The organism is Sphingomonas sp. 3P27F8, from assembly GCF_005502745.1.
Taxonomy (GTDB): domain Bacteria; phylum Pseudomonadota; class Alphaproteobacteria; order Sphingomonadales; family Sphingomonadaceae; genus Sphingomonas.
This window is the reverse complement of record NZ_SCNL01000002.1, coordinates 284,910-340,833: the sequence shown is the minus strand read 5'-3', so window position 1 is coordinate 340,833 and position 55,924 is coordinate 284,910. Positions and strand designations below refer to the sequence as shown.

59 protein-coding genes and 1 riboswitch (2 of these 60 only partly in view) are annotated in these 55,924 nt (G+C 65.1%); of the genes, 36 read left to right on the top strand and 23 right to left on the bottom strand.

What is annotated here, in order from left to right; translation table 11 throughout:
• The 3 genes from mutM to dnaA form a co-directional block, all read left to right on the top strand.
• Window positions 1-145, top strand: the final stretch of a protein-coding gene (gene mutM, locus FFS35_RS04200) for a bifunctional DNA-formamidopyrimidine glycosylase/DNA-(apurinic or apyrimidinic site) lyase (RefSeq protein ID WP_137785848.1). Its footprint begins 671 nt before the window's first position; only the last 145 of its 816 coding nucleotides appear in the window; the start codon falls outside the window, past its left edge; the stop codon is at window positions 143-145.
• Between the two features lie 91 nt (window positions 146-236).
• Entirely contained in the window at window positions 237-500 is a 264-nt protein-coding gene (gene rpsT, locus FFS35_RS04195; protein WP_137785847.1) for a 30S ribosomal protein S20, read from the top strand.
• Between the two features lie 409 nt (window positions 501-909).
• Window positions 910-2,298 carry a chromosomal replication initiator protein DnaA gene (gene dnaA, locus FFS35_RS04190; protein ID WP_137785846.1) on the top strand — a complete coding sequence of 463 codons (1,389 nt, stop codon included), beginning with the start codon at window positions 910-912 and terminating at the stop codon, window positions 2,296-2,298.
• Between the two features lie 16 nt (window positions 2,299-2,314).
• Here the strand turns inward: dnaA and FFS35_RS04185 are convergent, their stop codons facing one another.
• The 4 genes from FFS35_RS04185 to secB all read right to left on the bottom strand — a co-directional run bounded on the left by FFS35_RS04185 (window position 2,315) and on the right by secB (window position 5,963).
• The gene (locus FFS35_RS04185) at window positions 2,315-2,623 is read right to left on the bottom strand and encodes a PspC domain-containing protein (RefSeq protein ID WP_137785845.1); all 309 of its coding nucleotides are present in this window, start codon (window positions 2,621-2,623) and stop codon (window positions 2,315-2,317) included.
• A 221-nt stretch (window positions 2,624-2,844) separates the two neighbouring features.
• A complete protein-coding gene (gene trpS / locus FFS35_RS04180) occupies window positions 2,845-3,852 on the bottom strand; it encodes a tryptophan--tRNA ligase (RefSeq protein ID WP_137785844.1) in 1,008 nt (335 codons plus the stop codon).
• Between the two features lie 17 nt (window positions 3,853-3,869).
• Window positions 3,870-5,429 carry a murein biosynthesis integral membrane protein MurJ gene (murJ, locus tag FFS35_RS04175; protein WP_137785843.1) on the bottom strand — a complete coding sequence of 520 codons (1,560 nt, stop codon included), beginning with the start codon at window positions 5,427-5,429 and terminating at the stop codon, window positions 3,870-3,872.
• A gap of 24 nt (window positions 5,430-5,453) precedes the next feature.
• Window positions 5,454-5,963, bottom strand: coding sequence for a protein-export chaperone SecB (gene secB / locus FFS35_RS04170; RefSeq protein ID WP_137785842.1), 510 nt, complete (start codon window positions 5,961-5,963; stop codon window positions 5,454-5,456).
• Window positions 5,964-6,122: 159 nt separating this feature from the next.
• Here secB and FFS35_RS04165 point away from each other — a divergent pair, with 159 nt between their 5' ends.
• From FFS35_RS04165 to FFS35_RS04150, 4 genes are all read left to right on the top strand, one after another.
• The gene (locus tag FFS35_RS04165) at window positions 6,123-6,767 is read left to right on the top strand and encodes a Tim44/TimA family putative adaptor protein (protein WP_137785841.1); all 645 of its coding nucleotides are present in this window, start codon (window positions 6,123-6,125) and stop codon (window positions 6,765-6,767) included.
• A 28-nt stretch (window positions 6,768-6,795) separates the two neighbouring features.
• Window positions 6,796-8,070: a murein transglycosylase A gene (locus FFS35_RS04160; protein WP_137785840.1), complete on the top strand. Its 1,275-nt coding sequence runs from the start codon at window positions 6,796-6,798 to the stop codon at window positions 8,068-8,070.
• Window positions 8,045-8,617, top strand: coding sequence for a Smr/MutS family protein (locus FFS35_RS04155; RefSeq protein WP_137785839.1), 573 nt, complete (start codon window positions 8,045-8,047; stop codon window positions 8,615-8,617). Before FFS35_RS04160 ends, FFS35_RS04155 begins: the two co-directional genes overlap by 26 nt.
• 104 nt (window positions 8,618-8,721) lie before the next feature.
• Window positions 8,722-10,383 (top strand): bifunctional diguanylate cyclase/phosphodiesterase, encoded by a 1,662-nt coding sequence (locus tag FFS35_RS04150; protein ID WP_249341442.1) that lies wholly within the window; start codon window positions 8,722-8,724, stop codon window positions 10,381-10,383.
• On the opposite strand, the gene dapE is transcribed toward FFS35_RS04150, so the two are convergent.
• The 8 genes from dapE to FFS35_RS04110 all read right to left on the bottom strand — a co-directional run bounded on the left by dapE (window position 10,361) and on the right by FFS35_RS04110 (window position 15,680).
• Window positions 10,361-11,524, bottom strand: a complete 1,164-nt coding sequence (gene dapE, locus FFS35_RS04145) for a succinyl-diaminopimelate desuccinylase (RefSeq protein WP_249341441.1) — start codon at window positions 11,522-11,524, stop codon at window positions 10,361-10,363. The two genes, FFS35_RS04150 and dapE, sit on opposite strands and share 23 nt — an antisense overlap.
• The gene (locus FFS35_RS04140; protein ID WP_137785837.1) at window positions 11,482-12,150 is read right to left on the bottom strand and encodes a glutathione S-transferase family protein; all 669 of its coding nucleotides are present in this window, start codon (window positions 12,148-12,150) and stop codon (window positions 11,482-11,484) included. Before FFS35_RS04140 ends, dapE begins: the two co-directional genes overlap by 43 nt.
• Before the next feature lie 87 nt (window positions 12,151-12,237).
• The gene (gene yihA, locus FFS35_RS04135; protein ID WP_137785836.1) at window positions 12,238-12,873 is read right to left on the bottom strand and encodes a ribosome biogenesis GTP-binding protein YihA/YsxC; all 636 of its coding nucleotides are present in this window, start codon (window positions 12,871-12,873) and stop codon (window positions 12,238-12,240) included.
• Window positions 12,870-14,570 (bottom strand): membrane protein insertase YidC, encoded by a 1,701-nt coding sequence (gene yidC, locus FFS35_RS04130; RefSeq protein ID WP_137785835.1) that lies wholly within the window; start codon window positions 14,568-14,570, stop codon window positions 12,870-12,872. The genes yihA and yidC overlap by 4 nt, the downstream gene beginning before the upstream one ends.
• A 27-nt stretch (window positions 14,571-14,597) precedes the next feature.
• A complete protein-coding gene (yidD, locus tag FFS35_RS04125) occupies window positions 14,598-14,810 on the bottom strand; it encodes a membrane protein insertion efficiency factor YidD (protein ID WP_137785834.1) in 213 nt (70 codons plus the stop codon).
• Entirely contained in the window at window positions 14,807-15,127 is a 321-nt protein-coding gene (gene rnpA, locus FFS35_RS04120) for a ribonuclease P protein component (RefSeq protein ID WP_212742169.1), read from the bottom strand. Before rnpA ends, yidD begins: the two co-directional genes overlap by 4 nt.
• Before the next feature lie 20 nt (window positions 15,128-15,147).
• Window positions 15,148-15,282, bottom strand: a complete 135-nt coding sequence (gene rpmH / locus FFS35_RS04115) for a 50S ribosomal protein L34 (protein WP_017978410.1) — start codon at window positions 15,280-15,282, stop codon at window positions 15,148-15,150.
• A gap of 86 nt (window positions 15,283-15,368) precedes the next feature.
• Complete coding sequence (locus FFS35_RS04110) at window positions 15,369-15,680, bottom strand: hypothetical protein (protein ID WP_249341439.1); 312 nt, start codon at window positions 15,678-15,680, stop codon at window positions 15,369-15,371.
• Window positions 15,681-15,770: 90 nt separating this feature from the next.
• On the opposite strand from FFS35_RS04110, the gene FFS35_RS04105 reads away from it, so the two are divergent.
• The gene (locus FFS35_RS04105) at window positions 15,771-17,279 is read left to right on the top strand and encodes a YifB family Mg chelatase-like AAA ATPase (RefSeq protein WP_137785833.1); all 1,509 of its coding nucleotides are present in this window, start codon (window positions 15,771-15,773) and stop codon (window positions 17,277-17,279) included.
• Between the two features lie 4 nt (window positions 17,280-17,283).
• Here the strand turns inward: FFS35_RS04105 and FFS35_RS04100 are convergent, their stop codons facing one another.
• From FFS35_RS04100 to FFS35_RS04085, 4 genes are read right to left on the bottom strand one after another with little or no spacing between them, the layout of a single operon-like run.
• Window positions 17,284-17,904: a L,D-transpeptidase family protein gene (locus FFS35_RS04100; RefSeq protein WP_137785832.1), complete on the bottom strand. Its 621-nt coding sequence runs from the start codon at window positions 17,902-17,904 to the stop codon at window positions 17,284-17,286.
• A gap of 54 nt (window positions 17,905-17,958) precedes the next feature.
• Entirely contained in the window at window positions 17,959-18,906 is a 948-nt protein-coding gene (locus tag FFS35_RS04095) for an aldo/keto reductase (protein WP_137785831.1), read from the bottom strand.
• On the bottom strand, window positions 18,903-19,085 hold the full coding sequence (locus FFS35_RS04090) for a hypothetical protein (protein WP_137785830.1): 183 nt from the start codon (window positions 19,083-19,085) through the stop codon (window positions 18,903-18,905). Before FFS35_RS04090 ends, FFS35_RS04095 begins: the two co-directional genes overlap by 4 nt.
• Window positions 19,082-19,441 carry a hypothetical protein gene (locus tag FFS35_RS04085; protein WP_137785829.1) on the bottom strand — a complete coding sequence of 120 codons (360 nt, stop codon included), beginning with the start codon at window positions 19,439-19,441 and terminating at the stop codon, window positions 19,082-19,084. The genes FFS35_RS04090 and FFS35_RS04085 overlap by 4 nt, the downstream gene beginning before the upstream one ends.
• A gap of 122 nt (window positions 19,442-19,563) precedes the next feature.
• On the opposite strand from FFS35_RS04085, the gene FFS35_RS04080 reads away from it, so the two are divergent.
• From FFS35_RS04080 to metH, 4 genes are read left to right on the top strand one after another with little or no spacing between them, the layout of a single operon-like run.
• Window positions 19,564-20,523 (top strand): metalloregulator ArsR/SmtB family transcription factor, encoded by a 960-nt coding sequence (locus FFS35_RS04080; RefSeq protein WP_137785828.1) that lies wholly within the window; start codon window positions 19,564-19,566, stop codon window positions 20,521-20,523.
• Window positions 20,520-21,461 carry a methylenetetrahydrofolate reductase [NAD(P)H] gene (metF, locus tag FFS35_RS04075; RefSeq protein ID WP_137785827.1) on the top strand — a complete coding sequence of 314 codons (942 nt, stop codon included), beginning with the start codon at window positions 20,520-20,522 and terminating at the stop codon, window positions 21,459-21,461. Before FFS35_RS04080 ends, metF begins: the two co-directional genes overlap by 4 nt.
• Window positions 21,462-21,470: 9 nt before the next feature.
• Window positions 21,471-22,517, top strand: coding sequence for a homocysteine S-methyltransferase family protein (locus FFS35_RS04070; RefSeq protein ID WP_137785826.1), 1,047 nt, complete (start codon window positions 21,471-21,473; stop codon window positions 22,515-22,517).
• Window positions 22,518-22,554: 37 nt separating this feature from the next.
• Window positions 22,555-25,209, top strand: a complete 2,655-nt coding sequence (gene metH / locus FFS35_RS04065; RefSeq protein WP_137785825.1) for a methionine synthase — start codon at window positions 22,555-22,557, stop codon at window positions 25,207-25,209.
• Here the strand turns inward: metH and radC are convergent.
• Window positions 25,206-25,901 carry a DNA repair protein RadC gene (gene radC / locus FFS35_RS04060; protein WP_137785824.1) on the bottom strand — a complete coding sequence of 232 codons (696 nt, stop codon included), beginning with the start codon at window positions 25,899-25,901 and terminating at the stop codon, window positions 25,206-25,208. The two genes, metH and radC, sit on opposite strands and share 4 nt — an antisense overlap.
• Before the next feature lie 62 nt (window positions 25,902-25,963).
• On the opposite strand from radC, the gene FFS35_RS04055 reads away from it, so the two are divergent.
• The 12 genes from FFS35_RS04055 to FFS35_RS04000 all read left to right on the top strand — a co-directional run bounded on the left by FFS35_RS04055 (window position 25,964) and on the right by FFS35_RS04000 (window position 35,672).
• Window positions 25,964-29,128 (top strand): YdbH domain-containing protein, encoded by a 3,165-nt coding sequence (locus FFS35_RS04055; RefSeq protein ID WP_137785823.1) that lies wholly within the window; start codon window positions 25,964-25,966, stop codon window positions 29,126-29,128.
• A 47-nt stretch (window positions 29,129-29,175) separates the two neighbouring features.
• Window positions 29,176-29,349: a YnbE family lipoprotein gene (locus tag FFS35_RS04050; protein ID WP_137785960.1), complete on the top strand. Its 174-nt coding sequence runs from the start codon at window positions 29,176-29,178 to the stop codon at window positions 29,347-29,349.
• Window positions 29,350-29,372: 23 nt separating this feature from the next.
• Entirely contained in the window at window positions 29,373-29,732 is a 360-nt protein-coding gene (locus FFS35_RS04045) for a YdbL family protein (protein WP_249341438.1), read from the top strand.
• 141 nt (window positions 29,733-29,873) lie between these two features.
• A complete protein-coding gene (locus FFS35_RS04040) occupies window positions 29,874-30,194 on the top strand; it encodes an AtpZ/AtpI family protein (RefSeq protein ID WP_137785821.1) in 321 nt (106 codons plus the stop codon).
• A 58-nt stretch (window positions 30,195-30,252) separates the two neighbouring features.
• Complete coding sequence (locus tag FFS35_RS04035; RefSeq protein WP_171007505.1) at window positions 30,253-31,011, top strand: F0F1 ATP synthase subunit A; 759 nt, start codon at window positions 30,253-30,255, stop codon at window positions 31,009-31,011.
• Between the two features lie 44 nt (window positions 31,012-31,055).
• Complete coding sequence (locus FFS35_RS04030) at window positions 31,056-31,283, top strand: F0F1 ATP synthase subunit C (protein WP_137785819.1); 228 nt, start codon at window positions 31,056-31,058, stop codon at window positions 31,281-31,283.
• Between the two features lie 70 nt (window positions 31,284-31,353).
• Window positions 31,354-31,848, top strand: coding sequence for an ATPase (locus tag FFS35_RS04025; protein WP_137785818.1), 495 nt, complete (start codon window positions 31,354-31,356; stop codon window positions 31,846-31,848).
• Window positions 31,841-32,395, top strand: coding sequence for a F0F1 ATP synthase subunit B (locus FFS35_RS04020; protein WP_137785817.1), 555 nt, complete (start codon window positions 31,841-31,843; stop codon window positions 32,393-32,395). Before FFS35_RS04025 ends, FFS35_RS04020 begins: the two co-directional genes overlap by 8 nt.
• Window positions 32,396-32,545: 150 nt before the next feature.
• Window positions 32,546-32,908, top strand: a complete 363-nt coding sequence (gene hisI / locus FFS35_RS04015; RefSeq protein ID WP_137785816.1) for a phosphoribosyl-AMP cyclohydrolase — start codon at window positions 32,546-32,548, stop codon at window positions 32,906-32,908.
• Window positions 32,905-33,405 carry a hypothetical protein gene (locus FFS35_RS04010; protein WP_249341437.1) on the top strand — a complete coding sequence of 167 codons (501 nt, stop codon included), beginning with the start codon at window positions 32,905-32,907 and terminating at the stop codon, window positions 33,403-33,405. The genes hisI and FFS35_RS04010 overlap by 4 nt, the downstream gene beginning before the upstream one ends.
• Before the next feature lie 44 nt (window positions 33,406-33,449).
• Window positions 33,450-33,869, top strand: a complete 420-nt coding sequence (locus tag FFS35_RS04005) for a MerR family DNA-binding transcriptional regulator (RefSeq protein WP_137785815.1) — start codon at window positions 33,450-33,452, stop codon at window positions 33,867-33,869.
• A gap of 3 nt (window positions 33,870-33,872) precedes the next feature.
• Window positions 33,873-35,672, top strand: coding sequence for an acyl-CoA dehydrogenase C-terminal domain-containing protein (locus tag FFS35_RS04000; protein ID WP_137785814.1), 1,800 nt, complete (start codon window positions 33,873-33,875; stop codon window positions 35,670-35,672).
• A gap of 249 nt (window positions 35,673-35,921) precedes the next feature.
• On the opposite strand, the gene FFS35_RS03995 is transcribed toward FFS35_RS04000, so the two are convergent.
• Window positions 35,922-36,719 carry an ABC transporter ATP-binding protein gene (locus FFS35_RS03995; RefSeq protein WP_137785813.1) on the bottom strand — a complete coding sequence of 266 codons (798 nt, stop codon included), beginning with the start codon at window positions 36,717-36,719 and terminating at the stop codon, window positions 35,922-35,924.
• The gene (locus tag FFS35_RS03990; protein ID WP_137785812.1) at window positions 36,713-37,744 is read right to left on the bottom strand and encodes an iron ABC transporter permease; all 1,032 of its coding nucleotides are present in this window, start codon (window positions 37,742-37,744) and stop codon (window positions 36,713-36,715) included. The genes FFS35_RS03995 and FFS35_RS03990 overlap by 7 nt, the downstream gene beginning before the upstream one ends.
• A 63-nt stretch (window positions 37,745-37,807) precedes the next feature.
• Here FFS35_RS03990 and FFS35_RS03985 point away from each other — a divergent pair, with 63 nt between their 5' ends.
• Entirely contained in the window at window positions 37,808-38,650 is an 843-nt protein-coding gene (locus FFS35_RS03985; protein ID WP_137785811.1) for an ABC transporter substrate-binding protein, read from the top strand.
• A gap of 118 nt (window positions 38,651-38,768) precedes the next feature.
• Here the strand turns inward: FFS35_RS03985 and FFS35_RS03980 are convergent, their stop codons facing one another.
• From FFS35_RS03980 to FFS35_RS03970, 3 genes are all read right to left on the bottom strand, one after another.
• Window positions 38,769-40,820 (bottom strand): TonB-dependent receptor, encoded by a 2,052-nt coding sequence (locus FFS35_RS03980; RefSeq protein ID WP_137785810.1) that lies wholly within the window; start codon window positions 40,818-40,820, stop codon window positions 38,769-38,771.
• 176 nt (window positions 40,821-40,996) lie between these two features.
• Window positions 40,997-41,222: riboswitch (cobalamin riboswitch) on the bottom strand.
• A gap of 118 nt (window positions 41,223-41,340) precedes the next feature.
• Window positions 41,341-42,510, bottom strand: a complete 1,170-nt coding sequence (locus tag FFS35_RS03975; RefSeq protein ID WP_137785809.1) for an acyl-CoA dehydrogenase family protein — start codon at window positions 42,508-42,510, stop codon at window positions 41,341-41,343.
• Window positions 42,511-42,516: 6 nt separating this feature from the next.
• Complete coding sequence (locus FFS35_RS03970) at window positions 42,517-43,278, bottom strand: class I SAM-dependent methyltransferase (RefSeq protein ID WP_137785808.1); 762 nt, start codon at window positions 43,276-43,278, stop codon at window positions 42,517-42,519.
• A 75-nt stretch (window positions 43,279-43,353) separates the two neighbouring features.
• Here FFS35_RS03970 and uvrC point away from each other — a divergent pair, with 75 nt between their 5' ends.
• The 5 genes from uvrC to leuB all read left to right on the top strand — a co-directional run bounded on the left by uvrC (window position 43,354) and on the right by leuB (window position 49,038).
• Entirely contained in the window at window positions 43,354-45,276 is a 1,923-nt protein-coding gene (gene uvrC / locus FFS35_RS03965) for an excinuclease ABC subunit UvrC (RefSeq protein WP_137785807.1), read from the top strand.
• 77 nt (window positions 45,277-45,353) lie between these two features.
• Window positions 45,354-46,301 carry a polysaccharide deacetylase family protein gene (locus FFS35_RS03960; RefSeq protein ID WP_137785806.1) on the top strand — a complete coding sequence of 316 codons (948 nt, stop codon included), beginning with the start codon at window positions 45,354-45,356 and terminating at the stop codon, window positions 46,299-46,301.
• On the top strand, window positions 46,298-47,179 hold the full coding sequence (locus FFS35_RS03955; protein ID WP_249341436.1) for a GNAT family N-acetyltransferase: 882 nt from the start codon (window positions 46,298-46,300) through the stop codon (window positions 47,177-47,179). Before FFS35_RS03960 ends, FFS35_RS03955 begins: the two co-directional genes overlap by 4 nt.
• A 39-nt stretch (window positions 47,180-47,218) precedes the next feature.
• Window positions 47,219-47,950 carry a DNA repair protein RecO gene (gene recO, locus FFS35_RS03950; RefSeq protein WP_137785804.1) on the top strand — a complete coding sequence of 244 codons (732 nt, stop codon included), beginning with the start codon at window positions 47,219-47,221 and terminating at the stop codon, window positions 47,948-47,950.
• Between the two features lie 44 nt (window positions 47,951-47,994).
• On the top strand, window positions 47,995-49,038 hold the full coding sequence (gene leuB, locus FFS35_RS03945) for a 3-isopropylmalate dehydrogenase (RefSeq protein WP_137785803.1): 1,044 nt from the start codon (window positions 47,995-47,997) through the stop codon (window positions 49,036-49,038).
• A 6-nt stretch (window positions 49,039-49,044) separates the two neighbouring features.
• Here leuB and FFS35_RS03940 read toward each other — a convergent pair whose 3' ends face one another.
• The gene (locus FFS35_RS03940) at window positions 49,045-50,247 is read right to left on the bottom strand and encodes a phospholipid carrier-dependent glycosyltransferase (protein WP_249341435.1); all 1,203 of its coding nucleotides are present in this window, start codon (window positions 50,245-50,247) and stop codon (window positions 49,045-49,047) included.
• A 131-nt stretch (window positions 50,248-50,378) separates the two neighbouring features.
• Between FFS35_RS03940 and FFS35_RS03935 the strand changes: the two genes are divergently transcribed.
• The 6 genes from FFS35_RS03935 to FFS35_RS03910 form a co-directional block, all read left to right on the top strand.
• Window positions 50,379-51,587 (top strand): aminotransferase class I/II-fold pyridoxal phosphate-dependent enzyme, encoded by a 1,209-nt coding sequence (locus FFS35_RS03935; protein ID WP_137785801.1) that lies wholly within the window; start codon window positions 50,379-50,381, stop codon window positions 51,585-51,587.
• Window positions 51,584-51,982 (top strand): Co2+/Mg2+ efflux protein ApaG, encoded by a 399-nt coding sequence (gene apaG / locus FFS35_RS03930; RefSeq protein ID WP_137785800.1) that lies wholly within the window; start codon window positions 51,584-51,586, stop codon window positions 51,980-51,982. The genes FFS35_RS03935 and apaG overlap by 4 nt, the downstream gene beginning before the upstream one ends.
• Window positions 51,979-52,773 carry a LysR family transcriptional regulator gene (locus FFS35_RS03925; RefSeq protein WP_137785799.1) on the top strand — a complete coding sequence of 265 codons (795 nt, stop codon included), beginning with the start codon at window positions 51,979-51,981 and terminating at the stop codon, window positions 52,771-52,773. The genes apaG and FFS35_RS03925 overlap by 4 nt, the downstream gene beginning before the upstream one ends.
• A 72-nt stretch (window positions 52,774-52,845) precedes the next feature.
• Complete coding sequence (gene argS / locus FFS35_RS03920) at window positions 52,846-54,570, top strand: arginine--tRNA ligase (protein ID WP_137785798.1); 1,725 nt, start codon at window positions 52,846-52,848, stop codon at window positions 54,568-54,570.
• 3 nt (window positions 54,571-54,573) lie between these two features.
• Window positions 54,574-55,311, top strand: a complete 738-nt coding sequence (locus tag FFS35_RS03915; protein WP_137785797.1) for an SPOR domain-containing protein — start codon at window positions 54,574-54,576, stop codon at window positions 55,309-55,311.
• Between the two features lie 58 nt (window positions 55,312-55,369).
• Window positions 55,370-55,924: the 5' portion of a glycoside hydrolase family 3 N-terminal domain-containing protein gene (locus FFS35_RS03910; RefSeq protein ID WP_137785796.1), read on the top strand. The gene runs 456 nt beyond the window's last position; only the first 555 of its 1,011 coding nucleotides appear in the window; the start codon lies at window positions 55,370-55,372; its stop codon lies beyond the right edge, outside the window.

Below are 55,924 nucleotides of genomic sequence, written 5' to 3'. Positions count from 1 at the left end.
GCCGAATGGCGAACTGGGCTATTTCTCGAAGCAGTTCGCAGTTTATGGTCGCGAGGGCCTACCGTGCGGATGCGGTGGCGTCGTCGCGCGTTATGCGGAGGGCGGGCGCTCCACGTTCTGGTGCCCCACCTGCCAGCGCGGTTGACCCGGTGAGCATCGCGCGCTAAGGGGCACGCTTCCAGGGCGAAGGGGATACCCGGCGCCCTTTTTTCATCGATCAGATTTCGAGGACGTCAATGGCGAACACGCCGCAAGCGAAGAAGCGCATCCGTCGCAACCAGCGTCGGGCCGAAGTCAACGGTAACCGCGTGGGCCGTATCCGCACCTTCGTGAAGCGGGTCGAAGCCGCTCTCGCCGCCGGTGACAAGACCGCAGCCAGCGCCGCGCTCGCCGAGGCGCAGCCGGAAATGGCCCGGGGCGTTGCTCGCGGGGTGCTTCATCGCAACACCGCCAGCCGCAAGTTCTCCCGCCTGACGAAGCGGGTTGCCGCACTGGCCTGACGGCAGCTAACCGTTACGGCGACACGAACGCCCGTCGGGAATTTCCCGGCGGGCTTTTTGTCGTTGCGGTGCGGTGTAACCAAAGAGTCATGGATTTCCCGCGATTCGCATTCCAGTGACGCTGGGGCGTTCTGAAATACGCGTTACATTTCAACATATTGTGAGATTTTTGACGGATTTGCGCCGTCCGTGACGAGTCAACGTTTTTATTTCGAGATTGTGTCAGGCTGCGGCCTTGATCGACTCACCGGCTTGTTCCTAAACCTTGCCCCGTCGCAACGGCGTTCGCCGTGCGCTCAACGTTACAGCGTCGTATTCCGACCGTGGTGGGGACCACATCGGGGGGACTTTTTTGGCGGTTCAATAACAGGCTGCGACGCTGTGCGTCGCTGCCCCGGGAGAGTTGCGCGTGGCATCAGGCGGTGAGACTTCGGAGCAGTTGAGCGATGTGGCGCGCGCCTGGGCACGCGTCCGCTCCAATCTGCGCGAGTCGGCCGGTGCGCGGTTGTTCGAGCAGTGGCTGAAGCCGATCGAGTTGATCGAGAGCGGAGACGCAGACGCGATTCGTCTGACGTTGCCGTCCGCGTTCATGACGAATTGGGTGCGCAACCATTACGCCGATCGACTCGTGCACGAATTCCGCGCGCTGCTGCCTCGCGTCCGCACGGTCACGATCGACACAGCGCGGGCGGGGGCTGTTGCCGACGTGATCATGCCCGCCGCGCTTCCTGCGGCGCCGGTTGCGGAATCGGCACCAGCGCATGTGGTTGGGGAGCGTCCGCTGCTCGATCCGCGCCTTACCTTCGAACGCTTTGTCGTGGATGCCTCTAACAAGGTTGCCTACAACGCAGCCCGCGCGCTCGCCGCACCGGGCCCGGTGCGCTTCAGCCCGCTATTCCTCCACTCGGGGACGGGGCAGGGCAAGACGCATCTGATGCACGCGATCGCGCACGAATTCCTCGCTGCGCAGCCCGAGGCGCGCGTGATGATCATGTCCGCCGAGCGCTTCATGTTCGATTTCGTTTCTGCGCTCCGCGGACGCGACACCTTCTCGTTCAAGGCGCGGCTGCGCGGCTGTGATCTGTTGTTGATCGACGATCTTCAGTTCATCGCCGGCAAGGACGCGACGCAGGAGGAGTTCTTCCATACCGTCAACGAGATCATGGCGGCGGGCAAGAGGCTGGTGATTTCCGCCGATCGCTGTCCGCAGGCGCTTGATGGGATAGAGGCGCGCATCGTCGGCCGGATGGCGATCGGGCTGGTCGCTGATATCAAGGCACCGTCGCTAGAGCTGCGCCGCGCGATCCTGGATAGCAAGCTGGCCGATCTGCCGGAGGCGCGGGTGCCGCGCGAAGTGCTCGACATGCTCGCAGGGCGTATCCGCACCAACATTCGCGAGCTGGAAGGTGCGCTCAACCGCGTCGTCGCCTATGCGCAATTGACCGGCGACGCGATCGATCTGGAGTTCGCGATGACCGTGCTCGGCGATGTGCTGCGAGGCGGGCAGCGCCGCGTGACGATCGATGAGATCCAGAAGCTTGTATCGACGCATTTCGATCTGAAGCCGATCGATCTTGTTTCGGCGCGGCGCGCACGTGCAGTGGCTCGGCCACGGCAGATCGCGATGTATCTCGCGAAGCGCCTCACCACGCGATCGCTGCCAGAGATCGGGCGGAAGTTCGGCGGGCGCGATCATTCGACGGTGATCCATGCGGTACGCAGGATCGAGGAATTGCGCGACAGCGACAACGATATCGACAGTGCCGTCCGCGTCCTGATGCACCAACTCGAAAACTGACGCATCAGGGGGAGTTTCACGCAGCCTGCGAGAATACCGGAGCAGGAGTGTTGTTCTGTTCCGGTACTACGGGAGCGATATCGCCTGCGGGGGCGGTGTTCACCTGTGTTTTCTGCTTCGGCTCCGGCGCAAAGATTCGGCTCGCGATAACGATCGCTGCCATCGTGAGGTAGGCGATCGCCACCCCCTCGATGCTCCACACCAGGCCGACCGCCAGCGCGACGCGCAGGATGTTCGGATGGAAACCGAAATCCTCGCCCAGCCGGCGGCAAACGCCGAAAATTTCGTGCTTCGGAGTGCTGGCGTTGGCAGAGTTGGCGGACATTGACTGGCTCCATTTGGTCGGTGAAGCGATGCTTCACCTGATGCCTGATACACAGCAGGAGTCGTGCCAGTTTTGTGTGTTACTGAAATACAAGGATATTATCGGAAAGCAGCGTGGCGGTTAGTCGCGCTGCGGGAAGACCGCTGCCAACAGTTGGCAAATTACGCCAATAGCTGAAAATGCCGCCGCCCTGTCGCACACGATCGAACGACGGCCGGAATTTACGCGAGCAGCCCCATCGCTTCCTGCGTCGCGCGCAACACCGGCGCGGCGAGGCTGCGCGCCTTGTCAGCCCCGCGCGCGAGGATCGCGTCGATCGCGGCGGGATCGTTCAGCAAGCGCAGCATCTCATCGCGGATCGGGCCGAGCGTCGCCACGGCGAGGTCCGCGAGCGCGGGCTTGAACGCGCCGAAGCCCTTGCCGGCGAATTCAGTCACCACGTCGGCCGCCGCGCGATCTGCGAGGGCGGCGAAGATGGTCACGAGATTGCGCGCCTCCGGCCGCCCCTCCAGCGCCTCCCATGAATCGGGCAGCGCGTCCGGATCGGTTTTCGCCTTGCGAAACTTGTCGGCGATCACATCATCCGAATCGATCAGTTTCACCACCGATTGTACCGACGGATTCGATTTCGACATCTTTGCGGAGGCATCGCGCAACGACATGATGCGCGGCGCGGCCTTGCTCACCAGCGGCTCGGGCAGGGTGAAGAGATCGCGCTTGTAATCGAGATTGAACTTGGTCGCGATATCACGCGCAAGTTCCAGATGCTGCTTCTGATCTTCGCCGACCGGCACGTGGGTGGCGTTATAGAGCAATACGTCCGCCGCCATCAGCACCGGATAATCATATAAGCCGACCGACGCGCCCTCGCGGTTCTTGCCCGCCTTGTCCTTGAACTGCGTCATCCGGTTAAGCCAGCCGACGCGCGCGACGTTGTTCAACAGCCACGCCAGTTCGCTGTGCGCGGGTACGCGAGTCTGATTGAACAGGATCGAGCGTTCGGAATCGATGCCGGCGGCGACGAGCGTCGCGGTCATTTCGATCGTGTTGGCCCTTAGCTCCGCTGGCGCGATCCATTCGGTGAGCCCGTGCAGATCGGCGATGAAATACATCGTTTCGCCGCCCTTGGCCTGAATTTCGCCCTGCATCGCCACCCACTGCTTCACCGCGCCCAGATAATTGCCGAGGTGGAGATTGCCGGTGGGCTTGATGCCGGAAACGACGCGCATGATTTCCCTTGTCTGATCTATCGACGGACGAGCCTTCGCGCATCGGCCAGCCGGAAGGCGCCGAACAGGAAGGTCGCGGCGACGTAAACCAAGCCGCCCAGCGCTACCAGCACGAACATCGCGCCCCACCGCGCCAGGCTCGGGCCGGTCGTGTATGGCCGGAACAGATCGTTCGCGAAATACATGACCGCCCCCATCAGCAGCGCGGCGGCCGCCAGCCGCCACGCGCGGCGGCGAAGTTGCGCATCGGGTACGAAATGCTCGCGGCGGCGCAGTTCGCGCCAAAGCATCCACACGTTAACGGTGGAGGCGAGCGCGGTGGCCAGCGGTGGCCCCATATGGCCGAGCGGCAGGATGAAGGCGAGGTTGAGGACCAGGTTTACCGCGATCGAAATCGTCGCGAAGCGCACCGGCGTTTTGGTGTCCTGCCTCGCATAATAGCCTGGCGTCAGCACCTTGACGAGGATGTAGCTTGGCAAGCCCACGGAAAAGGCCGCGAGTGACTGCGCGGTCGCGACCGTATCGGCCGGGGTGAACTTGCCGTGCTGGAACAGCGCCGCCACGATCGGCTGGCCGCAGACGATCAACGCGATCGTGGCCGGCAGGGTGAAGAACAGCGCCAATTCCATGCCGCGGTTCTGCGTTTCCATCGCCGCCGCGTCCTCGCCCTTCCCAAGGTGTGAGGAGATGGTGGGGAGCAGCACGGTGCCAAGCCCGATGCCGATAAGCCCGAGCGGGAGCTGATTCAGCCGGTCGGCGAAATAGATGTAGCTCACCGATCCCGCGGAAAGGAGGCTGGCGGCCAGCGCGGTGGAGATGACGAGATTGATCTGAACCGCGCCCGCGCCTGCCGCCGCTGGCCAGATCAGCGACAGGAGCCTCTTCACGTCCGGGTTGAGCGTCGGGCGGCGGATGCGCAGGCGCACCCCGGCGCGGCGACAGGCCCAGACCAGCCACAGCAATTGCAGCGCGCCTGATATCGTTACCGCGATCGCCTGATTGCGCGCTGTGAAAAGCGGCTCGTGATGGTGGAATAATAGCAGCGCGACGATCAGCGTAAGGTTCAGCAGGATCGGCGCGGCGGCGGCCACCCAGAAGCGGTGCAGCGAATTGAGGATGCCGCCCAGCAGCGAGACGAGGCTGATGAGCAGCAGATAAGGGAAGGTGAGTCGCGCAAGTTGCACCGCGAAGGCGAACTGATCGGGCGAGGCGTCGTGAAAGCCGCCGGAAAGCAGCCACGTAACCGGCCACGCTGCGATCTCCATGAGCACGGTCATGCCGATCAGCACCGGCAGCAGCACCGACAGGGCATTTTCCGCGAAGGTCACGCCGTCATCCAGGCCACGCCCCCGGGGATCGGCGACCTTGTGGTTGAACATCGGGATAAATGCCGCGGAAAACGCGCCCTCCGCGAATAGCGCGCGGAACATGTTCGGCAGCCGGAATGCAATCAGGAAGGCGTCAGAGGCGAAGCCTGCGCCCACGAACCGCGCGAACAGCGAATCTCGCACCAGCCCGAGCACGCGGCTCGCCAGCGTGAGGCCGCCGACCGAGCCGAGCGCGCGGGTCAGGTTCATGATATCAGGCTTGGCGCAAGGGCGTCAGGCGTTGCCAACCGTACCCGCTTCGCCTTGCGCGCGCGCCTCGGCCTGCTGCTGATAAAGGCCGTTGAAGTCGATCGGCTCGAGCAGCAGCGGCGGAAAGCCGCCGTCCCGCACCGCATCGGCGACCACGCGGCGCGCGAACGGGAACAACAGGCGGGGGCCTTCGCCCAGCAGAAACGGCTGCACCGTTTCCAGCGGGATATTGCGCAGCCCGAACAGCCCGGCATAGGAAAGCTCGACGATGAAGGCGACGGTGCCGGCGCTCTCGGCGCGGATTTCAACCTTCAGCACCACCTCGTGTACCTCATCCGCCACCTGGCTGGAGCCGATGTCGAACTGCACGTTGATCTCTGGCGCCTGCTGGCTCTGATAGATCGCCGGGGCGTTGGGATTCTCAAACGAGAGATCCTTCACATATTGCGAGATAAGCCCGACCTGCGGCAGCGTATCGGCGCCATTGGGCAGCGCAGCGCCGCCAGTCGTCACGCCATTATCCTGTTCGGCCATCTCGTATCATTCCCCAAAACGTGCGAAGGAGGGCGCGCTGAACGCCCGAAAACTACTGAACCGGCGCCTAGCAGGGGCAATGCGCCGATTCAACGCCGCGAAAAATTGAATCGCGGGCGCATCGCGACTATGTTGTGCGTTCAGCGTATCGGAGGCCGGGTGTTCTATATTGTCCTTCTCGCGATGGTTGCCGGGTTCCTGGCATTGCGTCTCTACTCCGTGCTCGGCAAGCGCACGGGACACGAGCAGCCGTTGCCCAAGCCGGCCGACGACCGCGTTGCGCCCGGATCTATCCCGCGCACGATCGACGTGACCCCGGAGGTGCGTGAGTCGACCGTGCGCCCCATCGAGGGCGGCGCGGAGAGCGGGCTGCGTGCGATCGTGGCTGGTGAACCGGGTTTCGACGTGCCGCGCTTTCTCGAAGGATCGCAGGCCGCGTATCGGATGATCCTCGAAGCCTTCTGGCGCGGCGATGAGAAGACGCTGGCCGATTTGGTCGAGCCTGAAGTCGCCAGCGCTTTTGCCGAGTCGATCGCCGCGCGCGCGGCCGCGGGTGAAGTGCTGGAAAACCGCCTCGTCTCGATCGAACACGCCACGATCGTCGGTGCGACGCTCAATGGCCGCGACGCGCGAATCACTGTTCGTTTCGATGCCGATATCGCCGCCGTCACTCGCGACGCCGAGGGGCAGGTGGTCGCGGGATCGACCAGCGATGCGGTGGAGACCCACGACGTGTGGACCTTCGCGCGCACGCTCAAGAGCAGCGATCCGAACTGGAAACTCGCCGACACCGACGAAGCCTGAACGTGCTCGACCAAAAGGGGGAAGCCGCATGATTCGTCGTGGGGGATTGGCGCTGGCGGTCGCGACCTTGCTATCCGCCTGCGTGGGCGGTGTGGCGCCTCCGCCGCGACCGGGCAGCGCAGGCGCTGCGCAAGTGCCGCGCGACTATGATGTACCGGTGCGTCAGCCGACGCCCGCGACGCCGCTTTCACCCGTCGCGCAGGCCACGCTTCCCGGCGCGTCGACCGCCGCCACCGCGGGCCTTGTACGCGGTCCCGATATCTCGACGCTCCCGCTGACGAGCGATGGCGCCGCGGCGGCGCTGGCGGCATTCAGGCTCAGTTGCCCCTCGCTGGTGCGCCGCACCGACGTGTCCGGCCTGACGAACGGCGCGGATTGGCAGCCAGCCTGCGCCGCCGCCGCGGCGACCGTGCCGGGGGCTGCAGCGTCGTTCTTCGCGCGCTGGTTCGAAACGGTGCAGGTTGGCGACGGCCGTGCCTATGCGACGGGATATTACATCCCGGAAATCGCCGGATCGCCGACCTATCGCGAAGGCTATGCGCCGATCTACGCGCGGCCAGACGATCTGGTCGATGTCGATCTCGGGCAGTTCTCTGCCGATCTCAAGGGCAAGAGCATTCGCGGCCGCGTCGACGGCAACAAGTTCGTGCCTTATTACGATCGCACCGCGATCGAGCAGGGGGCGCTGAACCGCAAGGCTCGCATCCTTGGTTACGCTGTCGATCCGGTCGAGTTCTTCTTCCTGCAGGTGCAGGGTTCGGGGCTGGTGCGAATGCCCGACGGCAGCGTGTTGCGCATCGGCTATGATTCGCAGAACGGCCGCGATTATACCGGCATCGGATCGCTGATGCGGCAACGCGGCCTGCTCGGCCCGAACCAGCTTTCGATGCAGGGGATCGTGGGCTGGCTGCGGGCCAATCCCGATCAGGGGCGTGCGATCATGCGGGAGAACAAGAGCTTCGTCTTCTTCCGCGTGCTCGATGGGCCGCCGGTGGGCGCGCTCGGCCTAGCGGTGGCCGGCGGGACGACGGTGGCCGCCGATCCGCGTTTCATCCCGCTGGGCGCACCGGTTTTCCTGTCGATGGATCGGACCGATGCCACCGGGCTGTGGGTGGCGCAGGATACCGGCGGTGCGATCAAGGGCGCGAACCGCTTTGATACATTCTGGGGATCGGGCCGGGATGCGCGCGCGATCGCCGGCGGGATGAGCGCACGCGGCACCGCTTTTCTGCTGCTACCGGTCGGCACGCTCGAACGCCTGCAAGGAGGCGCGAGCGGTGGTTCGGCGACGCCTCGACGCTGAGGAAATAGCGCTGTGGGCGCGGGTGAAAGCCAGCGTGCACCCGCTACACCCCGTACGACGCAAGACGGCCGAACCGCCACTGCTACCGCCACAGCCACTGCCTGACCCGCCCGTCACGCCGCCACGAGCGAAAGGCCGAACGCCGACGATCCCGCCGGCGCGCGCAACGGCGCCGGTGCAGATACCGCTCGCTGCGACGACGCTCGATGGCGGCTGGGACCGCCGGATCGTGCGCGGCGCTGTCCAGCCAGATGCGACGCTCGACCTCCACGGGCATACGCTGCGCTCGGCGCACGCGATGCTGGACGCGGGGCTGGAAAGATCAATCGCGCGCGGCGATCGTGTGCTGTTGCTCATCACCGGGAAGCCACCGCGACCGGAAAGCGAGCGTCCGCACGCGCGCGGCGCGATCCGCGCGGCCGTAGCGGACTGGATCGCCGCTTCGCGCCACGCAAGTAACGTCGCGGCGTTGCGTAATGCTCATCCGCGCCACGGCGGCAATGGCGCATTGTACGTAATTTTCCGCCGAACTCGATCCAAACATTAACCTTTATGTGTCACCAGTAACCCTCTGCGGTTTGACTATCGGACCGCGCCGGCGGAGATCGAGCAACCATAATGGGGGAGCGTGTGACGCTTAGGAGTAAGGCGGTGTCGTTCGCATTTTACGCAGGCGGCGTCGCGTTCTTCCTGGCTTTGCTTGTTACCGCGCGCGATGGCTTCACCGCCGATTCCTATACCACCGCCTTTATCCCGGCGATCGTTTGCGCGGTAATGTGCTGGGCCTCCACCCAGCGCATCGTCGCGAACACGGCCGAGGCGATCGACAAGGCGGTGGATCGGCTGGCGGACGCCGCCGATGGCGAGATCGGGCAGTGTGTGCCCGACGAAATACGCACCGCCGTTCCGCAACTGGCGACCGCGATGGACCGCCTGTTCGCGCAGCTTACGGACAATATGGATAACATCCAGCGGCTTGCGCTGTTCGATCCGATAACCGGCCTTGCCAACCGCACCAATTTCCGCACCAGCGCCGAGCGATTGCTTGCCGAAACGGCGCCGCAGGTCGGGGCATTGTTCTTCATCGATCTCGATCGCTTCAAGACGGTCAACGATACGCATGGCCATGCCTGTGGCGACATGCTGCTGGCGATGGTCGCCGACCGTCTGCGGGTGGTTTCGGATCGCGCGGTCGCCGAGGAGGATATATATCCGCCGCTTATCGGGCGGCTGGCCGGCGATGAATTCACGATGCTGTTCCCCGTGCTGGCCGATCCGCGCGAGGCGGGATGGGTGGCGACGCAGATACTGGAAGCGCTCGCGACGCCTTTTCCGCTGATGAATGGCGAAGCGACGATCGGCGCCTCGATCGGTATCGCGCTGCGGCCCGATCATGGGCTTACACTGCATGATCTCATGCGCTGCGCGGATGCCGCGATGTATTGCGCCAAATCGGATGGCCGGGGCCGGTTCGAGCTATATAGCGAGGCACTAGCCGAGGAGATGGCGAGCCGCACGCGGCTGGATGCCGAATTGCGCGACGCCATCGATCATGATGAATTCACCCTGGTGTTCCAGCCGGAAGTATCGCTCTCCAGCGGCAATGTCGTCGCGGCGGAGGCGTTGCTGCGCTGGCGCCATCCGGTCGACGGGCTTCGATTGCCCGGCACCTTCATCGGGCGTGCCGAGGACAGCGGCCTGATGGTCGAGATTGGCGATTGGGTGCTCGCTCGCGTCGCGCGGACGATCGCGCACTGGGGATTGCTTGGCTTCGAGGGGCGGCTGGCGATCAACGTCAGCCCGCGCCAGATCGATCGCGCCGATTTCTTCGCGCGGCTGCGGGCGGCGATGCGCGAGGCGGGCGCACCGCCGCGATTGCTCGAACTTGAAATCAACGAAACGGTGGCGGCGCACGCACGTGGCGACGCAATCGCCGCGCTGGCGCAGTTGCGTGACGAGGGCGCCAAGATCGCGATCGACGGCTTCGGCACGGGGCTTTCGAGCGTCGCGCGGCTGCGGCAGTTGCCGATCGATCGCATCAAGCTCGATCGCGGGCTGATCGGCGTGATCGAGGAGGATCGGCAGGCGCGGCTCATCACCGCGGCGCTTATCGGGCTGATCCACAGCCTTGGTTGCGAAGCCGTTGCCGAGGGGGTGGAAACCCCTGCGCAGGCCGAACTCTTGCGTATTGCCGGGTGCAACGCGATCCAGGGCTATGGCGTAGCCCGCCCGATGGCGGAGGAGGATTTCCTGGCCTGGTCCGCCGCGCTCGATGATCTGGAGCCGAATTTCAGGAATGTGTCGATCGGGTGATAAGATCGGCGTAGATATCGGCAAGGGTCGCGAGATCCTCTACCGCCACCGCCTCGTCAAGCTTGTGCATCGTCGCATTGACGAGGCCGAATTCCACCACCGGGCAGATCGCGGCGATGAAGCGCGCATCCGATGTGCCGCCGGTAGTGGAGAGCGACGGCGTCAATCCGGTCCGCGCGGTGATCGCATCGCACACCATGGCTGAAAACCGCCCAGGCTCGGTCAGGAACGCCTCCCCCGAAATCCGTGCATCCACTTTCGCCTCGGGCGCATGGGCGTGGATGATCGCCTCGATCCGAGCGGCGAGATCGGGGCCGTTCTGTTCGTCGTTGAAACGGATCGACAGGCGCGCGGTGGCGCGGGCAGGGATCACATTGGTGGCGGGGTTGCCGACCGTGATATCCGTGACCTCGATGTTCGACGGCTGGAACCAGGCATTGCCCGCGTCGAGCGTGATTGCCTCGATCTCCGAAAGCGCGGCGACCAGCTTGGGAATCGGATTGTCGGCGAGATGGGGGTAGGCGACGTGGCCCTGTTTGCCCGGCACGTCGATCCAGATGTTCACCGAGCCGCGCCGCCCGATCTTTATCATGTCGCCCAGCCGCTCGACCGAGGTAGGCTCGCCGACGAGGCACAGATCCGGCTTCAACCCGCGCGCCGCCATGCGATCAAGGATGGCGCGCGTGCCATAGATCGCGGGGCCTTCCTCGTCACCGGTGAGCAGCAGGCTGACGGTGCCGGTAGCGGGCACCCGCGACGCGGCGGCGATGAAGGCAGCGATCGCGCCTTTCATGTCGACCGCGCCGCGCCCGTATAGCAGGTCGCCGCGCACCTCGGGGGCAAACGCGCCGGAGGCCCAGCCGTCGCCGGGCGGCACGACGTCGAGATGGCCGGCGAAGGCAAAATGCGGGCCGGCTTCACCGCGCACCGCGATCATATTCTCGACAGGGCCGTCGGGCGCTTCACCAACGGTGAAACGATCGACCGCGAAGCCGAGCGGCCTCAGCAACGCCTCCACCACATCGAACACCCGGCCGCTTGCCGGGGTGACGCTTTCGCAGCCGATCAGCTTCTCGGCGAGCGCCAGCGCGTCCAGCGTCACGCCTGGCCCGCCGGCTGCTCGTATTTCTCGATCACCCACTCCTCCTCCTGCGCGGCGGCGATCCAGTCCTGCATGAAGGGATGGTTGAGCACCGCCTCGACATAGCCGGTGGCGAAGCGCGCGACCGGCAGCGAATAGGTGACGATGCGGGTGCAGACCGGCGCGAACATGATGTCCGCCGCGCCGAACGTGCCGAACAGGAAATCCCCGTTGCCGCCGAAGCGGGCACGCGCCTGCGCCCACAATTCCATGATCCGCGTGAGATCGGCGATCACTTCGTCAGACGGGCGCCTGGGCGGATAGACCTGCCGGGTGTTCATCCCGCATTCGCGGCGCAGCGCGGCGAAGCTGGAGTGCATTTCCGCCGCCATCGAGCGCGCCATGGCGCGCGCGGCTTCATCCTCCGGCCAGAATTTATCGCGGCCGACCTTGTCGACGAGATATTCGACGATCGCGAGGCTGTCCCACACCACGATGTCATCGTCCCACAGAATCGGCACCTTGCCGGAGGAGGGCGCGAATTCGTCGCCCTCGCGGCGCTTGTCCCAATCCTGATCGTACAGCGGGACGACCACCTCATCGAATGGCAGGCCGGACTGACGGCAGGCGAGCCAGCCGCGCAGCGACCAGGAGGAATAGGCCTTGTTGCCGATGATAAGCTTCATGCGTGGCTGCCCGCGTTGGTGGATGAGTGCGGACAAGCGATAGCGGATTTTTGCCGCGCCGCGAGGGGGGAGGTGCGCAAAAAGCGGCTAGCGGATCGCCTCGATCACGGCCGCGCGCAGCTCGGCAATGCCGAGACCGCCTTCGGATGAGGTGGCGATGATATCGGGATGCGCAGCGGGACGCTTGCGAGCTTCCTCGGCGGTTTGCTCGGCGATCGCGGCCAGATCGGTCGCCTTCACCTTGTCCGCCTTGGTCAGGACGAGCCGGTAGCTGACCGCCGCCCGATCCAGCATCTCCAGTATCTCGCGATCGACATCCTTGATGCCATGGCGGCTGTCGATCAGCACCAACGCGCGCTTCAACTCCTGCCGCCCGCGCAGATAATCGTTAACGAGGAAGCGCCACTTCTTCACCATGTCCTTCGGCGCCTTGGCGAAACCGTAGCCGGGCATATCGACCAGCCGGAACGCAAGCGGAGATCCGACATCGAAGAAGTTCAGCTCCTGCGTGCGGCCCGGCGTGACGGAGGTACGCGCGAGTGCCTTGCGCCCGGCAAGCGCGTTGAGCAGCGATGACTTGCCCACGTTCGATCGGCCGGCGAAAGCGACTTCCGGCACGATCGGCGCCGGCAGGAACTGCAGCGCGGGGGCCGATTTGAGGAATTCGATCGGGCCGGCGAAAAGTTTCCGCGCGGCCTCGATCGTGTCGTCGTCGAACGTCACTTCGATGTGGCCTCAAGCAATGCCGGGTGGCGGGCGTAGAGCACGCGCTGCTGGATGATCGTGATGACGTTGGTGGTAATCCAGTAAACCTGGAGCCCAACCGCGAACGGTGCCATCACGAACATCAGCACCCATGGCATCAGCGCGAACACCTGCTTCTGCGTATCATCCATCGGCGTCGGATTCAGCTTGAACTGGAAGTACATGCTGATGCCAAGGATGATCGGTACGACGCCGATCGCGATGAAATGCGGCGGCGTGAAATTGAGCAGGCCGAACAGGTTCACCGGCGTGAGCGGATCGGGTGCCGAGAGATCCTTGATCCACGCAACGAACGGCTGGTGCCGCATCTCGATCGTCAGCATCAGCGCCTTGTACAGTGCGTAGAAAATCGGGATCTGGATCAGCGTGGGCAGACAGCCGGCAAGCGGATTGACCTTCTCCGCCTTGTACAATGCCATGACTTCCTGCTGCTGGCGCTGCTTGTCATCCTTGTAGCGTTCCTGGAGCGCCTTCATCTTGGGCTGGATCGCGCGCATATGCGCCATCGAGGCATATTGCCGCTGCGCGATCGGGAAAACGAGTGCGCGGATCGTGAGCGTCAGGATGATGATCGCCACGCCGAAATTGCCGACCATGCGGAAAAGCCAGTCCAGATAATAGAAGATCGGCTTTTCGATCAGGCGGAACCAGCCCCAGTCCAGCGCATAATCGAGCTTCGTCGCGCCTTCCTTGTCGGTGTAGCGATCGAGCAGTTTCACCTCCTTCGCGCCGGCGAAGAAGCGGCTGGTCTGCGTCACCTGGCGGCCGGGAGGCAGCAATTGCGGCGCGGCGGTGTAATCCGCCTGATAGGTGTTGTTCGCACCGGCGCGGAACTGACCGTCGAAGCTGCGCGCCTGATCGGGCAGCAGCGCGGTAAGCCAGTATTTGTCGGTGAAGCCGAGCCATCCGCCGGTGGTGGTGAACTTCTCCGGCGCCTTGTCGATATCCTTGAAATTCGGCGAATAATTGGCGGCACCGTTGTTGACCGACATCGGGCCGGTATGGATCGTCCAGCTCGCCGGATCTTTCGACACGCCTGCCCGGTTGACGAGGCCGAACGCCGCGACCGGAACCGGCCGCTGCCCGCCGTTCGCGACCGTCTGCCTGACCGTGAACATATAGTCCTTGTCCACCGACAGCACGATCTGGAAACGCTGGCCATTGGCGTTGGCGGCGGAGAGCGTTACCGGCTGTTCCGGCGTGAGCGTGTCGGACGAGGCAGTCCACACCGCGTCCGCCGCGGGCGGCGCGAGGCCGTCGTCCCGCCAGCCGAAGCCGGCGAAATTGGCATCGGTGGTGCCCGCGGGGGAGAGGAGGCGGATCGGCGGCGAATCCTTCGCGATCGTCTCCTTGTAGTTGGTCAGCACCAGATCGTCGATCCGCGCGCCCTTCAGGTTGATCGAGCCCTGCATGGTTGGCGTCGCGATTTTCACGCGCGGCGTTTCGGCGAGGACGAGCTTGCGATCGCGCACCGTGCCGGGGGCATCGGCGGTCGCGGCGACCTTGCCCTCGACCACCTTGGTCTTGCCGCCCTCAATCTTTGTCACCGGCGGGTTGGCGGCCGGGAAGAACCTGTTCTGGATCACCGGCCAGCCGAACAGGATCAGCGCCGCGATCACCGCGAACAGCACGAAATTCTTGTTTTCTTCGCTCACGTCAGATCCTGTCTTACGGCAACCACATTACGGCACCGGGTCATAGCCATGACCGCCCCACGGATGGCAGCGCGCGATACGCCGCGCTGCAAGCCAACTCCCGCGCGCTGCCCCATAGCGGCGAAGCGCCTCGATTGCATAGGCGGAACACGAAGGTTGATAGCGGCAGGTGGGCGGCAGCATCACGGATGGGCCGAGCTGCCACGCGCGCACCAGCAGCACGAGCAGCCGGGAGATCATCGGCGTTTCGCCTTTTCCAGCGCCTTGGCCAGTTCGGCGCGCAACGTGGCGTAATCCCGCTCCTTGCCGGTCTGGCGGCCGATCAGCACATGATCCGCGCCGGCGATACCCTGTTCGGGCATCAGGTCGCGGGCGAGTGCACGCAGCCGGCGCTTCATGCGATTGCGCACCACGGCGTTGCCGATCTTCTTGGTGACGGTGAAGCCGACCCGAATCGTCTCGTCATCGTCGCTGCGCGGATGCACAAGCAGCACAAAGCCGGGCATCGGCACCCGACGCCCGGCGTTCGCGGCTAGAAATTCCGATCGCCTCGTCAGCCGCGCAAGCGGCCGGCGACTCAGGCCGACAGCTTCTTGCGGCCGCGCGCGCGACGCGCCCGGATCACCGCACGACCGCCCACCGTCGCCATCCGCGAACGGAAGCCGTGACGGCGTGCCCGCACCAGGTTGCTCGGCTGAAAGGTCCGCTTCATCGCTCATTCCCGAATCTGAAAAACTAAAGGCCGTCACGCAAGGACGGCCCGATTGGTGCGCCGCATAAGCCAATGACGGTTTCAAGTCAACGCGATCGCGTTTGCGGGTCACGGGCCTGCTGCGCGGCGCGGTTGCGGGCGTGGCGGCGCAGCGCGCTCGGCCGGCGCATCGCGCGGTCGACGAGATGCCCCGTGCGCGGCCATCGGCGCTTCAGCCGCGCCCAGCGCACCTGCGCCCAGCGCGAATTGCGCAGGATCAGGATCATTCCGCCCGCGAACAGGAAGACGCCGCCGGGCCCCGGCAGCGGCCCCAGCACCGCCGCGCCGATCAACAACAAGCCGCCAAGCGTAAGCTGGATAATCCGGGAGACGGGGTGGCGCTGTGGCATGGCGGGCATTTGGGGCAGGTCCGCCAAGAGCGCAAGCCGGTGGAAGGGAGGTTTTCGTTCGTGCGGAACCCGTTATGAGTGATGGCTTACGGGGGTAAGATGGCAGCATTGGTCGCGACGGTGGCGTATCTCGGGCTGGAGGCGCGGGGAGTGGAGGTGCAGGTGCAGCTCATCCCGGGCCTGCCGGCGTTCAATCTCGTGGGATTGGCCGACAAGGCGGTAGGTGAAAGCCGCGAACGGGTGAGGGGGGCGATCGCCGCGATGGGACTGGCGCTGCCGCCCAAGCGGATCGCGGTTAACCTGTCGCCCGCCGATCTGCCCAAGGAAGGCTCGCACTTCGATCTGCCGATCGCGCTGGGGCTGCTCGCCGCGATGGGCGTGGTCGATGCGGAGGCGCTGGCGGATTATGTGATCGTCGGCGAACTCACGCTCGACGGTCGCCTCGCGCCGTCGCCCGGCGTGTTGCTTGCGGCGCTCCACGCGGCGGAGACGGGGAAGGGGCTGATCTGCCCCGCCGCGCAGGGGCCGGAAGCGGCGTGGAGCGGATCGATCGAGGTGATCGCCGCGACAGACCTCATCTCGCTTATCAATCATCTGAAGGGTCACCAGTTGCTGGCGGCGCCCGCGCCCGGCGACGTTGCCGAGGCGCGGCACGGGCCTGATCTGCGACAGGTGAAGGGGCAGGAAACGGCCAAGCGCGCGCTGGAGATCGCGGCGGCGGGCGGCCACAATCTGCTGTTCGTCGGCCCGCCGGGCGCTGGCAAGTCGCTGATGGCGGCGTGCCTGCCGGGTATCCTGCCGCCGCTCGATGCGGCCGAGGCGCTGGAGGTGAGCATGGTTCAGTCGGTGGCGGGCACGCTCACCGGCGGCAAACTGACCCGGATGCGTCCGTTCCGAAGCCCGCATCACAGCGCCTCGATGGCGGCGCTTACCGGCGGCGGGCTGCGCGTGAAGCCTGGGGAGGTGAGCCTCGCGCATCTCGGCGTGCTGTTTCTCGACGAACTGCCGGAGTTCCAGCGCGCGGTGCTCGATTCATTGCGGCAGCCGCTCGAATCGGGCACGGTCAGCGTCGCCCGCGCCAATGCGCACGTCACCTTTCCGGCCCGGGTTCAGCTTGTCGCGGCGATGAACCCGTGTCGCTGCGGTCATCTGGGCGACGCGAGCCTCGCTTGCGCCCGCGCGCCGAAATGCGCGGCGGATTATCAGGCGAAGGTTTCCGGCCCGCTGCTCGATCGCATCGATCTCCATGTCGAGGTTCAGGCGCTCACCGCGGCCGATCTCGTGATGCCCGCGCCGGCGGAAGGGTCGGCGGAGGTCGCCGGGCGCGTTGCCGCCGCGCGCGCAGTGCAGGCGGCGCGCTATCGCGAGGATGCGGCGCGCACCAATGCCGACGCTGACGGCGCGCCGCTGGACCTTCATGCGACGCCCGATGACGCGGGACGGGCGCTGCTCGCGCAGGCGGCGGAATCGATGCGGCTTTCCGCGCGCGGCTACACGCGCGTGCTGCGCGTGGCGCGGACGATCGCGGATCTTGCGGGCGCCGAGCAGGTGGGCCGCACGCATGTCGCGGAAGCGCTGAGCTATCGGCGGCGCGCGCCGGTGAACTGAGGCGTCAGGCGGCCGTTACCGGCTTGCCAACGCCCAGCTTCTCGCCGTGGGTGACGATCACCGTGTCACCAAGTTTGACGGCGTCGAACAGCTTTTTCGCAAACGGCCTGGGCACGCCGATGCAGCCATGGGTCATATAGCCATCGCGCACCTCGCTGGCATGGATCGAGATGCCGTCGTTGGTCAGGCGAAGCATATATGGCATCGGCGCATCATAGATGTTTGATACGTGATCTGCGTCTTTCTGCGTGATCGGATAGACGCCGGTTGGAGTCGGCTTGGCGTCGGCGCCGTAGAGCACGGCCGCGGTGCCGATTTCATAACCGTCGCGAAAGATGCTGATGACCTGTGCGACGAGATCGACCGTGATGACGATCCGCCCGTCCCTGGGCGCGCCGCTTTCGTCCCAGTGGAAATCGCCCATGCGCATCGCGCCCTTGATCGGCAGGACGTGCTTGATCGTATAGGCGGCTGGATCGCGCGACCGATCGGGCAGCGGCGCGATCGGCGGCACCGCCTGCGATATCAATATCCGCGGCGCCGGCGCGCGGGTTGTCGCCAGTGTCACCGACGTAGCGGCGCAGACCGCTGCAACACCGAGCGCGATATAGGAGGGGTGAACCATCGCGCCCGCCTTATCGCACAGGGGTTTCCATTCCGCTACCAGGGGCGAGGCGCGTCACGCCCCGGCGTTGGTGAGAAGGGCGAGCTGATCGGCCGAAAGCGCCAGCGTCGTCGCCGGCAACAGCTCGTTCAGTTGCGCGAGGTTTCGTGCGCTGGCGATCGGCGCGGTGACGCCCGGTTGCGCCATCAGCCACGCCAATGCGATCTGCGCGAGATTGGCGCCGGTTTCCGTCGCCACCGTATCCATCGCGGCAAGGACGGTCGCGCCTTTACCGTCAAGCAGGTCGCCCATGCGTCCGCCGCGCACGCTTTTGCCCAGATCGTCGCGCGTACGGTATTTGCCCGTCAGAAAGCCCGATGCGAGCCCGTAATAAGGCGTGACGCCGATATTGTGCTCGATGCAATAATCCTGAAGCTCGCCTTCAAACCTGTGGCGGCTGACGAGATTATATTCCGGCTCGAGCACGTGATAACGCGGCAATCCCGCTTCTGCCGCCGCCTCGTTTGCGGATTTCAGTCGCGCGGCCTGGAAATTGGATGCCCCGATCACCCGCACCTTGCCGGCGTCGACGAGCTTGCCGAAAGCCTCCATCACCGCAGCCTGCGGGGTCGCCTCATCGTCGCGATGCGCGAAATAAAGGTCGATGCGATCGGTGCCGAGCCGCTTCAGCGATGCCTCGCACGCGGCGACGATCCGAGCAGGAGCGAGCTTCTCGCCGCCCTCGCCCGAGAGCATGCCCACTTTCGTGGCTATCAATATGCGATCACGCTTGCCGCTGGCGCGCAACCAATCGCCGATAACCGTCTCGGATTCCCCTCCGACGTGGCCCGGCGCCCAGGCGGAGTAGGCGTCCGCCGTATCTATCATCGTGCCGCCCGCATCCACGAACGCGTCGAGCACTGCAAAGCTGGCCGTGCGATCCGCCGTCCAGCCAAACACGTTTCCGCCTAGCACCAGCGGAATGGTCTCAAGATCAGTCGAGCCGAGGCGACGTGGGGTCATTGTTGCCGATCCTCATTGCGGGCGACTTCCGCCGCACTGACGCTGTTAGCATCGAGCATCGCTGCTGCCTCATTCAACTGACGGTCTTCATCGATGCTCACCGCGCCGGGTGGGGCGGGTTGAGAGGAACAGGCGGCGAGCAACGCAAGCAGCGCGCCCGCCGCGAGCCGATCGATCATTGCTTCTCGATCGCGTTGCCAGCGTCCTTCAGCGCCTTGCCAGTGGCATCACGCGCTTTGTCGGCACCGTTCTCGATCGAATCGCCGGCCTTGTCGAGCTTGTGATCGAGCGAATGATCGGCCTTTTCAGCGCCGGCCTTCATCCTGTCACCGGCATTGTCCAGCGTGGCGCCCGCGCTGTCGAGCGCGTGATCGGTGGCGGCCTGCACGTCATCCACCGCGTTTCGCGTGGTGGCGGAAATATCCGCGCCAATCGCATTGGCGGCGTCCGCGCTTTGATCCTGCGCATTCTTGCTGCAGGCGCCGAGGCTCATGGCCATGCCGAGCGCGACCGCGCCTGAAAAGATAGTTTTCATGTGGTCATTCCCTTTCCCGGATCTGGAGCGGTAAACGTGGCGCAGCCTTCTTTGCTCCGCAAGACGGCTAAAACTGATCGTGCGTTGACCTGATATAAAGATATCTTTATATCTTAATCTCGATGATGGACGCACTCGAAATATTCCGTGCTCTGGCTGATTCCTCTCGGCTTCGTATCGTGCGGCTGTTGCGCACGATGGAGCTTTCCGTGGGCGAGCTGGCGCAGGTGCTGGGGCAGAGCCAGCCGCGTGTTTCGCGCCATGTGAAGATCCTGTGTGATGCGGGCCTTGCTGAACGTCGCAAGGAGGGAAGCTGGGTGTTCGTCGCGCTTGGCGCGGCGCAGGCGGTGGCGCCGATCGCGGCGGCACTGGACGCCTGGGAAGCGGCCAGCCCTGACCGGCAGACGGCGGCGGACGTGGCCCGGCTGGCCGCGGTGCGCGCGGATCGCGCGGCATCGGCGGCAGCGTGGTTCGAGGCGAATGCCGGGCAATGGGATGCGATCCGTTCGCTCCATGTCGCGGAGGAGCAGGTGGAGGCCGCGATGCTCGCCGCGCTCGAAGATGCGCCGATGCGGCGGCTCATCGATATCGGCACCGGGACCGGTCGGATGATCGAACTGTTCGCGCCGCGTGCCAAAACCGCGCTCGGCATCGATCGAAGCTCGGAAATGTTGCGGCTCGCCCGCGCCAAGCTGGGCGAGCAGGGGCTGGCCAATATCGAGCTGCGCCAGGCGGACCTGTATGCGTTGCCGATGGGCGATGGGGAGGCGGACGTCGCGATCGTTCATCACGTTCTCCATTTCGCGCAGCAGCCCGGGGCCGCCATCGCCGAGGCGGCGCGGGTGCTCGCGCCGGGCGGGCGGCTGCTGATCGCGGATTTCGCGCCACACGATCGCGAGGAGTTGCGGGCGCGGGATGCGCACACCCGCCTTGGCTTCTCCGACGCGCAGATCGAGCGCTGGTTCGCCGCAGCGGGATTGACGATGGCACGGATCGAGACGCTCGCGGGGGGTGAACTGACCGTGAAATTATGGCTCGGTGTCCGTCAGGGCGCGGCGTTACGTGAGGTGAAGGCGGCATGACTCTATCGCTCAACCAGCTCGAGGAGGCGCGCCGCGCGCTGGATGGCCCACTTTATGCCGATGTGGCGGGCGATATCGATGTGAGCTTCGAATTCTTCCCGCCCAAGACGGAAAAGATGGAGGAGACGCTGTGGCGATCGATCGATACGCTCGCGCCGCTCGGCCCGCGTTTCGTTTCGGTAACCTATGGCGCGGGCGGCTCTACCAGGGAGCGCACGCATGCCACCGTCGCGAGGATCGCGCGCGAAACGACTATTCCGGCGGCCGCGCATCTTACCTGTGTCGAGGCGACGCGCGAGGAGATCGATGCGGTAGCGCGGGAATATTGGGCGGCGGGCGTGCGTCATATCGTCGCGCTGCGCGGCGATCCGCCGGTGCAGGGCGCGCACTATCAGGCGCATCCGGGCGGCTATGAGAATGCCGCCGCACTGGTCGCCGGGCTGCGGCGATTGCATCCGTTCGAGCTGTCGGTGGCGGCTTATCCCGAAAGCCATCCCGATTCGGCCGATCCGGTCGCCGATCTCGACAATTTGAAGCGCAAGGTGGATGCCGGCGCGACGCGGGCGATCACGCAATTCTTCTTCGAGCCCGAGACGTTCTTCCGCTACCGCGACCGCGTGGCGGCGGCGGGGATTGGCGCGGAGATCGTGCCCGGCATCATGCCGGTGTCCAATTTCGCCGCAGTGCAGCGGATGAGCGCGCTGTGCGGCACCGAGGTGCCGCCATGGATGGGGCGCCTGTTCGCGGGGCTGGACGATCTGCCGGAGGCGCGCCAGCTCGTCGCCGCTACGCTGACGGCGGAGTTGTGCCGCAAGCTTTACGCGGGCGGGGTGAAGCAATTCCACTTCTACACGCTCAACCGCGCCGAACTCTCCTTCGCGATCTGCCATCTGCTCGGAGTACGTGCGAGAAATGATGCGCAAGCCGTTGCGGCATAGGGAATCGTCATGAACATCCGCGAAATCTTCAATGCCGAAGCCGCCAAACGAATCCTGATAACGGATGGCGCATTCGGCACCGAAATCCAGAGCTGGAAACTGTCCGAGGCGGATTACGCCGGCGATCTTGGCCTCGCCCGCGATCAGAAGGGCAACAACGACATCTTGGCGCTGACCAAGCCTGAAGTGCCCGAATCGATTCATCGCGCCTATTTCGCGGCCGGCGCGGATATCGCGGAGACCAACACCTTTTCCGCCAACCGCATCAGTCAGGCCGATTATGCCGCGGAGCATCTGGTGCGCGAGATCAATGTCGAAAGCGCGAAGATGGCGCGCCGTGTCGCGGACGAGTTTCAGGCGAAGGACGGGCGCCCGCGCTTCGTCGCCGGGGCGATCGGGCCGACCAACAAGACGCTCTCACTCAGCCCGGACGTCAACGACCCCGGCTATCGGGAGATCGACTTCGATCACCTTAAAGACGTGTATCGTGAGCAGATCGATGCACTGGTCGACGGCGGCGTGGACTTCGTACTGATCGAAACCGTGTTCGACACGCTCAACGCGAAGGCCGGGATCATGGCCGCGATCGAGGCGGGGGAAGCGCTTGGACGCGATCTGCCGGTCATGCTGTCGATGACGCTGACCGATCTGTCGGGGCGTAACCTGTCCGGCCACACGGTCGAGGCGTTCTGGCATGCGGTGCGCCACGCCAAGCCGATCACGATCGGGCTGAACTGTTCATTCGGGGCTGAGCAATTACGACCGCATGTCAAATCGTTGAGCGAGATAGCTGATACGCTTATCATGGTTTATCCCAATGCCGGGCTGCCCAACGAACTCGGCGCATATGACGAGGCGCCGATGACCACCGCCGGCCTGGTCGGCGAATGGGCGAATGCGGGGCAGGTCAACGTGCTGGGCGGCTGTTGCGGATCGACCCCGGCGCACATCAAGGCGATCGCGGATGCGGTCCACGGGCTCCCCGCGCGCGTGATCCCCACCCCGGCCGTGCGCACCAGGCTCGCCGGCCTTGAGCCGTTCACGATGGCCGCATGATGCCGGCCGCTCCCCCTCTTTCCAGTTCGGAACTTTCGTGACCACTCCATCCTCCACCTTCTTCGTCAACGTCGGCGAGCGTACGAACGTCACCGGGTCGGCGGCGTTCAAGAAACTCATCATGGCGGGCGACTACACTCGCGCCGTCGAGGTTGCGCGCCAGCAGGTGGAGAACGGGGCGCAGGTGATCGACGTCAACATGGACGAGGGTCTGCTTGACGCCGTGGAGGCCATGACGACCTTCCTCAAACTGATCGCCGCCGAGCCGGATATCGCGCGCGTGCCGATCATGATCGACAGCTCGAAATGGGAAGTGATCGAGGCCGGTCTGAAATGTGTCTCCGGCAAGCCGATCGTCAATTCGATCAGCATGAAGGAGGGGGAGGAGCCGTTCCTCGCCCATGCGCGCAAATGCATGGCTTATGGCGCGGCTGTCGTCGTGATGGCCTTCGACGAAAAAGGGCAGGCCGATACGCAGGCGCGCAAGATCGAGATCTGCGAGCGCGCGTATAAGCTGTTGACCGGGATCGGCTTCCCGCCCGAAGATATCATATTCGATCCCAATGTGTTCGCGGTGGCGACGGGGATCGAGGAGCACAACAATTACGGCGTCGATTTCATTGAGGCTACGCGCGAGATCAGGCGGCGCTGCCCGCACGTTCATATTTCGGGTGGCCTCTCAAACCTGAGCTTCTCGTTTCGCGGCAACGAGCCGGTGCGACGCGCGATGCATTCGGTCTTTCTGTACCATGCCATTCCGGCGGGGATGGACATGGCGATCGTGAACGCCGGACAGCTGGACGTTTACGATACGATAGACCCCGAACTTCGCACGGCATGTGAGGATGTGGTGCTCAACCGCGATCCCGATGCCGGGGATCGGCTGGTCACGCTGGCGGAGCGTTTTCGCGGCACCGATGCGGCGGCGGAAAAGGCGGCGGAGGAATGGCGCGGCTGGTCCGTCACCAAGCGGCTGGAACATGCGCTGGTGAAGGGCATCGACGCTTATGTGGTCGAGGATACGGAGGAAGCACGGCTTGCCGTCTCCCGCCCGATCGAGGTGATCGAAGGCCCGCTGATGGACGGGATGAACGTCGTCGGCGACCTCTTCGGATCCGGCAAGATGTTCTTGCCACAGGTGGTCAAATCCGCGCGCGTGATGAAGAAGGCGGTGGCACACCTCCTCCCTTTCATCGAGGCCGCGAAGGAGCCGGGAGCGAAGGGCAAGGGCAAGATCATCATGGCGACCGTGAAGGGCGACGTGCATGATATCGGAAAGAACATCGTCGGCGTCGTGCTTCAGTGCAACGGGTTCGAGGTGGTGGACCTTGGCGTGATGGTGCCCTGGTCGACCATTCTTCAGGCCGCGAATGAGAATGATGCGGACATGATCGGCCTGTCCGGGCTCATCACCCCCAGCCTGGACGAGATGGTGACGGTGGGCGAGGAAATGGAGCGGGCCGGCATGAAGATGCCGCTGCTGATCGGCGGCGCGACCACCTCGAAGGTCCACACCGCGCTGCGCATCGCCCCGGCCTATTCCGGGCCCGTGGTGCATGTGCTCGATGCGAGCCGGGCGGTGGGTGTCGCGACCACGCTGGTGAGCGATACGCAACGCGACGATTATGTGACGAAGATGGCCGACGAATATGCCGCCGTCCGCGCCGCGCGAGAGGGCAAGGGGCAGAATGATCTACTCCCGCTTGAAAAGGCGCGCGCCAACGGATTCAAGGCGGATATGGCGTTGAAACCGGCAACTCCGGTGAAACCGGGGGTCCATGTATTCCGCGACTGGGACCTGGCGGCGCTGCGCGACTATATCGACTGGACGCCGTTCTTCCGGGCCTGGGAACTGGCGGGCAATTTTCCCGCGATCCTGAACGATGAAGTGGTGGGCGAAAGCGCGCGTTCGCTTTATGACGACGCGCAGAAGATGCTCGATCGCATCGTCGCGGAGAAGTGGCTCTCCGCGCGCGCTGTCACCGGCCTGTGGTCATGCGCGCGAAACGAGGATGATGTGATCGTCGATCTGAAGGGCGATTTCAACGCGGAGGAATTGCGCGGGCTCGATCTTCTTGACCTTGTGGAGGGGACGGACGTGGTACGCCTGCCGTTCCTGCGCCAGCAGATCGTCAAGCGTGAGGGGAGGCCGAATATGTGCCTTGCCGATTTCGTCGATCCGAAGGGCGACTGGATCGGCGGTTTCGCCGTATCGATTCACGGGATCGAGCCGCATCTCGCGCGGTTCAAGGCGGCGATCGACGATTACAGCGATATCCTGCTCAAGGCGCTGGCAGATCGGCTGGCCGAGGCGCTCGCGGAGGCGCTGCACAAGCACGTCCGCACCACGTTATGGGGCTATGCGCCCGACGAGCAACTCGACAATGAGGCGCTGATCCGCGAAAAGTATCGCGGCATTCGCCCCGCGCCGGGCTATCCGGCCTGCCCGGAACACAGCCTCAAGACGCAATTGTTCGAGATGCTCGACGCGCACCGCGCGACCGGGATCAGCCTGACCGAAAGCTTCGCGATGCTCCCGACGGCGGCTGTATCGGGCTTCTATTTCGGGCATCCGCAGGCCGAATATTTCGGCGTGGCACGGATCGGGGACGATCAGGTCGCGGATTACGCAACGCGGCGCGGCGTCGACCTTGAACGGGCAAGGCGATTGCTGCGACCAAATCTGGACTAGATCAGCCCCTTCGAGCGCAGGCTCACATGCCCGCTCGCGCCAATGACGATATGATCGTGAACCGTGATCCCAAGCCCGCGGGCGGCGGAAGCGATCGCGCGCGTGATCTCAATATCGGCGCGGCTGGGCGAGGGATCGCCGGAAGGGTGGTTGTGGACGAGGATGATGGAGGCGGAGCCAAGGTCGATCGCGCGGCGGATCACCTCGCGCACATGCACCGGGGCGGTGTCGATCGACCCCTCGCTCATTACTTCGTCGCGGATCAGCATGTTTCGCGTGTTGAGATGCAGCACTCGAAACCGCTCGATCACATGATGCGTCATGTCGGCGTGAAGATAATCGAGCAACGCCTGCCAGTTCGCTAATACCGGGCGCGCGTTCACCTCGGCCTGGAGCAGGCGCAGCGCGGCGGCATGGGCGATCTTTATCGCGGCGGCGGAGGTTTCGCCCATGCCGGGCACGCGCGTCAGCGCCTCGGCGTCGGCGGTCAGCAAACCACCGATCCCGCCGAACTCTCTCAACAACGCCTTTGCCAGCGGCTTGGTGTCGCGGCGCGGAATGGCGAGCGTCAGAAGATATTCGATCAGTTCGTGATCGAGCAGGGCATCCCCGCCGCCGCGCGCCAGCAGCCGGCCGCGCAGGCGCGCGCGGTGGCCGGCGGCATCGGAAGCGGGAGGGTCGCCGTCGGCCATTGTGATCGAGCGTAAGGCCGCGCACGGCTCCATGCAATTGCTTGCGCGTTGTATCGGCGGCTATGGATCAACCATCGAACGAATGGAAAGGGTTGCGGGCGGCGGTGGAGGAAGGTGAAGCGCCACCCCCGCGCGCGTTGCGCGGCCGCAGCGTACGCCGCGTCGGCATCGCGCTGGGCGCGCTTGGCGTCACTCTGACGGGCGTTGTGTGGCTGGAACGCGTGCCGATCGCGACCGACTTCATCGATCGGGAATTAGCCCGCAGGAATGTTGCGGCAAGCTACCGGATCGCCGATCTGGGGCCGCGCACGCAGCGGCTGACGCATGTGGTGATCGGTGATCCGGCGAAGCCGGATCTCGTCGCCGACTGGGTGGAGACGCGGATCGCCGTCGGCATCGCGGGGCCGTATATTGCAGGGATTCGTGCTGGCCGGGTTCGAATGCGCGCGCGGCTGGCTGACGGCACATTCTCGCTGGGCGCGATCGATCGCTTGCTGCCGAGCGGGTCTGGCGGCGAAAAATTCGCGCTGCCTGACATCGATGCCCAAATCGAAGATGCGCGTGTCCGTCTGGAAACCGATCATGGCGTAATCGCCGCGAAGATCAGCGGAAACGGGAGGCTTAGCAATGGCTTCCGTGGAACTGTTGCCGCGCTTGGCGAAGAGATCTCTGCCAACGGCTGCGCGCTGACGCGCCCTACCGCCTTTGTGAAAATCGCGATCGGGCGCGCGGGGCCACGGTTCACCGGGCCGGTGCGGATCGCCCGGGCGCGTTGCGGTCCGGCGACCTTCAACCTGGCGCGCGCCAACGTCGATATGCTGCTGGGGCCATCGTTCGATCGCTGGTCTGGCCGCGTAGCCGTGCTCGTGGGCGCCGCCAGCGGTGCGGGCGTACATATCGCAAACCTTGGCGGAAACCTCGATTTTGCCGGCACCGCCCGCCGGACCGAGGGGCGTGCCGACCTGGCCAGCAGCGCATTTTCTTTGCCTTCGGCGATGGGGGAGCGGCTTGGCTTCAAGGGAAATTGGCGGATCGTCGATGGCCGGCCGGTAATTGCAGGCTCGGCCCAGGCGCGGGGGATGGCGCTGGATCGCGTGATGCTTACCCGGATTGCGAGCGGCGCTGCGGCGGCGAACGGCACGCCGCTCGGCCCGATCGCGCAAGCTCTGGCGTACGCGGGTGAGGTTGCGGCGCAGCGTTTTGATGTGAGGGCGGAGGCAGGGCTGGCGGGCGATGGCCTGCTGACGCTATCCAGTCTCGATGCGGAGGCGGCAAGCGGGGCGCGGCTGACGTTCGGGGATGGCGCCGGGATCGTACTGGGCGCTCCCGCCGGCATGCTGATCGACGGCGTGGCGAGCATTTCGGGCGGTGGTTTCCCCGCGATGCGGATCGCGGCGCGGCAGCAAGCTGCTGGCGCGACACTGACGGGCGACGCGACGATGGCGCCCTACGCCACGCGCGACGCGCGGCTGTCTGTCACCCCGATTGCGTTCACGCGGAGACGTGGCGGCCCGATCTCGATCCGCACGATCGCCACGCTCTCCGGCCCGCTGGGTGATGGGCGAGTGGAGAACCTGCGCATCCCACTGACAGCGCTCGTCAGCGCTGGGGACGTGGCTCTCAACCCGGACTGCTCCCCGCTTGCATTCGATCGACTTTCGACGGGCGGGCTGGCGCTCAACCAGACGCGGCTGACCTTGTGCCCAACCGGTACGGCGCTGTTCCGCTCGATTGGCGGGCGCGCCGCTTATGGTGCACGGATCGTCACCCCCCGGCTCGTGGGGCGCCTCGGCTCCAGCCCACTCGACCTGTCCGCGTCCGCGCTGACCGCAGGCACGACCGGCTTCGCGGCCGAAACGGTGCGAGTGAGGCTGGGTGAACCATCTGGCCAGACGACGCTGAATTTGGGCAGGCTGGCTGGCGGGTTCGCCGGAGGCGACTTTGCCGGCAGTTTCGCCAGCGGTAGCGGGCAGATCGGGAATGTCCCGCTGCGACTGACCGACGCGGTGGGCCGCTGGCGATTCGGCGGGAGCGTGCTGAATATAGCCGGGGGGCTGACGGTAAGTGACGAGGCGGCGAACGCTCGTTTCCGGCCGCTCGCCGCGCGCGACGTGGCGTTGCGGCTGGCCGACGGGGTTATCACCGCCACCGGTGCGCTGCGCGAACCGAAGAAGGGCGTGAAGGTCGCGGATGTGGCGATTCGCCACGTGCTGTCGAGTGGCGCCGGCGACGCTCGGCTGGTCGTGCCGGGGATCACTTTCGGCAAGGAGTTCCAACCGGAGGAACTCACACCGCTGACGTTCGGCGTGATCGCGGACGTGAACGGCGCGGTCAGCGGCGAGGGCGATATTTCGTGGAATGCCGGGGGCGTGGCGTCCACCGGAACCTTCCGCACGGCCGGAATCGATCTTGCCGCGGCGTTCGGTCCCGTCACGGGCATCAAAGGCGAAATCCGCTTTACGGATCTGCTCGCGCTGGAAAGCGCGCCGGGGCAGGTGATGACAGTGGCGTCGATCAATCCGGGCGTGCCGGTCAACGACGGGCGCGTCACCTATCAGACGCTCGCAAACACGCGCGTACGAATCGAGGGCGCGCGCTGGCCTTTCGCAGGCGGCGAACTGACGCTCGATCCCGGCCTGCTCGATTTTGCGGCGCCCGAGGCTCATCGCCTTACCTTTCGGGTGAAGGGCGCGGAGGCGGCGCAGTTTCTCCAGCAGTTCGATTTCAAGAACCTCGACGCGAGCGGCGTTTTCGACGGGGTGTTGCCGATCGCGTTCGACCAGTCCGGCGGCCGGATCGAGGGCGGGAAGCTCGTGGTGCGCGAGGGCGGCGGCGGTATCGCCTATGTCGGTGAACTGACCGAGAAGGATCTTGGCACCTGGGGAAATATCGCGTTCCAGGCGCTGAAATCGCTGCGCTACCGCAACCTCGATATCGTGATGAACGGCCCGCTCGCCGGCGAGATGGTGACCGAGGTGCGCTTCGCCGGGGTATCGCAGGGGCAGGGGGCGAAATCCAACTTCCTCGTCCGCCGTCTCCAAAAGCTGCCGTTCGTGTTCAACATCCACATCAAGGCGCCGTTCCGGGGATTGCTCGATTCGGTATCGTCCTTCTACGATCCCCGGCGGCTGATCGAACGCAACCTGCCCACCCTGCTCGAGGAACAGAAGAAACGCGCCAAACCGCCCATGCCCGTTCAGCCCCCCGCAAGCGAGAAACTGCCATGACGATGATGGAACTGACGAAGCAAAAGAGGCAATCGCGCTGGCGCACGATGAAGAGAGTGACGGTGATCCTGCTGGCCGGCGGCACCTGTGCGTGCGTCAATGTGTCCGCGCCGGACAAGCCGATCGTGATAAATCTGAACATCAATGTGACGCAGGAAGTGGTATATCGCCTCGATGGTGAGGCGAAATCACTCATTAAGCAGAATCCGGGGATATTCTGACCATGACCAAAATGGCTTTGCTGATGGTTGCCGGCGCACTTGCGCTGACCGGGTTTTCAGCGACCGCGTTCGCGCAGCGCGACCCCGCCTATGCTGCTGCTCGCGCCGCCGGGAAGGTGGGCGAACAGCCGGATGGCTATCTGGGCGTCGTGGGGGCCGGGACGCCGGATTTGCGGGCGCTGGTCAACTCCATCAACATCCAGCGCAAGGCGGCATACACGCAAAAGGCGCAGGCTTCCGGCGCCACCGTTGAGCAGATGGCGTTTACCTCGGGCTGCAATCTGATCCTGCAAACCTCCGCCGGGGAAAAGTACAGGACACCCGGCGGCGCCTGGGAGACGCGCGGATCCGGCGCACCCCAACGCGATTCTCGCTGCATCTGAATGCACAAGTGGTCGATGGTTCACATTGCCGGGGGCGTGACGAAGTGTTGACACCCCCGGACCCCCCGGCTAACCGGACCCGGCCTTGGCGGGCTCGCCTTTTGGCCTGACAGCGCCTGCCCGTCGCACGGGAGAGCGCAAATGGCCGAAAACGATTCCGCACCGGAAAACCTCGGCGAAGATGCACGCCTAAGGTCGCTCGACGAGCGGCTTCGAGCAGCGCGGAACGACGAGGCGCTTCGGACAGGGGCGGGCAAGGCGACGGCGACGAACGATGCGGGCTACCGTCTCGGCAATCGTGTGCTCGCCGAGCTTGTTGGGGGTATGGCGGGCGGCGCCTTGATCGGTTGGGTGATCGATCGGTTCGCCGGCACTTCCCCTTGGGCCCTGCTGGTGATGCTCGCCCTCGGGACGATCGTTGCCTTCAGGAACATCATTTGGATTTCACAGCGCCCGAAGTGACTTCGGGCGCTTTGTTCAAGGATTGAGCGTAGTGGCAGCCGGCGGCAAGATCGATCCGATGCACCAGTTTCTGGTGGAGCCGTTGTTCGGAACCCAGGACTGGTCGATCGCGGGCTACAATGTGGCCTTTACCAATTCTGCGGCGTGGATGTGCGTCGCGGTGGTGGCGCTGATCGCGTTCATGTCGATGGGTACGCGCGGCGCAATGATCCCGGGCCGCGGTCAGGTGATGGTGGAGGGCTTCGTGCGCTTCATCGATAACATGCTGTCGGCCAACGTCGGGCCGGAGGGGAAGCGTTACGTGCCGTACGTTTTCTCGCTGTTCATGTTCATCCTGTTCGCGAACGTGCTCGGCCTGTTGCCGCTTGGCCTGTTCGGCATCCATCCGTTCACGTTCACCAGTCATTTCACGATCACCGGCGTGCTGGCGATCATGAGCTTCTCGATCGTGCTGATCGTGGGCTTCTGGCGGCATGGTCTCCATTTCTTCAGCCTGTTCGTGCCGCACGGCACACCGATCTGGCTGCTGCCGCTGATCCCACTGATCGAGTTCGTCTCGTTCATGGTGCGTCCGTTCAGCCTCGGGCTGCGACTTTTCGTGGCGATGACGGCAGGCCACGTCCTCCTGAAGGTGCTGGCGGGCTTCATCATCAATTCCGGCACGGCGGGGCTGGCGCCCGGCCTGTTCGTCGGCATCCCGTCGTTCGTGCTGATGATCGGCATATCCGCGCTGGAGCTGCTGGTGGCCGGAATCCAGGCCTATGTTTTTGCGCTGCTGACCTCGCTCTACATCAATGACGCGGTCAACCTGCACTGAGTTTTCGTATAGTTATCAACCATTTCAAAACTGGAGTTAAAACTATGGATCCCGCAGCCGCCAAGCTCATCGGTGCTGGTCTCGCCGCAATCGGCGCCGGCATGGCCGCCATCGGCGTCGGCAACGTCTTCGGCTCATTCCTTGAGGGCGCGCTGCGCAATCCGGGCGCTGCCGACGGCCAGCAAGGCCGTCTGTTCATCGGCTTCGCCGCCGCCGAGCTTCTGGGCCTGCTGTCGTTCGTCGTCGCGATGATTCTGATCTTCGTCGCGTAACGAACCGGCTTTTCCTTGGGCGGCCCGGCGCGTTGTCTCACACGCGCCGGCCCGCCGAGGCAGGAAGAACATGCCACAGATATCCCAGCTCGCCGCTACATACGCATCACAGATCTTCTGGCTGTTGCTGACGTTCGGCATCATCTTCTTCGTCGTCGGTCGCGGAATGCTGCCGAAGGTGCAGAAGACGATCGACTCGCGCGACCGGTCGGTCGCTGACGATCTCGCCGCCGCGTCCCGTGCGCGTGACGAGGCCGACAAAGCGGAAGAAGCATGGCGCCAGCGCGACCATGCGAACCGTGAGAAAGCGCAGGCGCTCGTCGCCGAGGCGCGTGGCCGGGCCGCAAAGGCGACCGAGGCGACGCTCCATGCCGCCAATGCCGAGCAGGCGACGAGAATCGCGTCCGGCGAGGCCGACATCCGCGCAGCCACGGCGCGCGCGCTCGGGGAGATCGAGGCCGTCGCGGCCGAGGCCGCGCAGGAAATCGTCACCCGAGTGTCGGGCGCAAGTGTTACGGTGGACGAGGCGAAGGGGGCCGTGAAGACGGTGATGGCGAATGGCTGATCTGGTTCTTCTATCCGCCGCCGCAGCCGAAGGCGCCGAGCATGCTGCTGATCCGGCGCTGTTCGGCGTGCTGAACAGCACCGTGTGGGTTTCGATCGCGATGGCAGTGTTCATCGCCATCGTTCTTTGGAAGGGCGGCGCGCGCGTCGTGGTGGCGATGCTCGATCGGCAGATCGCCGAGATCCGCAAACAGCTTGCGGAAGCAAAGAAACTGCGCGCCGAGGCCGAGGCGTTGCGCGACGAATATGCCCGCAAGATCACCGATGCGGAGAAGAGCGCGGCGGAGATGGCGACGCAGGCCGAGCACGAGGCCGAGGCTCTCGTCAGCCAGGCCCGGGCCGATGCCGCCGAACTGGTGCAACGCCGCGCGAAGATGGCCGAGGACAAGATCGCCGCGGCAGAGCGCGCGGCGATCGCCGAGGTGCGCGCCAAGACCGCCGATGCGGCGGCAAAGGCAGCCGCAGCGCTGATCGCCCAGCGCCATGGCGCGGATACCGACAAGGCGCTCGTCGATCGGACGATCGCGGGACTTGGCCGGCCGCACTGAGCGCCACGGCCGGGCTGGATATGAATGCGGGGCGGCCTTGCTGGTCGCCCCGTGTCGTTTGGGCGAGCTTGGACCGGTAAGGACACCCCCATCGGATGAGGTTCCGGGCCAAGCCTGTGCATGCGCTACGCACGGCGCTAGACGGGGTGCATGACAGACCCACGCGAATCGGGCCTTGCCTTTGATCCGAAATATGATGGCAACGGGCTGGTCACGGCGCTTGTCACCGATCGTGTCAGCGGCGACGTGTTGATGGTCGGCCATATGAATGCCGAAGCGCTGGCAGCGACGCTGGCCAGTGGGGAAGCGACCTTCTGGTCGCGCAGCCGCGGCCGGCTGTGGAAAAAGGGCGAGACGTCCGGAAACGTGCTTCGCGTTGTCGAAATGCGGGTCGATTGCGATCAGGACGCGCTATGGCTGATCGCCGATCCGGCCGGGCCAGCCTGTCATACGGGCGCGACGAGTTGCTTCTATCGTCGTGTCGCGGGCGGTGCACTGGAGCGGATCGATTGAGACGGTCTGCGATGGTGCTGCTTTCGGCCTTTGCGATGCTGGGGTGTGGCCGCGCGAGGGATGAAGTTACAAGCGATCGCAACAGCGCGGGCGCTCGCCTCGAACAGGCGGCGGCTGCGGCTGGGATAGTGGCCGACCCGCAGCGGATCGATCCGGTTGGCGCTTATGGCTCCGAGACGGATCGCGCGTGCATTGTGCGCGCTGGCGCCGGTTATCGGATCGGGGCCAGCGTGGATTATGGCGAAGGCCATGGTTGTACCGCCCGGGGTATCGCGAAGGGTGCGGGAAGGCTCAAGGTGTCGCTTGGCCAAGGCTGCCGGTTCGAGGCCCGATCCGATGGCGGAAAGCTCGTCTTCCCGCCGATACTGCCCGATGGCTGCGACCGGATGTGCACCGGGCGCGCGTCGCTCACGGCGCTGGTGGCGGAACGGCTGAGCGGGGCTGAATCCGAGGCCGCTGCGCTGCGCGGACTGGATGGGAGACCATTGTGTTCGTGATTTGCCCAGTTGACGTTAACGTAAGGCGATTGTAGTTTCGCTCAATGTCGAGCGTTGCCGCCTATGCCACGATTCCGTCACTGCCCGATCGCACCAGCTTTACCATCGCCGATCTTGCGAGTGAATTCGACGTTACCGCGCGGGCACTCCGTTTTTACGAGGACGAAGGGCTGATTTCGCCGGAACGGCGCGGCACAGCGCGCATCTATTCGCATCGCGATCGTGCCCGGCTGGCGTGGATATTGCGCGGCAAGCGCGTGGGCTTCAGCCTGGGCGAAATCCGCGAGATGATCGACCTCTATGATATCGGCGACGGCCGTCACACGCAGCGCGCCGTCACCATCGAGCGTTGCCGTGCGCGAATGGCAGCGCTGGACGCGCAGAAAAAAGATATCGACGCAGCGATCGAGGAACTGGGCGAATTCGTTAGCCTGCTCGAATCGGGCGAAACCAAGGAAGCCTGAACAATGCCACAATATGTGCCCCCGGTGCGCGACACGCGCTTCGTGCTCGATCATGTCGTGAAGCTTAACGGCTACACCAATCTGCCCGGTTTCGAGGCTGCGACCCCTGATATGGTCGATGCAGTGCTGGAAGAAGGCGGCCGCTTTGTCGCCGAGGTGCTTTTCCCGATCAACCAGTCCGGCGATCTGGAAGGCTGCACCCGCCATCCGGACGGGTCGGTGACGACGCCGAAGGGTTTCAAGGAAGCCTATGCCAAGTTCGTGGAATCCGGCTGGGGCACGCTCGCCGCGCCGGGGGAGTTTGGCGGGCAGAATATGCCGCACGTCGTTTCCACCGCGTTCCAGGAGTATATGATCTCCTCGAACATGGCTTTCGCGATGTATCCCGGGCTGGCGCACGGTGCGATCGCGGCGTTGCTGGTGAAAGGCTCGCCCGAGCAACAGCGGACCTATCTGCCGAAGATGATCGCCGGCGAGTGGGGCGGGACGATGAACCTGACGGAGCCGCAGTGCGGCACCGATCTCGGCCTCATCAAGACGAAGGCCGAGCCACAGGCAGACGGGTCGTACAGCATCACCGGCACGAAGATTTTCATCTCCGCAGGCGAGCATGACCTGACCGACAACATCATCCACCTCGTCCTGGCCAAGACGCCGGGCGCCCCGGACAGTTCGAAGGGCATCTCGCTGTTCGTGGTTCCCAAGGTTCTGGTCAACGCGGACGGCTCCCTCGGCGACCGCAACGCGGTGTCGTGCGGATCGATCGAGCACAAGATGGGCATCCACGCCAACGCCACGTGCGTGATGAATTATGACGGCGCGAAAGGCTGGCTGGTCGGCGAGGAGATGAAGGGCCTGGCCGCGATGTTCATCATGATGAACGCCGCGCGGCTGGGCGTGGGGCTGCAGGGCCTGGCGGTGGCCGAAACCGCTTATCAGAACGCGGTGCAATACGCTGCCGACCGCCGACAGGGTCGCGCGCTGACCGGTGCGGCCGAGCCGAGCGAGAAGGCTGATCCGCTTTTCGTCCACCCCGATGTTCGCCGGATGCTCATGCATGCCAAGGCCTGGACCGAGGGGCTGCGTGCGCTTTGTCTGTGGGGCGGCCTCCAGGTCGATCTGGAACATGCCGCGGGCACGGAGGAGGAGCGCCAGTCCGCCGCCGATCTGATCGGGCTGCTCACCCCCGTCATCAAGGGTGTCGGCACCGACAAGGGTTATGAAATCGCCACCAACGCGCAGCAGGTCTATGGCGGGCACGGCTACATCCAGGAATGGGGGATGGAGCAATATGTCCGCGATGCGCGGATTGCGATGATCTACGAAGGCACCAACGGCGTCCAGGCGATGGATCTCGTCGGTCGCAAGCTGGCGTCGAACGGGGGGCGCGCGGTGCAGGCCTTCTTCGCGCTGGTCGCGGGCGAGTGTGCGGCGGCGAAGGGGGATGCCGCTACCGCCGAATTCGCAACCCGGCTGGAAAAGGCGCTGGGCGAACTTCAGGCGGCGACGATGTGGTTCATGGGCAACCTCGCCAACCCGAACAACATCGGCGCGGGGGCGGTGCCCTATATGCACCTCACCGGGCTTGTCGCGGTCGGGTTGATGTGGCTGCGCATGGCGACCGCGGCGAGCGAGCTGAAGACGGCCGGGGAGGGCGACGCGGCGTTCCTCGACGCCAAGCTGGTTACCGCGCGATTCTTCGCGGAGCGCATGCTGCCTGAGGCTGGCTCGCTTCGCCGCCAGATCGAGGGCGGCGCGGACGCGGTGATGGCGTTGCCGCCGGAAATGTTCCGCGCGGCGTGAGTGCTGTGGCAAGAGGCGGCCGCTCTGCGGCTGCCTCCTGCCCAATGGTCGATGCACCGCGACCGGGTCGCAGGCATTATTTGCGCCCCGGCAGGTCAGCCGTTGTGTATCGATGCATGGCTTGTCATGCCTCGCGATGACGCGCGCCAACGTGTCACGCCACTCGCGCACGGCGTGGTGCCGGGGACGGGCAATTTTTCCAGCGTTTTCGTTCTCATGCGCGTCAGATGAGGCGCGTATCGTTTACCGTTATGCAGGATCGGCTGGCGCGTCCTTCACTTGGTCAAGCGGCACGAGCAGGGGCTTCCCACCCGCCGTTCCCCGCCATGCTGTAATGCCGTAAACCTTGGCCAGCATCGCATCGGTCAGGACATCGGCGGGTCGCCCGTCGCCGATCAGCCGCCCGTGATCGATCATCAGCAGCCGGTCGCAGAAGCGCGCCGCAACGCTCAGATCGTGGAGGACGACGATCACAAGCGCGCCGCTTTCGGCATGCGCGCGCAGAAGCGCCATGATCTCGAGCTGATGGCTGGGATCCAGCGAGGTCAGCGGCTCGTCCGCGATCAGCGCCTTCGCTTCCGTCGATAACGCCCGGGCCAGCATCACGCGGGCCAGTTCTCCGCCGGAAAGCTCGGTCGCCGTGCGGTTTGCCAGATGGGTCGTGCCGGTGTCTCGCATCGCCTGCTCGATCGCGGCCCGGTCGATTGCGGTGATCCTCGAGAAAGGGCCAAGATGGGGCAGCCGTCCCAGCCCGACCAGACGCGCCACCGTGATCGGCCAGTGGACGGCATAAGCTTGCGGAACGTAAGCTATTCGGCGGGCGAGGGCCGCGGCGGGGATGCCCTCGATATCCTGCGCATCGAGCGTCACGCGGCCGGCGGCGCGGGGAACGAGACCCACCAGCGACCGGGCGAACGTGGATTTGCCTGCGCCGTTGGGGCCGAGGACACCGATCATTTCGCCCCCCGTCATCGACAGGGTGATCCCCTCGATGACCGAAACGCCGCCAAGTCTTACAGACAGCCCCTCCGCCGTCAGCATCACCACAGCCTGCGCTCCCGCAGCAGATGATGAACGAAAACGGGCACGCCGAGAAAGGCCGTCAGTACGCCGAGCTTGAGTGGTGTCGCGGACGGGATGGTGCGGGTGCCGAGATCGGCAACAGTCAGAAGGACTGCTCCCGCCAGCGCAGACGGGATCAATATCGCCGACGGGCTGCGATCTGTAAGCGGACGGATCAGGTGCGGAACGATCAGCCCGACGAAACCGATGCTGCCCGCCACCGCCACCGCCCCGCCGATGCCGATAGCGATCCCCAGCATCAGACGTAGGCGCGTCCGCGCCAGATCGACGCCGAGCGTTTGCGCGGCATCCTCACCCAGAGACAGAGCGTCGAGCGCGCGGCCGTCCCACAACAGCAACGCGAGGCCCAAGATGACGCATGGCAAGGCGATCCACACATCTGCGTAGGACCGATCTTCAAGGCTGCCAAGCAGCCAGGTCGTGATCTCCATGGCGGCAAACGGATTGGGGGCAAGGTTCAGCGCCAGGCTGATCCCGGCGCTGCCCAGCGTACCCACCGCGACCCCGGCCAGAACAAGACTGAGCGTGCTTTCCCCGCGTCGAGACAACCAGGCCAGCGGGAGGAGCGCGATCAGCGCGCCCGCGATCGCGATCATTGGCAGCACGAGCGGGTGCGCGTCCGCAAGCCGCCAGTAGATCACGATCACCGCGCCCAGCGCTGCGACACTCGACACGCCGAGCACACCGGGATCCGCCAGGGGATTGCGGAGATAGCCCTGCATGGCGCCACCACTTGCCCCCAGCATCGCGCCGATCAGCAGCCCGAGCAGCGCGCGCGGCATGCGGAGTTGCAACAGGATCGCGCGGACGACCGGATCGCCGTGCCCGGTCAGGCCTGCCCACAAAGCCGTTGCGGAAAGGTGCGCCGGGCCGAACAGCAGCGAGAGAATTCCTGAGACGATCGTCGCTGCGATCAGCATGGGGATCAGCCACGCCGGATTGCGCGCAGGCGTCTGGTCGGGCACGTGCGGCCTCGTAAGATCGGTCATGCCCGTCACGTTCGTGTCCCGGGCGCATGAGCGAGCCGTAGCGGCGTTGCCGAAGGAAGCCTAGTGCGCATTGCCCATGTCCTGATCGCTGTCGGAGGCCTTGTCTCGATTGGTGCCGGCGCCCCGGCGCCAGTGCCCCAGCGCATCGTTTCGCTCAACATGTGTGCTGACCAGCTGCTGGTCGCACTTGCCGATCCGGGGCAGATCGCCGGTCTCACGGAATGGGCGCGCGATCCGGAGCTTTCGGCGGTCGCCGCGCAAGCCCGGTCGCTGCCGTTCACGCGCCACAGCGCGGAAGAGGTGATGGCGTTGCATCCCGATCTCGTCATCGGCGCGCCATTTCGCATCAAGGCCATTCTGTCTCCAGCGAAGGGGCGTGGCATCAGGATGGTGGAGTTCCCACAGACCGAGCAGGTCGGTGAGATCGAGGCGGCGATCCGTATCATCGCCGACGCCGTGGGCCATCCACAGCGAGGCGCGAGGCTGATCGCACAGATGCGTCGCGATCTTGCCGCGATCGGGCCGCCGCCCGGGCGCGGTCGTGTGGCGGCTTATTACCAGCGACAGGGTTATCTTACCGGAACCGGCACTCTCGTGGATGACATGATGCGACGCGTCGGCCTGGTCAATCTTGCCGGCAGGCTCGGGCGTCCGGCCCTGTCGAGATTGTCGCTTGAGGAATTGGTGCTCGCCAAGCCGGCGTTCGTCATCATGGATAGCGGCACCGGCGTTGCTGCCGACCGCGGTTCGGCTGCGTTGCATCATCCGTTGCTCAACGCTGCGATCCCCGCCGGGCGACGGCTGCACATCCCCGAGGCGTTGATCGTGTGCGGCGGACCGGCATACCCGCGCGCCGTCGCCTTGCTTGCCAGGCAGGTACGGGCTGCCGACCAGCTCGCTCGATGAGGTGAACGACAACGAAAGTCACGCGGGGCGAGCGCGGCAGGCATGATGACATGCATAACGCGACATCCAGAAAACGTGGCCGACCATGCAATCGCAAAAATGGTCGGCCACTGGGGGATCAGAAACGCACCTTCACGCCGCCGTATGCCGCACGGCGCGAGGCGTTGAACGTGAACACCTCCTGGTATTTCGTGTCGAGCAGGTTCTCGACCCGCCCGAACACCTGGATGTGGCTGTTCAGATCATAAGCAGCGTTGAAGTTGACCAGCGTGAACGCCTTCATCGATACCAGCAGCCGGCTGTAATTCGCGTTGAACGCATAGTCGCGCTGACTGCCATTATAACGCACCGTGAGCGTCGCCGTCAGTGGCAGGGCTTCCGGGGCATAGCTGACGTTGACCGAGGCGGTGTTCTTCGGCCGCCGAACCGCCTGCGTGGTAATCGGCACGGGCGATTGGAAGCCGCCGTTGGCGGGCGCCGGCCCGGCAAGCGCATTGATCGTCTGGGGCGCGTTCAGATATGTGTAAGCCGCATCTAAGCGGAAGTCGCGGACCCTGGCCGTGGCGTAAACCTCGACCCCCTCCTGCGTCGTCCTGACGTTATTGTTGTAGCTTTGCTGCAGATAGGCGCCCGTCGCCTGGACGAAAACATAAGTGGTGTCGATTTGATCGATGAAGCGGTTGCGGAAGTATGTGGCTCCGATTTTAGCCGCCGAACCGATAAAGCTCTGCTCGACGCCCGCCTCCCAGCCTTCGGATTTTTCAGGCCGGAGATTGGCATTGCCGATATAGATGCCGTCGGAATAGCCGAACAGTTCCGCCGCAGTCGGCGCCTTGATGCCGGTTCCGTACGCGCCGTGAAGGCGTGTTCCGGTGGGCAGAAGATAGCTGGCGGTGGCACGATAGGTCGCGGCATCCTGGAACAGGCTGTAATGATCGATGCGGGCCGATGCGCCCAGCGCGAGCCGCTCATCGATCGTGACATCATATTGCGCTACATAGCCGGTCGTATCCAGCGTGTGCTTGCTGTTATCGGAAAAGCCGCCCGGCGTCGTATTGCGGAATTCCTGCCGCTCCCAGTCGGCCGCCAGCGTGAAGCGGTTCTTCACCCGCTCATTGCCGAAGCGCACCGTGCTGTTGAACGAGGCGCGATACCGCCGGCCGACATCGCCAAAGGCACGACCGGAAAGTCCGTAGCTGTCTCGCGTGGTGTCGCTCAGCGCGCCGGAGAGTGAATTGCTCCATGCGTCGTCAAACAGCGACCAGCTCGCGCCGACCAATCCGTACCAGCCTTTGTTGCGATATCGGTTCCCCGGCGTGTCAACCGCGGTAATGACCGGATATCCCTGCACGATCGGGGAGGTGGGCGCAATCGCCTGATCATCCAGATCGGCTCTGGTGAGGCTATAACGGCCCACCGCCGTCAATTTGAAATTCGGTGCCGGGGTCCAGTTCACCTTGCCGGTTGCGCCAAGGCTGTCGGAGCCGAGATCGCGGTTGCCTCCGGGCGCGACAGGATAGCCGTCGGTTCGATAATAGGACGAGGATAGCGCATAATCGACGGTGTCACCGACGATTCCCGCAGCGCGACCGCCCGCGGAAATCGTCCCCATCGATCCCCCCTCAATGCGCGCGACGTAACCCGGCCTCTCGCGCCCGGAAAGAGTAGTGTAGCTGATGACGCCGCCGATCGCGTCCGATCCGTAGAGCGAACTCTGCTGGCCGCGCAGCACCTCGATGCGGGCGGCCTCGTCGTTCAGCAGCGTGCCGAAATCATATTCGCCGCTATATGGATCGTCCGCCTTGATCCCGTCGATGAAGACGAGCGTGTGATTGCTTTCCGCGCCCCGAATGCGGACCTGCGTGAGGCCGCCCACGGCGCCGTTGCGGTTAACCGCGACCCCGGGCACGTCGCGCAGTGCATCTGACAGGATCCGGGTTTGCCGGGCCTGCAGATCTGCATCGGTGATGACCGTGACGGACGAGCCGACAAGATCGAGCGGAATGGCATCGCCGGAGCGCGTTGCCGTCACTACGACATCGCCATCGCGCGTTATCGTATCGGTGGTGGAGCCTGCCGCATTATCGTCGGCTGGTGGCGTCTGTCCGCTCTGGGCGTTGGCCTGACCCGCGATGGCGAGCGCGAGCATGGAAACAAGAATGATCTTCATAGGATACCCCCGCGTCGAATTGGCGACGCGGCGGGGCCGTTCTCGCATGCGCGAACGCCGACGAACGCAGGGCGAACGGACGCTCTGTCCGACCTGCGCGCGCCGTTGCGGCCCCAGCCGCACGGTTCGTCGCTCGAACGGAGTAACATCCGTGCTCTGGCCAAACCTTGGACCACAGCATGAGCGACAGCGCCGGAAGGTCTCCTGGCTTGCGGGTCACCGCGCGATGCACGCCTTCCCAGGCTCGAAACCAGCCCAGTGGCTGTCCGGCATCGGCCGGACATGTGCGTCGCGCTATCCGCTCACAGTTGCAAGGACAGCCACGGATTTGGATGGCAGGCCACCCGCACCGCGTTCCGCTTTTTCAGCCTCTTTCAAGGCACCGGCGCGATCTCGGAAACCAGGCTTTCGCCGGGCTTCCGGGGCGCGCACTATCCTAATAGACAACGGGTGCCAATCGATTTCGCGGAAGGGCGCCGATCACGCGTGCAGCGCGATACGCCCGGCATCCGGCCCATCCTCAATAACTACGTGGAAGGCCCAGGACGTGTTCCGCCAGGAACGACAGGATGAGGTTCGTCGAGATCGGCGCGACCTGATAGAGACGCGTTTCGCGGAATTTGCGCTCCACGTCATATTCCTCGGCGAAGCCGAAGCCGCCGTGCGTCTGGATGCAGACGTTCCCCGCCTCGACCGAGGCATCGGCGGCGAGCATCTTCGCCATGTTCGCCTCCGCGCCGTTGGGCTTGCCCGCCTCGTACAGTCGCGCGGCCTCATGCACCATCAGCTCGGCCGCGCGCATGTTGGCATAGGCGCGCGCGATCGGGAAGGAGATGCCCTGGTTCTTGCCGATCGCGCGGCCGAACACATGCCGTTCGCCGGCATAATCGACCGATCTCGTCGTGAACCATTTCGCATCGCCGACGCATTCCGCCGCGATCAGCACGCGCTCCGCGTTCATGCCCGAGAGGATATAGCGAAATCCCTTGCCCTCCTCGCCGAGCAGATTGGCGGCCGGAATGCGCATATTGTCGAAGAACACTTCGGTCGTGGCGTGGTTCATCATCGTGCGGATCGGGCGGATGGTGAGCGATTTGCCGACCACCTCGCGCATGTCGACGATGAAGGTGGAGAGGCCGTCAGTTTTCTTGGCCACCTGATCGCGCGGCGTGGTGCGCGCCAGAAGCAGCATCAGATCGGAATGCTCGGCGCGGCTCGTCCAGATCTTCTGGCCGTTGACGATATACTCATCGCCGTCGCGCACCGCCGTGGTGCGCAGCGCGGTGGTGTCGGTTCCGCTGGTCGGCTCCGTCACCCCGAACGCCTGCAGGCGCAGCTCGCCGGTGGCGATCCTGGGGAGATAGGCGCGTTTCTGCTCCTCCGATCCATGGCGCAAAATCGTGCCCATCGTGTACATCTGCGCATGGCACGCGCCCCCGTTGCAGCCGGCGGCCTGAATCGTCTCCAGGATCGCCGCCGCTGCCGACAGTCCCAATCCGGAGCCGCCATATTCCTCCGGGATCAGCACCGAGAGATAGCCCGCCTCCGTCAGCGCGCGGACGAAGGCGGTCGGATATTCGCGCTTCTCGTCCAGCCCGCGCCAGTATTCGCCGGGAAAATCGGCGCAGAGCTTGCGGACGCCTTCGCGGATCTCAGGGAAGTTCTCTTCGTCAAAGGGGCTTAGGATCATGTGGCGTTATGGCTTTACGAACTTGTAGATGAACTGATCGGTCTTGCCGCGGATCGCGGGATCGAACACCGTCGCGGTGTGCGGATCGGCCGGATTGGCATAGAGCGAACTGCTGGCGGCGAGCCGGAAACCGACGCCGGTGATTTCCTTCTTCGTTGCCTCGGCATCGCCGCGATGCAGCGCTTCGGCAGCGGAGAACGGCGTCTTGCCCGCGCTGCCCACGTGATCCACCACGAGCAGCACCCCGCCTGGCTTCAACGCGTCGAAGAGTTTCTTCGCGATCGTCGCGCCGGCGCCGGCCGGCGATTTGGCAAGATGCAGATCGTGCCAGTTCTCGACGGTGATGATGGCGTCCAGATCCCTCGGAAGTGTAAAGCTCGCCAGCGACTCGCGCACCGCCACAGCATTGGCATAAGGCTTGACCGCGGCATCCTGATCGGTGCCGTAAGCCGCTTTGTAGGCGATGAATTCAGTGGGCTGATAGGCATAGACCTTGCCCTTATCGCCAACCGTCTTCGCCAGGATGCGGGTCCAGTAGCCGCCGCCCATGATGAAATCGGCCACCTTGTCGCCGGGCTTTATGCCCGTGAAGGCGAGCAGTTCGGCGGGATGGCGAGCGGCATCGCGCTCCACATCCTTGGCGGGCCGCGCGGGATCGGCGAGCGCGGCGTGCACCGCGTGATCGCCCATGTTGTGCGTCTCGTGCTGGGCGAAAGCGGGCGCGGCGAGCAGCAGCGCGGCGCAAGCGGTGGCAGTGGCGAATCGCATCGGGATTATCCTCTCCTGTCCTGAGCCCGCTCTATCACATTGCTGGCGACGGCAAGCGCCCCTAGATTCGGTGCGATGTCTTCTTATGGCCCCCCCGATCGCTTCAATGAGGAAAAGGCGACCTACGCCGTTCGCGGCGCGGATGCGCCCGATCTGGAGGGCGGCGTCGCGGCGATACGCAATGTGGTGCAGACGCTGCCGCAGAAATCCGGCGTCTATCGGATGCATGATGCGCGCGGCGACGTGCTCTACGTGGGCAAGGCCCGTGCGCTGAAGAACCGCGTGTCCAACTATACGCAGGTCGAGCGGCTGCCGCGCCGGTTGCAGCGGATGGTCGCGCTCACCCGGTCGATGACGATCGTGACCACGAATAACGAGGCTGAGGCGCTGCTGCTCGAGGCGCAGCTCATCAAGCGGTATCGCCCGGCCTATAACGTGCTGTTGCGCGACGATAAATCATTCCCGTTCATCCTTTTGCGTGCCGATCATGAGTTTCCGCGCATCCAGAAGCATCGCGGTGCGCGGCGCGCGAAGGGGGATTATTACGGCCCGTTCGCCAGCGCCGGCAGCGTCAACAACACGCTCAACGCGCTCCAGAAGTTGTTCCTTCTGCGAAGCTGCACCGACGGCTTCTTCAAGACGCGCGACCGTCCATGCCTCCTCTATCAGATCAAGCGCTGCTCGGCGCCGTGCGTGGGGCGGATCGATCCAGCAGGTTACGCCGAGCTGATGGCGGATGCGAAGAAGTTTCTCTCCGGCAAGACAACCGACGTTCAGGCCAAGCTCGGCGCGCAGATGACGGCCGCAGCGGAGGCGATGGACTTCGAGCAGGCCGCTGTACTGCGCGATCGGCTGAAGGCGCTTACCTTCATTCAGGGCAGCCAGTTCATCAACGCCGAGGGGGTGGGCGACGCGGATATATTCGCGTTAGCCAGTCATGAGGGGGTGATCGGCATCCAGGCGTTCTTCATTCGTGGCGGGCAGAACTGGGGCCACCGCAGTTTCTTCCCCACGCATACTGCCGACGTGCCCGAAGACGAGGTTCTCCAGCAGTTCCTGATGCAATTCTATGAGGAGGTGCCCCCGGCGCGCAATGTTCTGGTCGACCGGGCGGTGCCGGAAGCGGCACTCCTGGCGGAGGCGCTGACCGACGTCGCCGGCCGCAAGGTGGTGATCGAGGTGCCGCAGCGCGGCACCCGGCGACGGCTCATGGACCAGGCGAAGCGAAATGCGGAGGAGGCGCTCGAACGCCGGCTCGCGGAGAGCACGACGCAGGCGAAGCTCAACCGCGAGGTCGCCGAGCTGTTCGGGCTGGCCGAGCCGCCGCAGCGCATCGAGATCTACGATAACAGTCATATCCAGGGCACGAACGCGCTGGGCGCGATGGTGGTCGCGGGCCCGGAAGGCTTCCGCAAGGGGCAGTATCGCAAGTTCAACATCCGCGACAAGAATACCGTCCCCGGCGACGATTTCGGGATGATGCGCGAGGTGCTGACACGCCGCTTCGCCCGCGCGCTGGAGGAAGATCCCGATCGGGACGGCGAAACCTGGCCGGATCTCGTGCTGCTCGATGGCGGGCGCGGGCAACTCAATGCGGCGAAGGCGGTGCTGGAGGAACTCGGAATCGAGGATATCTGCATGGTCGGCATCGCCAAGGGGCCGCATCACGGGCGGGAGGGGCGCGAGGTTTTCCATCTTATGGACGGCCGGGAATTCACCCTGCCGGTGAATGCGCCGGTGCTATTCTATCTCCAGCGTCTCCGCGACGAGGTGCACCGTTTCGCGATCGGCGCACATCGCGAAAAACGCGCAAAGGCAATGGGCGCGAGCCCGTTGGATGAGGTGCCGGGCATCGGCCCGGCGCGGAAGAAGGCGCTGCTGATGCATTTCGGCACCGGGCGGGCCGTGCGCAACGCGAGCCTTGAGGATCTTCAGAAGGCGCCTGGTGTGTCAGCTGCCGTGGCGAGGCAGGTATATGATTTCTATCATGCGAAATAGCGCCGCCGCTGGCCACGCCATTGGGCCGGTGTGCACCTTTGCGGTTTGTTCATCCCCGGAACATATATCCCGCGCAGATGCACGTTTTCCTGACGATCGACACCGAGTTGAGCTGGCGGCATCACGCCGCCGGGCTATCGGCTGCCGGCGTCGTGATGCGCTCGCTCGAACCCGCCGATGTAGGCATCACGCACCAGCTCGATGTGCTGGCGCGGCACCGGCTGAAGGCGACATTCTTTGTCGATCCGATGCCGGCGCTGGTCTATGGCATCGAGCCAATCCGCACGGTGGTGAAGACGATCCTCGCCGCCGGGCAGGAAGTGCAGCTTCATCTTCACCCTAACTGGCGCGGCGCCTCGCTCGACGATCGTGAGCGGCACGGCGGCTTCGAGTTGAGTGGCTTTTCCCGCGAGGAGCAGCGCGCCCTGATTGTCCGCGCGATGGCGCTGCTGGTCGAGGCCGGCGCGCCGATGCCGATCGCCTTTCGTGGCGGCAGCTACGCCGCGAATGACAATACACTGGCGGCGCTGGCGTCCCTCGGGTTCGCTTATGACAGCAGCCACAATGGTGCCGAGCATCCGTGGCCAAGTGCGATCGATCTTCCGCCGATCCAGATCGCGCCGGTCGCCCGGCTCGGTATTGTCGAGGTGCCCGTCACGGTGATCGAGGATCAGCCGGATCAGCGCCGCCCGTTTCAGGTGTGTGCGCTGTCGATCCGCGAGCAGACCGCCGCGCTCGATCATGCGGTGGCGGCCGGGCATGTCGCCACAACCATCGTCGGCCATAGTTTCGAACTCGCGGTGCGCAATGGCACGCGGCCAAACATGATCCATGCGCGCCGGTTCGCGCAATTGTGCGAACTGCTGGATGCGCGCCGTTTGGAGGCGCCGACGGTGCATTTCCGTGATCGTCCTGACATGCCGCTCGGCCGGCCGGATCAGCCGCTTCCCCCGCATTACAGCCGTCGTCGCCTGCGACAGGTGGAGCAGGCGTGGTCGAACATCATCGAGGAGCGCGCGGTGTGAGCGCCAGTGCGCTCCGGCTCCAGATCGGTGCCCGCACCATTGCCGAAGTGCCGCGACGCTTGCGCCGGGTGGCGCTGTCGCTCGATCAGGCGCTCGGGGCGGAGCTGCCCGAACTTCCGCCGCTTGATAGCGCCGAGCATGGTTATCTGCTCACCTCACTGCCGGATGCGCTGTCACCTTCGTGGCCGGGCATCGCGTTCGTCCGCCAGCGCTACATCCGCTATTTTGTCGATCTCCGGGCGGGCGAGGCGGCGTGGCTGGCGGGACTGTCCGGCAACGCCCGCGCGACGATGAAGCGCAAGGAAAAGAAGCTCGCGGCCGCGAACGGCGGAACGCTGGACGTGCGCCGCTACCGTACGCCTGCCGAGCTGGCCGAATGTCATCCACTGGCGCGAGCCGTGTCCGAAACGACTTATCAGGAACGGTTGCTCGGTTCCGGGCTGCCCGCCGATCCGGCGCACGGGCAGGCGCTGGCGGCCGAAGACGGGGTCCGCGCGTGGCTGCTGTTCCTGCGTGACGTACCGATCGCGTATCTCTGGTGCGGCGCGGATGGGAATACGTTGCGCTACGATCATGTTGGGCACGATCCGGTGCACGGCGCACTTTCTCCCGGCAGCGTGCTGATGGCGGTCGCGCTGGCGGATCTGTTCGGCGATCGCTTCCGCCGGTTCGACTTCACCGAGGGCGAGGGGCAGCACAAGCGCGCGTTCGCGAGCGGCGGCATCCGCTGCCGCGATCTGCTGCTGCTGCGACCCACGCTCGCCAATCGCGCGGTGGTCGCAGCGGTTAGCGGGTTCGACACCACGATGCGGCTCGCCGCGCGCGCCGCGCGGACGCCGGCACTCGCCAGGATCGCGCGCCGCCTCCGACGCGCCTGAGCGATGGCGCGGTGCGCCGCGCCGTCTTACATATCGCTGATGCACCTGGTTGCCGATGCCATCGTTCTCGCCGTTCGTGCTCATGGCGAACATGGTGCGGTCGTACGTGCGCTCACCGCGTCGGATGGGGTTCAGCCCGGCTATGTGCGCGGCGGGCGCTCGCGGCGGATCGGGCCGGTGCTCCAGCCGGCGAACCTGATCCGTGGCGAATGGCGCGCGCGCAGCGATGACCAGCTTGCCGCGCTGACCGTGGAACTGCTGCACAGCCGCGCCGGATTGTTCGCCGCGCCGCTGCCCGCCGCCGCGATCGAGTGGCTGAGTGCGTTAACTGCGGTGACGCTGCCTGAGGCGCAACCCTTTCCCCGTCTTCACGATGCGCTTGCCGGGGTATTGGACGCGATCGAGGCGGCCCCGGCCGCGCGCGGTTGGGCGGGGAGCGTTGCACGGTATGAGCTATTGCTCCTCGCCGAGCTCGGCTTCGGCCTGGATCTCTATCGGTGCGCGGTGACGGGGGAGGCGGGTGATCTCGCCTTCGTCAGCCCGAAAAGCGGCGCGGCGGTGAGTCGTGCGGCGGCGACCGGCTACGAATCGCGGCTGTTCGCGCTGCCGCCATTTCTCCGCGAGGGCGGCGAGGCAGGGTGGAGCGATGTGCTCGCGGCACTTGACCTGACCGGCCATTTTCTGGCGCGCGACATTCTCGTCGATCGCCGCGCCGAGCTCCTCGTCGCACGCGGGCGCCTGCTCGATCGGCTGAAAAGGGTGGTTGCCTGATCGCACGCAGCGCCTAAGAGCACGCGCGAACGAAAGGGACATTCATGGCAGTGATCGCGATCCTCGCCGGCGACGGCATCGGCCCCGAAGTGACCATCGAGGCGAGGCGGGTGATCGAGGCACTCGGGCTCGGGCTTTCGTTTGAAGAGGCGCTGGTGGGCGGTGCCGCCTATCATGCGACCGGCCATCCGTTGCCGTCCGAAACGCTGGCGGTGGCGCGGCGCGCGGACGCGATCCTGTTCGGCGCGGTCGGCGATCCCGGCTGCGACGGGCTGGAACGTCATCTGCGCCCTGAACAGGCGATCCTCGGGCTGCGCAAGGAGCTCGCCCTGTTCGCCAATCTGCGCCCCGCCAAGCTGTTCGCCGGGCTGGAGGATGCGTCCGCGCTCCGCCCGGAAGTGGCGCGGGCGATCGATCTGCTGATCGTTCGCGAACTGAACGGCGATGTATATTTCGGCGAGAAGGGCATGCGCACCACGTCGGCCGGCCTGCGCCAGGGATATGACGTGATGAGTTACGACGAGGCAGAGGTGCGCCGTATCGCGATCGCGGGATTTGAAGCGGCGCGCCGGCGGCGCAACAGATTGTGCTCGGTGGACAAGGCCAATGTGCTCGAAACGTCGCAGCTCTGGCGCGATGTGGTGATCGAGACGGCGGCGGATTACGCGGATGTCGAGCTGACGCACATGTATGTCGATAACGCGGCGATGCAGCTTGTGCGCAATCCCGGACAGTTCGACGTGATCGTCACCGGCAACCTCTTTGGTGATATCCTGTCCGATCAGGCATCGATGTGCGTGGGGTCGATCGGGCTGCTGCCGTCGGCCTCCCTCGATGCAGCCGGCAAGGGGCTGTACGAGCCGATTCATGGCTCCGCGCCGGATATCGCGGGGCAGGGGAAGGCGAACCCCTGCGCGGCGATCCTTTCCGCCGCGATGATGCTGAGGCACTCGCTCAAACTGGCGGATGCGGCCGATCGCGTCGAGGCGGCGGTGGCGAAAGCGCTGGCGGCTGGCAAGCGCACCGGGGATATCGGGGGCGCCTGCTCCACGCGCGAAATGGGCGATGCGGTCGTGGCGGCGCTGTAACCGGGGTCAGATCCAGGACGGCAGCCATGTCCAGTAATGGAAGGCCGCCGGGCCGCTGAGCGCCGTCGCCGATAGCACGGGAAAGAAATAGACCGCCATCGCGAGCGCCGCCATTGCAAAACGCCGGTCCCACCGCGCGCGCTGCGATCGCCAGTGATCGAAGGCGGCGGCGATGGCGATGACGATGAAGATGCTCGAAGGGTAATAATAATAATAGAAGCCCAGCGATTTGGGAATGATCGCGAAGATCCCGACGCTAGCCACCCACAACGCGAAAGCGGCGAGCAGCCGGGTGTCACGCTTTTTCATCCAGCCCCACAGGCATGCCGCCACCGCGACCAGGCCGCCCCACATCACCACCGGATTGCCGATCATCAGGATGCCACGCTGCGCGCCATCTACCGGTTCGTAAAGATACCAGATCGGGCGGATCAACAGCGGCCACGTCCACCAGCTCGACTGGTATATGTGCGAAGGCAACACCTGAACCTGCTGCGCAAACATGTATTTCTGAAGCGGTAGCAGACCTCGCCACGACAGCGGCTCCACGGCGAAGTGGAAGAGCGGCAGGAAGGTCGCGAAATAAATGACGACCGAAATCGCGCCGAGCGTCGCGAGCGCGGGCAGCGCATGGAGCCCCGGCCAGCGCCGCGCATCCCCCCGCTTCAGCACCAGGAAAGCGATGCCGGCGAACGCGACATAGGGCGCAGCGGCCCATTTGCATGCGGTCGCCGCACCCAGCAGCGCGCTTCCCGCCATCCACTTTCCCCAGCCGCCGCGCCGCATCGCCCAAGCGATCATGGCGATCGCGGCGGTCAGAAATGCCGCCATGAAGCCGTCCAGCGTGGCGACTCTGGCCTGCACGAAGATGGTGAAGTTCAGCAGCGCCAGCACGCCTGCGAACAGGCTGGCACGCAGCCGTCCCGTCATCAACTGGACGATCGCGAAGACCGCCACCACCGTCGCCGTGCCGGCAAATGTGGACATGAAACGCCACCCGACCGGCGTATCGCCCAGCATGTGGATGCCGAGCGCGATCAGTTCCTTTGCGAGCGGCGGATGCTCCAAATTGAGCAAGCGCGACTGTTCGAGGAACGTCCGAGCCGCCGGCACATAATAGATTTCGTCGAACACCATCTTGTGCGGCACCGCGACACGCACGAGGAACAGCGCCTCCGCGACGGCGCCGAGCAGGATGGCGACCGGCACGGGGCTTCGGGGAAACCACGAAGGGCTTGCACTGCGGTTTTCGCTCATCGGCGCCGGTCTAACGCCGTGTATCGCATCGGCAAGCCCGTGGACCTTGCGGTGGCCAATGGTTGTCGGGCAAAGGGCTGGCCATGAAACGCCGCTCCGGACAAGACCGCTCGATCACCGCCAACTGGCGCCCCGCTACTCGCGCGATCCGTGGCGGCACGATGCGTTCGGAATTCGGCGAGACATCCGAAGCCTTGTTCCTCACCTCCGGCTACGCTTATGACTGCGCCGGGGATGCCGCCGCGCGTTTCGCCGGCGAGCAGGAGGGGATGACCTATTCCCGCTTGCAGAATCCCACCGTGCAGATGCTCGAAGAGCGCATCGCGCTGCTGGAAGGGGCAGAGGCGTGCCGCACGATGGCGACGGGCATGGCCGCGATGACGGCCGTTCTGCTCTGCCAGCTTCAGACCGGCGATCATGTCGTGGCCGGTCGGGCTGCGTTCGGCTCGTGCCGCTGGCTTGTCGATTCGCTCCTGCCGAAATTCGGCATCGCGACCACGGTGGTGGATGCGCGTGATCCGCAGGCGTTCGTCGATGCGGTGCGCCCGGAGACCAAGCTGTTCTTCTTCGAGACGCCCGCCAATCCGACAATGGATATCGTGGATCTGCGCGCGGTGTGCGGGATTGCGCGCGAAAGGGGGATCACCTCGGTGGTCGACAACGCTTTCGCCACTCCGGCGCTCCAGCGGCCGATGGAGTTCGGCGCGGACATCACCGCCTACTCCGCTACCAAGATGATGGATGGGCAGGGCCGCGTCCTGGCGGGTGCGGTATGCGGGACGAAGGATTTCGTCGAGAATACGCTGCTGTCCTTCACCCGCAACACGGGGCCGACGCTCTCCCCGTTCAACGCCTGGGTGGTATTGAAGGGGCTTGAGACGCTCGATCTGCGTATTCATCGCCAGTCCGAAAGCGCGGTGAAGGTTGGACGTTTCATGGAAGGGCGTGTGCCGCGTGTCCTGCATCCGGGGCTGAACAGTCACCCGCAGCATGATCTCGCCATGTCGCAGATGGACGCGACCGGCCCGATATTCGCGTTCGAGGTCGATGGCGGCCGCAAGCAGGCGCATGCCCTGCTGGATGCGCTGCAACTGATCGACATCTCGAACAACATCGGCGATTCGCGCTCGCTGATGACCCATCCGGCCTCGACCACGCACAGCGGCCTCGCTGAGGATCGCCGGGTGGAGATGGGCGTGACGGAAGGGATGCTCCGCGTGAATGTCGGGCTGGAGGATGTGGACGATCTGATCGAGGATCTCGATCAGGCGCTGAGAGCGGCCGGCCTGTGAAAGCGCTATTTCCCCATGACGAGACGACCGATGGGGTGACAGTGCGTGTCGCCGTCAGCTATCTGCCCGAACAGTCGGAGCCGTCGCGGGGGCGCTGGTTCTGGGCGTATCACATCCGCATCGAAAATGCCGGCGGGCGAAACGTGCAGCTTCTGTCGCGCCACTGGGTCATCACCGATGCGCGCGGCGCGCGCCACTCGGTTGAGGGGGAGGGTGTGGTCGGGGAGAAACCGGTGATCGCTCCCGGCGCCAGTTATAATTATGTCTCCGGCTGCCCGCTGGCCACCTCGTCTGGGGCGATGCAGGGCAGTTACCGTATGATCGGGGAGGATGGCGTGATGTTCGATGTCGCGATCCCGAAATTTGCGCTGCTGGCGCCGGCGGTGGGCGCATGAAGCGGACGCATCTGCCGTTGAACGGGCTGCGCGTGCTCGATGCGGCGGCGCGCCATCTGTCTTTCACCCGTGCGGCGGATGAACTCGCGGTCACGCCGGCGGCGGTAGGCCAGCAGATACGTGCGCTGGAGGATACGCTCGGCGTCGTCCTCTTCCGCCGCACCACCAAGGGCCTCGAACTCACCCCGGAGGGCGAGGCAGGGCTGGTGGCGCTGCGCGACGGCTTCCTCCATTTCGAGGAATCGGTGCGCGCGATGCAGGCGGGCCAATCGTCCAAATCGCTCACGATTGCCGCGCCACGCGACGTGACGCAGAAGTGGCTGATGCCGCGCCTTGCTGAAATCGCACGGAGCGATGGCGAGATGCGCTTTATCCTCGTCGCCGCCGATGATGTGATCGATTTCACCGAAGCCAATCTCGATCTCGCGGTGCGTTGGGGGGAAGGCCCCGGCGCGCATGAGGGAGAAGCGCTCGAAAGCGAAGGGATGATTACGGTCGAGCGTCCCGGCGGCGCGGCCAGTGATGTGCGTATCGGCTGGGCGGGCTGCGGCGCGGAGGATGCCTCCTCCCCGGTTCGCGTCGCTGATGCCGGGCTGGCGATCGATGCCGCCGCCGAGGGGCTGGGCCGTGCGACCGTGCCGGAATTGCTCGCGGCGCGGGATCTCGCCGCCGGGCGCGTGGTACGCGTGGGCGAGGCCAGATTGTCGCGGCTTGGTTATTGGCTCGTCGCGCCGTTGCCCCAATGGCGGCAGAGGAAGGTGCAGGCGCTCGTCGACGCGCTCACCGCCTGATGACCCCTCAAATTTGAAGCCGGCGCCGCGTTGGGCTATCGCGCGGGCAAACCCGGCACCTGAACGGATACCATGACACTTTATTCCCGCTTTGCCGCTCATATTGATGCGGCGCTCGACGCTTTGGTTGCTGCCGGCGCGTTGCCGGCCGATCTCGATCGCCGCAACGTGACCGTCGAGCCGCCCCGCGATCCCGGCCACGGCGATCTCGCGACCAATGCGGCGATGGTATTGGCCAAGGCCGCCACGGCAAATCCGCGCGCGCTGGCCGAGCGGATCGCGGGCGAATTGCGCCGGCTGGATGAAGTGGCGGCGGTCGAAATCGCCGGCCCCGGCTTCATCAATATGCGGCTTACCGACGACACGTGGCGCGCGGAGCTTTCCGCGATCCGCGATGCGGGTGGCGATTACGGCCGCTCGCAGCGCGGGCACGGCACGCGCGTCAACGTCGAGTATGTTTCCGCCAACCCTACCGGGCCGATGCACATGGGGCATTGCCGTGGCGCCGTGGTGGGCGACGCGCTGGCCGCGCTGCTGGAGTTCGCCGGTCACGAGGTGACGCGCGAATATTATGTCAACGACGCCGGCGGCCAGGTCGACGTGCTCGCCCGGTCCGCGCACCTGCGTTATCGCGAGGCGCTGGGCGAGGAGATCGGCGCGATCCCCGAGGGGCTGTATCCGGGCGATTATCTCATTCCGGTCGGGCGCAAATTGGCCGACGAATTCGGCGATCGTTTTGTAAACGCGCCGGAAAGCGACTGGCTGGCGTTGTTCCGCACCCGTGCGGTCGATGCGATGATGGCGCTCATCAAGGCGGATCTCGCGCTGCTCGGCATTCATCACGCGGTTTTCGCCTCCGAGGCGGCGTTGCAGGCGGCTGGCAAGCCGGAGGCGGCCGAGCAATGGCTGCGGGAACGCGATCTTGTTTACGACGGGGTGCTGGAAGCGCCGAAGGGCGAGACGCCGGAGGATTGGGAGCCGGTGGAACTGCCGCTGTTCCGCTCCTCGAAATTCGGCGACGATCAGGATCGCCCCATCAAGAAGTCGAATGGCCAATGGACTTATTTCGGTGCCGATCTCGCCTATCATTTCCAGAAGGCGCAATCGGCGGACGAACTGATTGACATCTGGGGCGCGGATCATGCTGGCACAGTCAAGCGGATCACCGCCGCCGTCGCTGCGCTTACCGAGGGCAAGACGCGCTTCGACGTGAAGCTCGTTCAAATGGTGCGCCTGTTGCGTGGCGGCGAGCCGGTGAAGATGTCCAAGCGCGCCGGAAATTTCGTAACGCTGGCGGATGTCGTGCGCGAGGTCGGGCGCGACGTCGTGCGGTTTACCATGCTCACGCGGCGTTCCGACGCGCAGATGGACTTCGATTTCGCCAAGGTGGTGGAAGCATCGAAGGACAATCCGGTCTTTTATGTCCAGTACGCCCATGCCCGGATCGCTTCGCTGCATCGCCGGGCGGCGGAAGCGGGGATCGACGCGTCCAGCCCCGATCTGTCCCGTCTTGATACGGAAGAGCTGGCCCTCGTGAAGCTGGCGGCCCAGTTTCCGCGCGTTGTGGAAACGGCGGCAACGGCGCGGGAACCGCACCGTGTTGCCTTCTATCTCTATGATTTGGCGGCCGCTTTCCATTCATTGTGGAATGTTGGTAATGATCGGCCCGATCGCCGCTTTCTCGTCCCGGAAGATGCGGAATCGAGCGCTGCACGACTGCTCTTGGCGGACGGGTGTGCGCAAATTATCCGGAACGGGTTGTCCATCATGGGGGTGGAGGCAGTCGCGGAGATGTAGGCCATGACGGGCATTGAGAAGGTCGATCACAGCAATCTCGATCGACTGCCATGGTTGGAGTCGGCAGAGCTTGAGGATGACGGTGGCCCGGGAGCTGTGCGGACCATCGGGTACGTCGCCCTGGGTCTTGTGCTGCTCGCGGCGCTGATCTTCGGCGTGTACAAGGTGCAGCATCGCGCAGCATCCGTTGATGGCAATGGCGCTCTCATCAAGGCCCCGGTCGGCGATTACAAAATCAAGCCGGAGGAGCCGGGTGGCCTGAAGGTGAGCGGCGAGGGCGATTCGGCGATTGCCACCAGCGCCGGCGCGAATTCGTCCGCGGCGATCGATCTGAAGGCTGTGCCCGAAACGCCGATCGATGGGCACCGGACCGAGGCCAGGCCCGTACCGGAATCGACTGGCGGCGCGCGCAAGATCGCCAGCGAGATTCCACGTTCCGCGCCGAAACTGAAAGCGGCCGAGCCGGTCTCGGCGCCGCGGGCCGCAGTGCCGGGCGAGGGTTCGGGCGGGGCGCTTGTCCAGCTGGGCGCTTTCCCGAGTGAGGCCGTGGCGAATGCGGCCTGGAGCGCGCTCGCCAAGCGGTTCGGCTATCTCGCGACGCTTGGCAAGTCGGTGCAGGCTGCGGATGTGAACGGGCGGAAGGTATACCGGCTGCGCGTCAACGCCGGCAGTGCGGATGCCGCTTCCGATATCTGCGGCCGGCTCAAGGTAGCGGGTGAGCGCTGTTTTGTGACGAGCTGAGGCGGGGTCGGCGCTATCGCCGCTTCCCCGGCACGGGTGGCGGCGGTATCGATCCATTATGAAGCCTGTGATCTTCGGCCTTTCAGGGCCGACCCTGACCGATGACGAGCGCGCCTTCTTCCGTGAGGCGCAGCCCGCCGGCTACATCCTGTTCAAGCGCAATGTGGTCGACCGACAGCAGCTGCGTGCGTTGACCGATTCGCTGCGCGGCCTGGAAGGGCGCGGCGATGTCGCAATTCTCGTCGATCAGGAGGGCGGCCGTGTCGCCCGGCTCGGCCCGCCGGAATGGCCGGCATTTCCCGCCGGGCCGCTGTTCGACGCGCTTTACGAGCGGGCGCCGATCTCCGCGATAGAGGCGGCGCGCGCCAATGCGCATGCGATCGGATTGATGCTGGCCGAAGTGGGGATCACCGTCGATTGCCTGCCGCTGCTTGATATCGCGCGTCAGGGGACGACGGAGGCGATCGCGTCGCGCGCCTATGGCCATGAGCCCAAGCGGGTCGCAGCGATGGGGCGCGCGACGCTGGAGGGGCTGGCGGCCGGCGGCGTCGTCGGTGTCGTCAAGCACATGCCGGGCCACGGGCGCGCGATCGTTGATTCGCATTATGATCTC

Coding starts and splice junctions, on each gene's coding strand:
- murJ (WP_137785843.1), bottom strand. CDS start 5,429: ATGAACCTGACCCGCGCGCTCGGCTCGGTCGGCGGCCTCACGCTGGCG.
- FFS35_RS03970 (WP_137785808.1), bottom strand. CDS start 43,278: ATGCGATTCGCCACTGCCACCGCTTGCGCCGCGCTGCTGCTCGCCGCG.
- FFS35_RS03980 (WP_137785810.1), bottom strand. CDS start 40,820: ATGAAGATCATTCTTGTTTCCATGCTCGCGCTCGCCATCGCGGGTCAG.
- FFS35_RS04185 (WP_137785845.1), bottom strand. CDS start 2,623: ATGTCCGCCAACTCTGCCAACGCCAGCACTCCGAAGCACGAAATTTTC.
- FFS35_RS03975 (WP_137785809.1), bottom strand. CDS start 42,510: ATGATCCTAAGCCCCTTTGACGAAGAGAACTTCCCTGAGATCCGCGAA.
- FFS35_RS03935 (WP_137785801.1), top strand. CDS start 50,379: ATGAAACGCCGCTCCGGACAAGACCGCTCGATCACCGCCAACTGGCGC.
- hisI (WP_137785816.1), top strand. CDS start 32,546: ATGACAGACCCACGCGAATCGGGCCTTGCCTTTGATCCGAAATATGAT.
- FFS35_RS04105 (WP_137785833.1), top strand. CDS start 15,771: ATGGCAGCATTGGTCGCGACGGTGGCGTATCTCGGGCTGGAGGCGCGG.
- FFS35_RS04085 (WP_137785829.1), bottom strand. CDS start 19,441: ATGAAAACTATCTTTTCAGGCGCGGTCGCGCTCGGCATGGCCATGAGC.
- FFS35_RS03960 (WP_137785806.1), top strand. CDS start 45,354: ATGCACGTTTTCCTGACGATCGACACCGAGTTGAGCTGGCGGCATCAC.
- FFS35_RS04110 (WP_249341439.1), bottom strand. CDS start 15,680: ATGCCCGCCATGCCACAGCGCCACCCCGTCTCCCGGATTATCCAGCTT.
- FFS35_RS04030 (WP_137785819.1), top strand. CDS start 31,056: ATGGATCCCGCAGCCGCCAAGCTCATCGGTGCTGGTCTCGCCGCAATC.
- FFS35_RS04020 (WP_137785817.1), top strand. CDS start 31,841: ATGGCTGATCTGGTTCTTCTATCCGCCGCCGCAGCCGAAGGCGCCGAG.
- metF (WP_137785827.1), top strand. CDS start 20,520: ATGACTCTATCGCTCAACCAGCTCGAGGAGGCGCGCCGCGCGCTGGAT.
- trpS (WP_137785844.1), bottom strand. CDS start 3,852: ATGCGCGTCGTTTCCGGCATCAAGCCCACCGGCAATCTCCACCTCGGC.
- radC (WP_137785824.1), bottom strand. CDS start 25,901: ATGGCCGACGGCGACCCTCCCGCTTCCGATGCCGCCGGCCACCGCGCG.
- FFS35_RS03925 (WP_137785799.1), top strand. CDS start 51,979: ATGAAGCGGACGCATCTGCCGTTGAACGGGCTGCGCGTGCTCGATGCG.
- FFS35_RS04095 (WP_137785831.1), bottom strand. CDS start 18,906: ATGACCCCACGTCGCCTCGGCTCGACTGATCTTGAGACCATTCCGCTG.
- FFS35_RS04160 (WP_137785840.1), top strand. CDS start 6,796: ATGATTCGTCGTGGGGGATTGGCGCTGGCGGTCGCGACCTTGCTATCC.
- FFS35_RS04035 (WP_171007505.1), top strand. CDS start 30,253: ATGCACCAGTTTCTGGTGGAGCCGTTGTTCGGAACCCAGGACTGGTCG.
- FFS35_RS03915 (WP_137785797.1), top strand. CDS start 54,574: ATGACGGGCATTGAGAAGGTCGATCACAGCAATCTCGATCGACTGCCA.
- FFS35_RS04050 (WP_137785960.1), top strand. CDS start 29,176: ATGAAGAGAGTGACGGTGATCCTGCTGGCCGGCGGCACCTGTGCGTGC.
- uvrC (WP_137785807.1), top strand. CDS start 43,354: ATGTCTTCTTATGGCCCCCCCGATCGCTTCAATGAGGAAAAGGCGACC.
- FFS35_RS04070 (WP_137785826.1), top strand. CDS start 21,471: ATGAACATCCGCGAAATCTTCAATGCCGAAGCCGCCAAACGAATCCTG.
- FFS35_RS03990 (WP_137785812.1), bottom strand. CDS start 37,744: ATGACCGATCTTACGAGGCCGCACGTGCCCGACCAGACGCCTGCGCGC.
- FFS35_RS04040 (WP_137785821.1), top strand. CDS start 29,874: ATGGCCGAAAACGATTCCGCACCGGAAAACCTCGGCGAAGATGCACGC.
- FFS35_RS04025 (WP_137785818.1), top strand. CDS start 31,354: ATGCCACAGATATCCCAGCTCGCCGCTACATACGCATCACAGATCTTC.
- recO (WP_137785804.1), top strand. CDS start 47,219: ATGCACCTGGTTGCCGATGCCATCGTTCTCGCCGTTCGTGCTCATGGC.
- secB (WP_137785842.1), bottom strand. CDS start 5,963: ATGGCCGAACAGGATAATGGCGTGACGACTGGCGGCGCTGCGCTGCCC.
- FFS35_RS04140 (WP_137785837.1), bottom strand. CDS start 12,150: ATGAAGCTTATCATCGGCAACAAGGCCTATTCCTCCTGGTCGCTGCGC.
- FFS35_RS04055 (WP_137785823.1), top strand. CDS start 25,964: ATGGATCAACCATCGAACGAATGGAAAGGGTTGCGGGCGGCGGTGGAG.
- FFS35_RS04000 (WP_137785814.1), top strand. CDS start 33,873: ATGCCACAATATGTGCCCCCGGTGCGCGACACGCGCTTCGTGCTCGAT.
- FFS35_RS04080 (WP_137785828.1), top strand. CDS start 19,564: ATGATGGACGCACTCGAAATATTCCGTGCTCTGGCTGATTCCTCTCGG.
- rpmH (WP_017978410.1), bottom strand. CDS start 15,282: ATGAAGCGGACCTTTCAGCCGAGCAACCTGGTGCGGGCACGCCGTCAC.
- yidD (WP_137785834.1), bottom strand. CDS start 14,810: ATGATCTCCCGGCTGCTCGTGCTGCTGGTGCGCGCGTGGCAGCTCGGC.
- FFS35_RS04100 (WP_137785832.1), bottom strand. CDS start 17,904: ATGGTTCACCCCTCCTATATCGCGCTCGGTGTTGCAGCGGTCTGCGCC.
- FFS35_RS04090 (WP_137785830.1), bottom strand. CDS start 19,085: ATGATCGATCGGCTCGCGGCGGGCGCGCTGCTTGCGTTGCTCGCCGCC.
- rpsT (WP_137785847.1), top strand. CDS start 237: ATGGCGAACACGCCGCAAGCGAAGAAGCGCATCCGTCGCAACCAGCGT.
- FFS35_RS04005 (WP_137785815.1), top strand. CDS start 33,450: ATGTCGAGCGTTGCCGCCTATGCCACGATTCCGTCACTGCCCGATCGC.
- leuB (WP_137785803.1), top strand. CDS start 47,995: ATGGCAGTGATCGCGATCCTCGCCGGCGACGGCATCGGCCCCGAAGTG.
- argS (WP_137785798.1), top strand. CDS start 52,846: ATGACACTTTATTCCCGCTTTGCCGCTCATATTGATGCGGCGCTCGAC.
- FFS35_RS04045 (WP_249341438.1), top strand. CDS start 29,373: ATGGTTGCCGGCGCACTTGCGCTGACCGGGTTTTCAGCGACCGCGTTC.